Annotated in this window: 60 protein-coding genes (1 of these 60 running past the window's edge); 23 read left to right on the top strand and 37 right to left on the bottom strand. The window is 46.6% G+C overall.

The window, feature by feature from the left end; translation table 11 throughout:
- Positions 1-1,138: the 3' portion of a TRAP transporter substrate-binding protein DctP gene (gene dctP, locus Y697_RS08015; RefSeq protein ID WP_121551113.1), read on the top strand. The gene continues 227 nt to the left of window position 1, outside the view; only the last 1,138 of its 1,365 coding nucleotides appear in the window; the start codon falls outside the window, past its left edge; its stop codon occupies positions 1,136-1,138.
- 356 nt (positions 1,139-1,494) lie between these two features.
- Here dctP and Y697_RS08010 read toward each other — a convergent pair whose 3' ends face one another.
- Together Y697_RS08010 and Y697_RS08005 are read right to left on the bottom strand one after the other, a co-directional pair.
- Positions 1,495-2,427 (bottom strand): MBL fold metallo-hydrolase, encoded by a 933-nt coding sequence (locus Y697_RS08010; RefSeq protein WP_121551112.1) that lies wholly within the window; start codon positions 2,425-2,427, stop codon positions 1,495-1,497.
- A gap of 12 nt (positions 2,428-2,439) precedes the next feature.
- Positions 2,440-3,060 carry a cyclase family protein gene (locus tag Y697_RS08005; protein WP_121551111.1) on the bottom strand — a complete coding sequence of 207 codons (621 nt, stop codon included), beginning with the start codon at positions 3,058-3,060 and terminating at the stop codon, positions 2,440-2,442.
- Between the two features lie 182 nt (positions 3,061-3,242).
- Between Y697_RS08005 and Y697_RS08000 the strand changes: the two genes are divergently transcribed.
- The 4 genes from Y697_RS08000 to Y697_RS07985 all read left to right on the top strand — a co-directional run bounded on the left by Y697_RS08000 (position 3,243) and on the right by Y697_RS07985 (position 7,930).
- Positions 3,243-3,620 (top strand): hypothetical protein, encoded by a 378-nt coding sequence (locus Y697_RS08000; RefSeq protein WP_121551110.1) that lies wholly within the window; start codon positions 3,243-3,245, stop codon positions 3,618-3,620.
- A 142-nt stretch (positions 3,621-3,762) separates the two neighbouring features.
- A complete protein-coding gene (locus Y697_RS07995) occupies positions 3,763-4,665 on the top strand; it encodes an HD-GYP domain-containing protein (RefSeq protein WP_121551109.1) in 903 nt (300 codons plus the stop codon).
- A gap of 174 nt (positions 4,666-4,839) precedes the next feature.
- Positions 4,840-5,784 carry a pyruvate kinase gene (locus tag Y697_RS07990; RefSeq protein WP_121551108.1) on the top strand — a complete coding sequence of 315 codons (945 nt, stop codon included), beginning with the start codon at positions 4,840-4,842 and terminating at the stop codon, positions 5,782-5,784.
- Entirely contained in the window at positions 5,777-7,930 is a 2,154-nt protein-coding gene (locus Y697_RS07985) for a Tex family protein (protein WP_121551107.1), read from the top strand. Before Y697_RS07990 ends, Y697_RS07985 begins: the two co-directional genes overlap by 8 nt.
- 142 nt (positions 7,931-8,072) lie before the next feature.
- Here the strand turns inward: Y697_RS07985 and Y697_RS07980 are convergent, their stop codons facing one another.
- The gene (locus Y697_RS07980) at positions 8,073-8,726 is read right to left on the bottom strand and encodes a YggS family pyridoxal phosphate-dependent enzyme (RefSeq protein ID WP_121551106.1); all 654 of its coding nucleotides are present in this window, start codon (positions 8,724-8,726) and stop codon (positions 8,073-8,075) included.
- Positions 8,727-8,842: 116 nt separating this feature from the next.
- On the opposite strand from Y697_RS07980, the gene Y697_RS07975 reads away from it, so the two are divergent.
- The 3 genes from Y697_RS07975 to Y697_RS14680 all read left to right on the top strand — a co-directional run bounded on the left by Y697_RS07975 (position 8,843) and on the right by Y697_RS14680 (position 11,113).
- The gene (locus tag Y697_RS07975) at positions 8,843-9,637 is read left to right on the top strand and encodes a hypothetical protein (RefSeq protein ID WP_121551105.1); all 795 of its coding nucleotides are present in this window, start codon (positions 8,843-8,845) and stop codon (positions 9,635-9,637) included.
- A 63-nt stretch (positions 9,638-9,700) separates the two neighbouring features.
- A complete protein-coding gene (locus tag Y697_RS07970) occupies positions 9,701-10,330 on the top strand; it encodes a hypothetical protein (RefSeq protein ID WP_259462385.1) in 630 nt (209 codons plus the stop codon).
- Positions 10,331-10,342: 12 nt separating this feature from the next.
- Positions 10,343-11,113 (top strand): hypothetical protein, encoded by a 771-nt coding sequence (locus tag Y697_RS14680; protein WP_183083759.1) that lies wholly within the window; start codon positions 10,343-10,345, stop codon positions 11,111-11,113.
- Positions 11,114-11,233: 120 nt separating this feature from the next.
- Here Y697_RS14680 and Y697_RS07960 read toward each other — a convergent pair whose 3' ends face one another.
- From Y697_RS07960 to Y697_RS07905, 12 genes are all read right to left on the bottom strand, one after another.
- Positions 11,234-12,004, bottom strand: a complete 771-nt coding sequence (locus Y697_RS07960; protein ID WP_121551103.1) for a prephenate dehydrogenase — start codon at positions 12,002-12,004, stop codon at positions 11,234-11,236.
- The gene (gene aroH / locus Y697_RS07955) at positions 12,001-12,360 is read right to left on the bottom strand and encodes a chorismate mutase (protein WP_121551102.1); all 360 of its coding nucleotides are present in this window, start codon (positions 12,358-12,360) and stop codon (positions 12,001-12,003) included. Before aroH ends, Y697_RS07960 begins: the two co-directional genes overlap by 4 nt.
- Entirely contained in the window at positions 12,357-12,809 is a 453-nt protein-coding gene (gene aroQ / locus Y697_RS07950; RefSeq protein WP_121551101.1) for a type II 3-dehydroquinate dehydratase, read from the bottom strand. Before aroQ ends, aroH begins: the two co-directional genes overlap by 4 nt.
- A complete protein-coding gene (gene aroB / locus Y697_RS07945; protein ID WP_121551100.1) occupies positions 12,806-14,293 on the bottom strand; it encodes a bifunctional shikimate kinase AroK/3-dehydroquinate synthase AroB in 1,488 nt (495 codons plus the stop codon). The genes aroQ and aroB overlap by 4 nt, the downstream gene beginning before the upstream one ends.
- Entirely contained in the window at positions 14,241-15,368 is a 1,128-nt protein-coding gene (aroC, locus tag Y697_RS07940; protein ID WP_121551099.1) for a chorismate synthase, read from the bottom strand. Before aroC ends, aroB begins: the two co-directional genes overlap by 53 nt.
- The gene (locus Y697_RS07935) at positions 15,365-16,147 is read right to left on the bottom strand and encodes a shikimate dehydrogenase (protein WP_121551098.1); all 783 of its coding nucleotides are present in this window, start codon (positions 16,145-16,147) and stop codon (positions 15,365-15,367) included. The genes aroC and Y697_RS07935 overlap by 4 nt, the downstream gene beginning before the upstream one ends.
- Positions 16,144-17,403: a 3-phosphoshikimate 1-carboxyvinyltransferase gene (gene aroA / locus Y697_RS07930; RefSeq protein WP_121551097.1), complete on the bottom strand. Its 1,260-nt coding sequence runs from the start codon at positions 17,401-17,403 to the stop codon at positions 16,144-16,146. Before aroA ends, Y697_RS07935 begins: the two co-directional genes overlap by 4 nt.
- A 16-nt stretch (positions 17,404-17,419) precedes the next feature.
- Positions 17,420-18,436, bottom strand: a complete 1,017-nt coding sequence (aroF, locus tag Y697_RS07925) for a 3-deoxy-7-phosphoheptulonate synthase (RefSeq protein ID WP_121551096.1) — start codon at positions 18,434-18,436, stop codon at positions 17,420-17,422.
- A gap of 359 nt (positions 18,437-18,795) precedes the next feature.
- The gene (locus Y697_RS07920) at positions 18,796-19,512 is read right to left on the bottom strand and encodes a GNAT family N-acetyltransferase (RefSeq protein ID WP_121551095.1); all 717 of its coding nucleotides are present in this window, start codon (positions 19,510-19,512) and stop codon (positions 18,796-18,798) included.
- 86 nt (positions 19,513-19,598) lie between these two features.
- Positions 19,599-19,934, bottom strand: a complete 336-nt coding sequence (locus Y697_RS07915) for a DUF4345 family protein (protein ID WP_259462395.1) — start codon at positions 19,932-19,934, stop codon at positions 19,599-19,601.
- A gap of 71 nt (positions 19,935-20,005) precedes the next feature.
- Complete coding sequence (locus Y697_RS07910; protein ID WP_121551093.1) at positions 20,006-20,617, bottom strand: TMEM175 family protein; 612 nt, start codon at positions 20,615-20,617, stop codon at positions 20,006-20,008.
- 12 nt (positions 20,618-20,629) lie between these two features.
- The gene (locus Y697_RS07905) at positions 20,630-21,256 is read right to left on the bottom strand and encodes an NAD(P)-dependent oxidoreductase (protein ID WP_121551092.1); all 627 of its coding nucleotides are present in this window, start codon (positions 21,254-21,256) and stop codon (positions 20,630-20,632) included.
- 282 nt (positions 21,257-21,538) lie between these two features.
- On the opposite strand from Y697_RS07905, the gene Y697_RS07900 reads away from it, so the two are divergent.
- The 3 genes from Y697_RS07900 (at position 21,539) to gpmA (ending at position 23,618) form a co-directional block, all read left to right on the top strand.
- Complete coding sequence (locus Y697_RS07900) at positions 21,539-21,928, top strand: hypothetical protein (protein WP_121551091.1); 390 nt, start codon at positions 21,539-21,541, stop codon at positions 21,926-21,928.
- 35 nt (positions 21,929-21,963) lie between these two features.
- A complete protein-coding gene (locus tag Y697_RS07895) occupies positions 21,964-22,785 on the top strand; it encodes an aminoglycoside N(3)-acetyltransferase (protein ID WP_121551090.1) in 822 nt (273 codons plus the stop codon).
- Between the two features lie 86 nt (positions 22,786-22,871).
- Positions 22,872-23,618, top strand: coding sequence for a 2,3-diphosphoglycerate-dependent phosphoglycerate mutase (gene gpmA / locus Y697_RS07890; RefSeq protein ID WP_121551089.1), 747 nt, complete (start codon positions 22,872-22,874; stop codon positions 23,616-23,618).
- 59 nt (positions 23,619-23,677) lie between these two features.
- On the opposite strand, the gene Y697_RS07885 is transcribed toward gpmA, so the two are convergent.
- Positions 23,678-25,024 (bottom strand): FAD-dependent oxidoreductase, encoded by a 1,347-nt coding sequence (locus Y697_RS07885; protein WP_121551088.1) that lies wholly within the window; start codon positions 25,022-25,024, stop codon positions 23,678-23,680.
- A gap of 90 nt (positions 25,025-25,114) precedes the next feature.
- Between Y697_RS07885 and Y697_RS07880 the strand changes: the two genes are divergently transcribed.
- Positions 25,115-26,350 carry a radical SAM protein gene (locus Y697_RS07880; RefSeq protein ID WP_121551087.1) on the top strand — a complete coding sequence of 412 codons (1,236 nt, stop codon included), beginning with the start codon at positions 25,115-25,117 and terminating at the stop codon, positions 26,348-26,350.
- On the opposite strand, the gene ylqF is transcribed toward Y697_RS07880, so the two are convergent.
- Positions 26,320-27,156 carry a ribosome biogenesis GTPase YlqF gene (gene ylqF, locus Y697_RS07875; protein ID WP_121551086.1) on the bottom strand — a complete coding sequence of 279 codons (837 nt, stop codon included), beginning with the start codon at positions 27,154-27,156 and terminating at the stop codon, positions 26,320-26,322. The two genes, Y697_RS07880 and ylqF, sit on opposite strands and share 31 nt — an antisense overlap.
- 107 nt (positions 27,157-27,263) lie before the next feature.
- On the opposite strand from ylqF, the gene Y697_RS07870 reads away from it, so the two are divergent.
- The 3 genes from Y697_RS07870 to pncA are packed head-to-tail and all read left to right on the top strand — an operon-like array spanning position 27,264 to position 29,803.
- A complete protein-coding gene (locus Y697_RS07870) occupies positions 27,264-28,115 on the top strand; it encodes a DUF4438 domain-containing protein (protein ID WP_121551085.1) in 852 nt (283 codons plus the stop codon).
- A 41-nt stretch (positions 28,116-28,156) separates the two neighbouring features.
- On the top strand, positions 28,157-29,170 hold the full coding sequence (locus tag Y697_RS07865) for a glycoside hydrolase family 10 protein (RefSeq protein WP_259462382.1): 1,014 nt from the start codon (positions 28,157-28,159) through the stop codon (positions 29,168-29,170).
- A 24-nt stretch (positions 29,171-29,194) separates the two neighbouring features.
- A complete protein-coding gene (pncA, locus tag Y697_RS07860) occupies positions 29,195-29,803 on the top strand; it encodes a bifunctional nicotinamidase/pyrazinamidase (RefSeq protein WP_121551083.1) in 609 nt (202 codons plus the stop codon).
- Positions 29,804-30,793: 990 nt separating this feature from the next.
- Here the strand turns inward: pncA and msrA are convergent.
- From msrA to heR, 17 genes are all read right to left on the bottom strand, one after another.
- A complete protein-coding gene (gene msrA, locus Y697_RS07850) occupies positions 30,794-31,495 on the bottom strand; it encodes a peptide-methionine (S)-S-oxide reductase MsrA (protein ID WP_121551081.1) in 702 nt (233 codons plus the stop codon).
- Between the two features lie 869 nt (positions 31,496-32,364).
- Positions 32,365-32,862 (bottom strand): ferritin family protein, encoded by a 498-nt coding sequence (locus Y697_RS07845; protein ID WP_121551080.1) that lies wholly within the window; start codon positions 32,860-32,862, stop codon positions 32,365-32,367.
- Complete coding sequence (locus Y697_RS07840; protein WP_121551079.1) at positions 32,862-34,691, bottom strand: FAD-dependent oxidoreductase; 1,830 nt, start codon at positions 34,689-34,691, stop codon at positions 32,862-32,864. Before Y697_RS07840 ends, Y697_RS07845 begins: the two co-directional genes overlap by 1 nt.
- 12 nt (positions 34,692-34,703) lie before the next feature.
- Entirely contained in the window at positions 34,704-35,810 is a 1,107-nt protein-coding gene (locus tag Y697_RS07835; RefSeq protein WP_121551078.1) for an NADH-quinone oxidoreductase subunit D, read from the bottom strand.
- Positions 35,803-36,318 carry an NADH-quinone oxidoreductase subunit C gene (locus Y697_RS07830; RefSeq protein ID WP_121551077.1) on the bottom strand — a complete coding sequence of 172 codons (516 nt, stop codon included), beginning with the start codon at positions 36,316-36,318 and terminating at the stop codon, positions 35,803-35,805. The genes Y697_RS07835 and Y697_RS07830 overlap by 8 nt, the downstream gene beginning before the upstream one ends.
- Positions 36,302-36,841, bottom strand: coding sequence for an NADH-quinone oxidoreductase subunit NuoB (nuoB, locus tag Y697_RS07825; RefSeq protein WP_121551076.1), 540 nt, complete (start codon positions 36,839-36,841; stop codon positions 36,302-36,304). The genes Y697_RS07830 and nuoB overlap by 17 nt, the downstream gene beginning before the upstream one ends.
- 4 nt (positions 36,842-36,845) lie before the next feature.
- On the bottom strand, positions 36,846-37,754 hold the full coding sequence (locus Y697_RS07820; protein WP_121551075.1) for a respiratory chain complex I subunit 1 family protein: 909 nt from the start codon (positions 37,752-37,754) through the stop codon (positions 36,846-36,848).
- Between the two features lie 4 nt (positions 37,755-37,758).
- Complete coding sequence (locus Y697_RS07815; RefSeq protein WP_121551074.1) at positions 37,759-39,591, bottom strand: proton-conducting transporter membrane subunit; 1,833 nt, start codon at positions 39,589-39,591, stop codon at positions 37,759-37,761.
- A complete protein-coding gene (locus Y697_RS07810; RefSeq protein WP_121551073.1) occupies positions 39,592-41,040 on the bottom strand; it encodes a complex I subunit 5 family protein in 1,449 nt (482 codons plus the stop codon). It lies immediately after the preceding gene.
- Positions 41,037-41,387, bottom strand: coding sequence for a sodium:proton antiporter (locus Y697_RS07805; protein ID WP_014731283.1), 351 nt, complete (start codon positions 41,385-41,387; stop codon positions 41,037-41,039). The genes Y697_RS07810 and Y697_RS07805 overlap by 4 nt, the downstream gene beginning before the upstream one ends.
- Complete coding sequence (locus Y697_RS07800) at positions 41,384-42,142, bottom strand: Na(+)/H(+) antiporter subunit B (RefSeq protein ID WP_121551072.1); 759 nt, start codon at positions 42,140-42,142, stop codon at positions 41,384-41,386. The genes Y697_RS07805 and Y697_RS07800 overlap by 4 nt, the downstream gene beginning before the upstream one ends.
- Positions 42,139-42,381: a hydrogenase subunit MbhD domain-containing protein gene (locus tag Y697_RS07795; protein ID WP_121551071.1), complete on the bottom strand. Its 243-nt coding sequence runs from the start codon at positions 42,379-42,381 to the stop codon at positions 42,139-42,141. Before Y697_RS07795 ends, Y697_RS07800 begins: the two co-directional genes overlap by 4 nt.
- Positions 42,378-42,722 carry a monovalent cation/H(+) antiporter subunit G gene (gene mnhG / locus Y697_RS07790; RefSeq protein WP_121551070.1) on the bottom strand — a complete coding sequence of 115 codons (345 nt, stop codon included), beginning with the start codon at positions 42,720-42,722 and terminating at the stop codon, positions 42,378-42,380. The genes Y697_RS07795 and mnhG overlap by 4 nt, the downstream gene beginning before the upstream one ends.
- Positions 42,719-42,973, bottom strand: coding sequence for a cation:proton antiporter (locus tag Y697_RS07785; RefSeq protein ID WP_121551069.1), 255 nt, complete (start codon positions 42,971-42,973; stop codon positions 42,719-42,721). The genes mnhG and Y697_RS07785 overlap by 4 nt, the downstream gene beginning before the upstream one ends.
- Positions 42,970-43,461, bottom strand: coding sequence for a Na+/H+ antiporter subunit E (locus Y697_RS07780; protein ID WP_121551068.1), 492 nt, complete (start codon positions 43,459-43,461; stop codon positions 42,970-42,972). The genes Y697_RS07785 and Y697_RS07780 overlap by 4 nt, the downstream gene beginning before the upstream one ends.
- Positions 43,462-43,687: 226 nt before the next feature.
- Positions 43,688-44,425, bottom strand: coding sequence for a class I SAM-dependent methyltransferase (locus tag Y697_RS07775; RefSeq protein ID WP_121551067.1), 738 nt, complete (start codon positions 44,423-44,425; stop codon positions 43,688-43,690).
- A 71-nt stretch (positions 44,426-44,496) separates the two neighbouring features.
- Positions 44,497-45,261 (bottom strand): heliorhodopsin HeR, encoded by a 765-nt coding sequence (heR, locus tag Y697_RS07770; RefSeq protein ID WP_121551066.1) that lies wholly within the window; start codon positions 45,259-45,261, stop codon positions 44,497-44,499.
- A 311-nt stretch (positions 45,262-45,572) separates the two neighbouring features.
- On the opposite strand from heR, the gene Y697_RS07765 reads away from it, so the two are divergent.
- The 8 genes from Y697_RS07765 (at position 45,573) to Y697_RS07730 (ending at position 53,731) form a co-directional block, all read left to right on the top strand.
- On the top strand, positions 45,573-46,346 hold the full coding sequence (locus Y697_RS07765) for a protease inhibitor I42 family protein (protein ID WP_121551065.1): 774 nt from the start codon (positions 45,573-45,575) through the stop codon (positions 46,344-46,346).
- A gap of 184 nt (positions 46,347-46,530) precedes the next feature.
- Positions 46,531-47,157 carry a bifunctional 4-hydroxy-2-oxoglutarate aldolase/2-dehydro-3-deoxy-phosphogluconate aldolase gene (locus tag Y697_RS07760; RefSeq protein WP_121551064.1) on the top strand — a complete coding sequence of 209 codons (627 nt, stop codon included), beginning with the start codon at positions 46,531-46,533 and terminating at the stop codon, positions 47,155-47,157.
- Positions 47,144-48,043 (top strand): ROK family protein, encoded by a 900-nt coding sequence (locus Y697_RS07755; RefSeq protein WP_121551063.1) that lies wholly within the window; start codon positions 47,144-47,146, stop codon positions 48,041-48,043. Before Y697_RS07760 ends, Y697_RS07755 begins: the two co-directional genes overlap by 14 nt.
- A 74-nt stretch (positions 48,044-48,117) precedes the next feature.
- Positions 48,118-49,188, top strand: coding sequence for a LacI family DNA-binding transcriptional regulator (locus Y697_RS07750; protein ID WP_121551062.1), 1,071 nt, complete (start codon positions 48,118-48,120; stop codon positions 49,186-49,188).
- Positions 49,189-49,228: 40 nt separating this feature from the next.
- The gene (locus Y697_RS07745; RefSeq protein WP_121551061.1) at positions 49,229-50,647 is read left to right on the top strand and encodes an L-fucose/L-arabinose isomerase family protein; all 1,419 of its coding nucleotides are present in this window, start codon (positions 49,229-49,231) and stop codon (positions 50,645-50,647) included.
- Positions 50,648-50,691: 44 nt separating this feature from the next.
- A complete protein-coding gene (locus Y697_RS07740; protein WP_121551060.1) occupies positions 50,692-51,339 on the top strand; it encodes a transaldolase family protein in 648 nt (215 codons plus the stop codon).
- On the top strand, positions 51,336-52,325 hold the full coding sequence (locus Y697_RS07735) for a carbohydrate kinase (RefSeq protein ID WP_121551059.1): 990 nt from the start codon (positions 51,336-51,338) through the stop codon (positions 52,323-52,325). Before Y697_RS07740 ends, Y697_RS07735 begins: the two co-directional genes overlap by 4 nt.
- Entirely contained in the window at positions 52,322-53,731 is a 1,410-nt protein-coding gene (locus tag Y697_RS07730; protein ID WP_121551058.1) for a rhamnulokinase family protein, read from the top strand. Before Y697_RS07735 ends, Y697_RS07730 begins: the two co-directional genes overlap by 4 nt.
- 3 nt (positions 53,732-53,734) lie before the next feature.
- Here the strand turns inward: Y697_RS07730 and Y697_RS07725 are convergent, their stop codons facing one another.
- Genes Y697_RS07725 through Y697_RS07715 form a run of 3 tightly spaced genes read right to left on the bottom strand, consistent with a single transcriptional unit; the run spans position 53,735 to position 56,944 of the window.
- A complete protein-coding gene (locus tag Y697_RS07725) occupies positions 53,735-54,343 on the bottom strand; it encodes a bifunctional 4-hydroxy-2-oxoglutarate aldolase/2-dehydro-3-deoxy-phosphogluconate aldolase (RefSeq protein ID WP_121551057.1) in 609 nt (202 codons plus the stop codon).
- Between the two features lie 24 nt (positions 54,344-54,367).
- Complete coding sequence (locus Y697_RS07720; protein ID WP_121551056.1) at positions 54,368-55,288, bottom strand: hypothetical protein; 921 nt, start codon at positions 55,286-55,288, stop codon at positions 54,368-54,370.
- A 27-nt stretch (positions 55,289-55,315) separates the two neighbouring features.
- Positions 55,316-56,944, bottom strand: coding sequence for an ABC transporter substrate-binding protein (locus Y697_RS07715; protein WP_121551055.1), 1,629 nt, complete (start codon positions 56,942-56,944; stop codon positions 55,316-55,318).
- Between the last annotated feature and the right edge of the window lie 727 nt (positions 56,945-57,671).

Here is a 57,671-nt window from a genome sequence, read left to right as displayed (position 1 = left end):
CCCTGTCAAGGATAATCCGGATAACCTGGAAGCAGTCACTCTAGAAAACATGGAGGCGAGAGGATTCTACAGAGAAGGAGAGGAATACGAAGATCCCCAGTTCTACTATTTTGCATCTTCGGCAGCTTCATCCAGGGAAGGAGATGAACCAGTAGAAGCCGTCGATGGCTTCTACAGAGAAGGGGAGGAAGAAGAGGAGTACAGCATATTCATAAGCGCCTTTACCTCTGCTCCCGTGGATAATATTAAAGTTGAAGCGATGAAGGTCTTCGCAAGCACCGTAAACACTCTTAGCAGAGGCGACATTTACGTCAGGATCTTTCATACTAATAACCACGGCCCCGAAGAACTTCTTTCCGGTGTAATCAACGGAATGGAAGTAATGGCATTCGACTGCAGCCTGTGCACAATTGCCGACCTGCTCTTCCTTCCTGAACTCTCGATCTTCTCTGCAGCTTACCTCTTCGAGGATGCGGAACACATGGACAAGGCCATGGAGAGCGGAATCATGACAGAGCTTCTCGATAGAGCCGCAGCAAACTCCGGAGTTAGGGTGCTCGACAACTGGTACAGCGGTAGTCATCATCTCTTCCTAAACGAAACCATAAGCGGTATCGAAGATCCTTCGCAACTAGAAGGGCTGAGACTCTGCTCAAGCTGTTACCAGGGCTCATTCGACGCCTGCAAAGCTCTTGGCGCATCTCCCGTCTATATGGGTCAGAGCACTCTCGAAGATGCGATGAGCTGCGGCTCGATTCAGGGCGCGGAAATGCTCCTTGAATGCGTTACAGCTGAAGAGTGCATTGATTCGATAAAGACCATCATACTTACCGGCCATCAAATCGAATCGGTAAACCCGACAATTAGCGAGGCCACATGGAAGAGACTGAGCGAAGAGCAAAGAGGGTGGATTCTCGAGGCACTGCACACGGCGAGATCATACATGGAAACCGAAGTTCTAGCGCTTGAAGCCGAAATAATCGGCGAACTCGCCCAGAAATACGGTGTCCAGGTCTTGATACCCTGTAAGGATGGGTTGCTCCAGCAGGCGGCAACCTACTACTCCCAGAATCGCTTCTCTGCCGTGTGGGGCGAAGATGCATACGTCCGAATGCACTCGGCCTCGGAAGGGATGTAACTCAGTAATCAGTAAAGAGAGTATCCTGAGATTGTAACATCGCTCTAAAGTAGTTTAGTGATGCATCGAGCTGCCCTTCAATCATTCCTAACGTTTGAGGGGCAGCAGTTTAAGATCGAAGAGCAAAGACAACCGAAGGTTCCATTCATGGAAATATTCAAAAAAGCATTCACTTGAAAGGATAAGGAAAATAAGAGCTATGCTGGCTTATAAGCCTCTGTCACTCGTTTCACCTTGCAATCGTGAAGTACATAATCAGTCCCACTACCACCGTGATGCCGATGATCAAAGGAATAATCGTGAATCCAAACATCCTCTCACCTCCATCTAAGATTTGCCAAATATTCTACTCTCTTTCATTCGAAATACTTTCTATTCATCAAAAGCTCTTCATATTGCGGCCAGATCTCTTCAAGTCTTTCAGAAGGAGTCTGCCGGATCAATCTCGATTCAAATTTCAAAGATTTCCTTTCGACTCCGAGCATCTGCCAAAACTCTCTCTTGAACTGCACGAAGTCAAACCTATCGCCAAGAATTTTTCTTGCCATATCTTCATAATGCAGAAACTCGAGATACTTTGTGTTGAAGGAATGTGTCTCTTCGCCTTCTTCAACATCTATTTCTTCACCAAGGAAAAGAACCTTCAGATACTCCAGATTCCTTCTCACGAGATTGTCGCCGACGATTCCGGAGTGTCCAGAAATTACGGTCCGATACGACATCTTAAGTATAGTCTTCAAACTCTCCGTGAAGGTTACCAGATCTCTCCAGAGAGTAAGTGGTAAAGGATCTTCAACAAGATCTCCTACGAAGATTACCGAATCCCTTCTGTCGATACATACCGAAGAACAGAGAGTGTGTCCCGGCATATAACGAAATTCTATTTCGTCATCTTCAAAGACCAACCGATCACTGAAGGTGATACTTGGAAGTCTTTTCAGAACATCTCCGTCGCGAAATCTTTCCAGATTTTCGAAATCGTAGTCCCATCTTTCTTCCATTCTTTTTCTTGCAAGTTCATGGGCAACGATTTCGCACCCCTCGAACGCTCCGTTCCCCCAGACGTGGTCATAATCAGAATGTGAGTTAAAGATCACGAGATCCTTTCTGGGACTTTCTTTAATTCGATCCTTAACAACGTTCATAAATCTACTTCCAAGAAACGTATCACACAAATAAAAGCGGTCTACCCCTTCTATTAAATAGACAGACGTTTCCCCACCCATCGGTGAATCTCCGTCCTGAAAGGTAAACAAAACTCCCCTGCTGCCGACTGCCTGAATCTTCAAGGTTTTTCTCCTCTATCTGACTGCGGCAAAGATTCGGGCTATAGAGGAATCAGCATGGATCTTCAACGGAATCGCGAAGACTTCCAGCTCTTTCGAATCCGACAGGTTTTCAAGACCGGTCAGGTTCTCTGCGATGAGACAGCCTCCACCGAAAAGAATTCCGTGGATATCGTAAGGGTATCGATCCGGAGAAGATGAGTCGAAGCCAACCATTCTTGTTCTGCGCTCTACCAGAAATTCAGCCAGTTCGGAAGTAAGGAATGGGTTCTTCAAGAAATAGTCCTCGCTGCCAAACAGTGAATCCCGACCAGTCCAGAAAAGAACAATCGAGTCTTCAGAGATCGCATCTTCATACTGAGACTTCATTGCTATCTCTGTCTCTCCTCTCACATCAATAAGGACTCCCTTGCCAATAAGTCTGTTGATCTCGATCTGATCTACATAGAGATCCGATTGGGTGAGATGCATGGGACCGTCTATGTGGGTTCCCGAGTGCATACTTATTTCTAGTCTGTGATTGTTGTATCCATCTTCGTTCAAGACTCTCGACCTGCACAACCTTGTGGGATCGTCACCAGGATACACTGGCTGGTTATCTTCGACAACTCTGGTCAAATCGACAAACTTCCTCACAAGGATCACCTCTCTTTCTCAAAGGAGCAATAATTACAGAATATCACATCCCATGCTGTCAATAGCTCTTCACTAATTGTAATTTCTCAGAGAGCCTTATAGTATTTCAGTCGAGATTTGAAATCAATAGATTATATGATATGATTAATACATTCGAAGAAATACAAAGGAGGAGAGTTGGTATGAAAAGAGTATTGGCTTATACATTAGTACTCCTCTTCGTATTGTCCTTTGCGTCATCTGCAATTGGTTCGTCGCTAGAATTGGCGGAGGACATCGCCGAATCGGCAAACGAGCAGATTGAGTCTTTAATCGAGACCACAGTTCAGAAGGCCGAAAAACTCACGGAACATTACGAAGAGAAGGGCATGTCACCGGTGGCCTATAAGACTCTAATAGACAATCTCGGAAACGATCTTGCCGAGAGAGCGTTCTTGATTTCCCAGAGTGCCATAACAAAAATCGAAGAACTAGGATATAAGGCAATTTGCTATTATGTTCCAGTAAGGCTAGGATATAAGATTTTCTTGATCGATCCGATTCTCATAATCGACGATTAGTCTAGCAGCTTTTGACTATCATCAGTATTAAATGCCGTAGACAACTACGGCATTTTTTGATTACATGGAATCTCCGTGACATTATATGATAGACTCTATATGATTATCATGGTTTCTTTATCAGCTTCATTTGGGGGAAGAGATGGAAGGCTTTAAAGTGTGCAAAGCTAACGAAACGATCGAGACAGTTGTTCAAAAGAACTCGTCACTTTCACTTTTGGCCCACGGTGATGGCGTAGAAATTTCGATTTACGAGTTGCATGCAGGTGTAATTACCTTTCTAGACACCTTCCCGGGTGGAGATTTGCTTGAGTTTTACTATGTTTTGAATGGGATAATTTCCTGCAATTACTCCGAAAAAGAGGAAAACCTTGAACCAGGCGATTATTTCTATGCCCATAACCTCAAAGTACCTGTAGAGCTAAAACCCAAGACTGATGTAAGATTGTTGCACGTTTCCTCAAAACCATTGTTCAAGTACATTAGCAATAACATTTCAGTTATGAAAGATATTCTTGCTCGCGTAGAACTTAAAGACTCGTACACTCATGGACACGGCAAAAGAGTGAGAGATGTGTCTCTTGCTATTGCAAAAAGACTTGGTATTCCTTCAGAAAGACAGGAGGTCATAGCAATGGGGGCTCTCTTTCACGACATTGGAAAAATTGAGATCGATGATTCAATTCTGAAGAAACCATCAAGACTGAACAGAGAGGAATTTGAAATAATCAAATTGCACCCGGTTTTCGGATGTCAGATGGTAAAAGGGAATTTTCTTGAAGACACTCATGACATTATTAGGCATCATCATGAGCGAGTTGACGGCACTGGATATCCCGATGGACTGAAGGGAGATGAGATATCATTGGAAGCCAGAATTGTGGCCGTCGCCGATTCATTCGACGCGATGACATCGAGAAGACCCTATAGAGAAGCTATGAGTTGCGAGGACGCACTCGAAGAGCTTAAGTCTCAGTCCGGTACTTTGTATGATTCGGAAATCGTAAAGACTCTTGAGCAATGCATAGCGGAAGGACTAATCTAGTTCCCAGGATAGATGAAGCGCCTTTTCTCCCTAAAGTTACTAATTCTGTAAGATCCTCTAGTTTAAGCCTTCATTTAGGAGCATCATTCGATCAAATTCCACTGAATTCTTCATTCTCAAAACACTAAGTTCTCAAATCGCGTTGCTGATATAATCTCTTTAGAGGTGATCTAGATGGGAGAGTTCTCAATTGTTGCCACAATAAATGACCGGAAACTTCTCAAATCGATCGAAATGTCGGGAGCATCGGCCATACGATTCAATTCTTCTCACGTTTCTCTTGAAGAGCTTCAGAAATTCATCTCTTACTACGAAGATAACTGTACTCTTCCTATGTATATAGATCTACAGGGTGCCAAGCTTCGGCTGTCCAGAAGTCAGCCAATAATGGAAGTGAAGGCTGGGGAACAGGTTGTTCTTGGCTGTCAATCATCTCAGTTGAGAAGCATAGCGGTTGATCCCAGAACCCTTTCATACCTCTCTCCCGGGATGAGAGTGTCAATAGAGGATGGCAGGATTGAACTGCAGGTACTCAAACTCGAGGCGGATTTCGCAAGAGCAATGGTTCTGAGAGGCGGCGTTATCCGACCGGCCAAAGGCATGAATATATCGCCCCATCCGATAAATCAGATTGAACTCTCCTCCAGAGATTCAGACATCGTGCTTGCCACAAAGAAGTACGGCTTCGTAAGATATGCGCTCTCCTTTGTTTCCAGTCCAAGCGAGGTAATCGAATTGAAGGAACTCTCTGGAAGAGAAGTAGCTTCTAAGATCGAAAGAGAGCTTCCGTTCTCCAGAATAGAAGAGATCTCGGCTTCAAGTGACGAAATCTGGTTCTGCAGAGGTGACCTTGGAGCCCAGCTGGGGGCGCGAGGCCTCGTAGATTTCTATACATTCTTCTCGGACAATCTCCGCAAACTCTACAAACCGGTGCTCATGGCTGGTGAGGTTCTTGAACACATGGTTGACCATCCCTTCGCTACCAGGAGTGAGCTTTGTCATCTGAAGGACATTCAAAGGCAGGGATTCGGAGGAGTTGTTCTCTCAAACGAAACGGCTTACGGTTCATTCCCTATAGAGAGCATAAAGACGGTTCTGGAGGTCACATCGGATGAATGAAATTGTTACAGACATTGCTAACTCTCTTGCTCTACCGAGATGGAAAGTTGAAAATGCCGTTGAACTGCTTGAAGAAGGAAAGACTATACCATTCATCGCCAGATACAGAAAGGAAAAGACCGGAGAACTGAACGAGATACAGTTAAGAGAGATCTCCGATGCGCTCGAATACGCCAAGAAGCTTCGCTCCAGAAAAGAAGAAGTCCTGAGAATAATTGAAGAAAAGGGCAAACTCACCGAGGAACTGGAAGCAGCCATCAGTAATGCAAAAAACCTTCAGCTGGTTGAGGACCTTTATCTTCCCTTCAAATCGAAGAAGAAAACCAGAGCAGACAAAGCGAGGGAAAAGGGGTTACAACCGCTGGCAGATTTCCTGAAGACTTCAAGGATTAAGGACGAAACCTTCGTCCTTACGTTTGTCGATGCAGAAAAGGAGATATTTCAGACAGAAGAGGCTCTCGAAGGAGCCAGGGATATTCTCGCCGAAGAGTTTTCTCAGGAGATATCCGTGAGGGAAAGGCTAAGAAATCAACTAAAGGCTAAAGGGGCAATCAAAAGCTCTAATTCCGATAAGCAGGATGAGCGCGAGGTTTACAGGGACTACTACGACTTCTCTCAACCGCTCTCTAGACTGGCCGCTCACCAGATTATGGCTCTTTTCAGGGGCGAACGAGAAGAGATTCTCTCGTTGAAGCTGGAGTTGCCCTTCGATATTCTGCCTTCTCTAAGAGACTCCATAGGTTGGAAAGACTATCTAGCCTACTATGAAGAACTGGTAGAGGCTTCGTCCGATTCTTACTCTAGGTTGCTTATGCCTTCTATTGAACGAGAAGTGAGAAACATCATAAGAGAAGAGGCCGAGGGAAGGGCTATCCATGTTTTCGCCAGAAATCTCAGGGATCTCTTCCTCCAGCCTCCTCTCGGCGAAAAAGTTGTAATGGGTATCGACCCGGGTTACAGGACCGGATGCAAAGTGGCGGTTATCGGAAAGGACGGCTCTCTTCTCTATCATGATGTGATATTTCCGACCCCACCTCAGAGCGACTACATAAACTCTTCGATGAAGGTAGTTCAGGCAATAAATACCTTAGAGGTCGAACTCATATCTATCGGCAACGGTACAGGTTCCAGAGAAACCGAGGTCTTTGTAAGCAGGCTGATAAAGGAGTACAAACTTCCCGTCAAATATATGATTGTAACGGAGTCGGGTGCTTCGGTTTACTCTGCCTCAAAAGTTGCGATTGAGGAGTTCCCGAACGAAGATGTAACAACAAGAGGAGCGATCTCGATTGCGCGGAGGGTTCAGGACCCACTGGCCGAATACGTGAAAATCCCCCCGGAAGCTATTGGAGTCGGCATGTACCAGCACGATGTCAATCAGTCGGAACTGAAGAAGACGCTCGACAGAGAGGTCGAGTCTGTAGTTAATCTAGTGGGTGTCAATCTAAACACTGCATCGGAGCATTTGCTCAAATACATCTCCGGATTAAACTCTAGAGCCGCACTGAACATTGTAAAGCATAGAGCTGAAAACGGAGGGTTCAGGAGCAGAAAGGAACTGCTGAAGGTCTCAGGTTTAGGCCCAAAGGCCTTCGAGCAGGCGGCCGGTTTCTGTAGAATCATCAATGGATCAGAGGCTCTCGATGGGACTTCCGTTCATCCCGAAAGTTATGAGATAGCCAGAGATATCCTCAATAGCGCTGACTTTGACCCAGAGGAGCTGTTCACAAAAAAAGAAGAAGTCCCGGCAAAACTCGACGAGATCGATCTCGACGCTTTTTCTAAGGAGAAGGGATTCAATCCAATAACCGTGAGAGAAGTTGTGGGCATGCTGAAAAAGCCAGGTTTAGACCCCAGGGAGGAACTCGAAAAACCGATCCTTAGAACGGATGTCCTTTCCATGGAAGACCTGTCCACGGGGATGGAACTGGAGGGGACTGTTCGAAACGTCGTAGATTTCGGAGCCTTCGTTGACATAGGAGTCAAGCAGGATGGCCTTATTCACAAGAGCAAAATGGGAAGAAGGGTTAGAGACCCTCTCGAGGTATTGAGCGTAGGTCAGATTGTGAAGGTAAGGGTCCTGGAAGTCGACACGAAGAGAATGAGAATAGGGCTAGAGCTGCTCACAAATGCCAACAGTACTTGATTTTCATAAGCCAAGGACTTTGTGAAGTTCTCTGTTCGACTCTAATCTCTCTAAGGCATTGAACATTTGAATCTCGAAAAAAATCCCGCAAAGGGTTGACCCCGTTTACTCCCAATCGCAAAGGGATCAACTGGCCGAACTACTATTGTCGCTCTCCGAAGATAATTGTTCCCAGTCTAACCATGTTCGAACCCTCTTCGATCGCAACCCTGTAGGAATTGGACATTCCCATCGACAGGTTCTTCATTTCGACTCCTTCGATCTTCGCTTTTGAGATCTCTTCAAAAAGCCTCCTTGTAAGCCTCAGACTAGGCCTAATCTCTTCGGGATCCTCTGTGAAAGGTCCCATAGTCATTAGACCGACCACACCAATATTCTTGAGCGGCGAGATCTCAGTTATCAATTGCAGAACACTTTCCGGAAAGACTCCTGCCTTGTTCTCCTCTCTGCCGCTGTTAACCTCGATCATAACCGGCATCTTCTTACTAAGGTATGAGCATCTCTTGTCTATCTCCTCTGCGAGCTTGAATGAATCTACGGTCTGAATTATGTCGAAAATCTCTACCGCCCTTTTCACTTTGTTTCTCTGTAAGTGCCCGATGCAATGCCATCTAGCTTTGTTACCTATAGCTTCGAACTTCCCTTCAGCCTCCTGGACGTAGTTCTCACCGACATCTCTCAAATCACTTTCCAGAAGCTCTAGAATTTCTGAAGCAGTTCTCGTTTTCGATGCAGCTACAATGGTCACATAATCAGGTATTTCACTTCTCAGCCTTTTCACATTCTCAACAATCATCTTCTGACCCCCTTTTAGTAAATTATATTGCATCGAATTCCATTGTGTTTGAGCAAAGACGAAAATCGTGATATTATTCAAATTGCCGGGGTGAATACTCAGTAGGAGATGATGTTATGAGTAAGGGCATCGCCTTGTTATTGGTTGTATTGATTTCGGCGGCTGCAATCGTTAATCTCGCAACAACAGTTATTACATCGAACAAACTCTTGGAAGAGATTTTGACAGTCCGCACCGACCTTTTCACTCTCAAATCGAGAGTTGCCTCTCTCGATACAGTTGTAACCGATATTCGAAACCGAATCGAGCAATCCGGTGATTTTGTCAAATCGGTTCACTTCACCAGATCTTCGACAACTCTTGAAGAAGTAGCACTCAAGGCCTCAGTTACTCTTTCTGAATTCACTGAAGGAAGTCATTTGCTTCTCAATGTAATCGATGAAGATGCAGAGGTTCGTTCCTATGAGCTCAAATCAGAGAACGGTGTCTTTACTGCCATGATCGAGCTCTTGCCCGACGAAACATATCGCGGTCAGGTCAGAGTTATAGATGGCGACAAAGAGACATTTAGCAACGAATTTGCCATTCCTCAAGATCTTTACAACGTTCAGAGCTATCAGCTGCTTGGACATGCCTGGCTTCTTGAAACGGACAAGATTCACTACTCATTTGATCTTTACACGCAGTATTCCAGAGATGAAGAGCTTAGAATTTCTGAAGCGGCGATAAAGGTTGTTGAAGGAGAGGATACGAGAGAGACTCTCTTTCTACCGTTAGACAATTCGCAGGAATTAGCAAAAACTGTCTATTACGCGGCCGATAGAGACGCATCGCTCACTTTTGTAGCAGAAATATCCTATAGGTTTGGAGAGTCGAAGATTGAAGAGGTGAAGATAAATTACCATTTCTGACAATTAGAGTCAAGACTTTTGTTTGATTATCTTTCCTCCTCGGATACAATCTCAATATAGTAGGTGAGTAGATTGCAAAGACGAGAATGGCTTGAAGAATATAGAGAAAAAGCACTTGAGAAGACGCCTGTCGCCTTCGAAATAGAGAAGGAGAAATTACAGGATTTTATACTTCGAATGGCAGGTTTTCTAGAAGAATCAAATATCATCGCAGACTTTGGTTGTAACTCCTCGGATTTCTGGCCTCTGATGAAAGACATGAATCTAAGAGTTGTGGGTGTTTCCTGCAATAAAGCAGTTAAACAGACAAAGGGTATCCGAATTATGAACATCGGACTCTCCGATTTCAACTTGCTTGGTATATTTGAAGGGTTCGTGGCAGTTGGAATACTTCAGAGACTCCACCCTGAGCTGTGGTCTAGGACCCTTCTGAAAATAATGAGGTCCGTCAAAACTAGCGGTGTAGGACTTATCGTTACCGGAGTCAGCGAAGAAGAAGAGGCAAAGTCCAGACATGACTCTCTCAAGAAAAGTGGTTTCCCAGTGGTGGTGGGTGAGTACATAGATGGCAACGGCAACTATAATTTCAAACCATTGAAGAGCTGGTACGATCAGTGGCTGAAAAATGCTGGTTTCTACATTTTTAGAGAAGAAGTGACGAAAGACTTAGTATACACTCTTGTAAGAAAGTAATCTGGAGTTTGAATGACTACCGAAGAGATGAGCGTCTATTATTTTGACGACCAGTGTCCTTGGAATCAGCTTGCATTGCTGCAGGCTAGAAGTGCGGCTCGTGTTCTTGGGCTTAGACTGATCGAATTCAACCTGGCTGAAGTAGGTTCGGATCTCCCCGTATTCTTTCCTTTTTCGTTAGTTCACAAAAATCACATGATTGCAGGTCCTGTTCCGGCTAATTTTATTGTTGAGATTGTCAAGGGTTTTAGGACGGTAGCTCCGCAAAATGAAACAGCAGATAAACCGTCTGGAAAGTGTGACAATCTCAGGCCTTATTCACGAGAGTCGTTAAAGGATGCGTGTAATGTCTGCACCAATGGTACCGGTAGAGGAACAGAAGAGAAAGTTAACTGGTACAATCGATTTCGGGGGGAAGACAAGATTTTTGGCTTTGTTTCATATTTCAATAAGAGACCCGTTGCCTTCTGCGAAGTGATTCCTTCCTCTTACTCTCCCTATTCTATACCGAAGAACGATCGTACAGCATTCATAACCTGTATATACAGCTCTCCCGATGAGCCACTTGATTTCAGGGGAGAGTTGATTGATGAAGTCATCGCTGAAAGCAAACGACGCAAATATGAGAGAATCGAGGTGTTGTCTGGAGTCAGAAGCCCATTTCCAAACGGGCCAAAACGTTTCTTTGAAAGCAGAGGGTTTTTCTGTGATAAACAGCTCCTGGATTCGGTAATCATGCTCTCAGGAAGTGATGAAATTAGCCTCTTGACAAAAGCTTTGTGATTGTTGTACCTACCCTTCTTCAGGTGTGAAGTGGAATCTTCATCGAGACTACAGTTGTCTTTTATGAACCGTTTTCGTGTTTTCGGTAGTTCGGAGGGTTTGGTTTTCCTCATCCCTTATTCACTGACGAATAGAGATGATTTCCTGCAACTTATCAATGTCTCCCATTTCGATGGCAGTTCTGATACTATGCAAATACCTCTCTGCTTCCTCCAGCGAAGATGCAATATTCGGACCATTAAATCTGGCCATATCTAAAACCATATCCATGTTCTGTCTTCCAAGTCTTGAAGTCGAACCGTAACCCGGTCCAGAGTACTTTTCGAAATCACCGCCCAGTCTCAACAGCGTTCTCGAAAGAAAATAGGCTGTCTGGCTTATTCTGCTTACTATATAATCGTGCCTCTCTGGCGGGAGGTATTCGGGAGAAGATCCCAGTTCAGTTACCACCATCAGCACATGGTCAAGGTCCTCTCCGGTTGCGAACTCTCCCGGAGAAAAAAGGAATATGCGGCCATCGAACATCGATTCGTCCCAGCCGGCCGGACCCTTGTGTACGTTGCCGGCCATGGGATGGCCGCTTATCAATCTTATCTTCCTGAGTCTCGCTATCTCCTGGAAGGGTCTCATTACACTAGCGACATCAAATACCGGCCCGCTAAAATCGGCCGACAGTAGCAGCTTCTCCTCTGAGTTCATGGGGAGTGCTATAACGGTCAGATCCCTCGGCATAAAGACATCCGAAGATACTTCAATGCTTGGATTCTTCTTTCTAAGCATCTCTGTTGTCACAACATTCTCGTCGAAGACCGAGACCTCATGGCCACGCTTCGAAAGCCTCAATGCAATCGATCCCCCGATCGAACCGACTCCTATTATGTGGACCTTCATGCCTTCGAGTCTCCTGCCTGCGCCTTGTCGGGCCGGAGATTTTTAGCTCGTCGTAGATATACGAAATTCTTCGTCTCCGACTCGCAATGGAGAAGCACCCTGATAATCCCACCCGGAGAGTTTTCGAAGGAGGCTTCATAGAGGCACAGAAGTGCAACATCGCTTTGATTGAACACTTTTCTGAAAGCAGTTGCTGGATTGTAGGAAGTTATATCTTTGGTAACAGTAAAAATAACGGAGTGCAGTTCGGTTATCTCATTCCTGCTGAATATCTCCTCCATGAGCTCAATCACTGAGTCTCTTATCTCTTCAGGGCAATCTGCTTCAATAGATGTTGCTCCCCTTATAGCCTTCACTTTGTCGCCTCCCGATCCGTCAGCGATTTAAGATGTGAAACTGCATATTCTATCGCAAGCAAGTATCCCTGCAGTCCAAGTCCTGCGATTGTTCCGCTGCATACCGGAGAGATAACCGACTTGCTTCTGAACTCTTCTCTAGAGAAGATGTTTGAGATGTGGACTTCGATCTTGATCCCTTTGAACAATTCAAGCGCGTCTCTAAGCGAGTAGCTGTAATGGGTGAGTGCGCCGGCATTTATAACGACTGCATCATAGTCGATGTTGTGAATCCTGTCTATAAGCTCTCCTTCGTGATTGGACTGGAACAATTCACTTGAAACCCCGCTTTCCAGGCACTTTCTTTCGATGGCTTCACAGAGTTCACTGTATGTGAAGTTACCATAAAGGCTTTTTTCTCTCATCCCAAGCATATTCAGGTTTGGTCCGTTCAATATTAGTATTTTCATACGACCACGGCCAATAGATCGTCCAGTCTCACCTTTGCAAATTCAAAGGAGCCGGGCTTCCTTACGAGAGGTATCTCTATCTCCATGTTCTCCGAGGTCGTTGCCTTCTTATCATTTCTAAGTAGTCTTAAAGCATCTTCGACAGGTAGCTGCGGAAAATCCAGGCCAATGATTTCCGATAGCGTTTCCGAGACTTCTCTGTACATTTCCTCATCTATAAGACCTAGATTTGCGAAGTAGTGCATCTCTCTTTCCAGACCCCATGCCACGGCCATTCCGTGCGAGACTCCTGTTAATGGCTCGTAGAGATGTCCCAGTGTGTGGCCAAGATTCAGAATTCTTCTCATTCCTGTTTCTCGCGTATCAATCGCTACTATTCTATCCTTCTGCCTTACGGCTTCTTCCAGCATCTCACTCAGGGCTCTCAGATTCCTATTCTTCAGTTCTCTGCAACTGCTCTTGAAATCCTCATACCATCGGCCCGTGATAAGGAATATCTTGAAGGCCTCTACCAGACCTTCTTCAAACCGGCCTTCGTCCATCGAAAGCGTTACTACTGGATCTATGATTGTCTCATAGGGCATATAGAAGTTGCCGACTACATTTTTGCATCCTTTGAAGTTCAGCCCATTTTTTCCGCCTATTGAAGCATCTACTTGAGCTAGAAGAGTCGTCGGATATAGAGTTATAGGAAGACCCCTCTTGAATGTAGAGGAAGCGAATCCAACGAGATCCGTTACAGTTCCTCCGCCTGCACCGACCACCATGTCACTTCTAGAAACTCCCCGTTCCATGAGATATTCATAGATTTGAAAGAGTGTATGAAATCCCTTTGCTTCTTCACCATCATCTATGGAGAGAGCCGAAGAGGGAATCCATTCGGAAAAGATCCTCTGAACCCTTCTTGAGACTACCGTATTCGACATCCTACCTATAGATTTGAACCCACCCGGTGATATTGAGACAGGGTGAGAACTGCTATCAAGCGTCTTTCTTTCACCGGCGGCGATTTTCATAGATATCGCTGCAACGGTCTCCCACTGGGTCTGATTCGAAGTATCGACGGATGGGAACTGCTCATAGAGCTCCCTTCGTTCTTCCCAAATCCTGAAAATGCTTTCCTTCCCTTCCTTCAGTAGCGGGCGGCCCTTCACACTTACCCTTCTGTATAGATCTGCTGGAGGGAGCCTGAGATAGACGGAATTCTCTCCCTTCAATATCTGACGATTCTCATTGTCCAGAATTACACCCCCGCCCGTCGATACGACAATCTCGTCGCTCCGGACGAGCTCTTTCAGAAGGTTCTTCTCCAGTCTTCTGAATTCTCTCTCTCCCTCTTTCTCAAAAATCTCACTTATGCTCATTCCCTTAGCCCTTTCGATCTCCGAATCCATATCTATGAATTTTTTGTCGAGAACCGAAGAGAGGATTCTACCTATCGTGCTCTTCCCCGAACCCATCATCCCAATTAGGAACACTCTCATCCTTCACCCTCCTTTTTATCGAGCAGAAATCGCCATTTCCAAATCTTTCGAGAATCGCCTCAAGCAGCAAGAGCGAGAGCATAGACTCTCCTACGACTGCAGCCGCCGGAACGGCCGTAGTGTCAGAACGAACGTAAGGAGTCTTTGTTTCATTCAAGTCGCTCAAGTCTACGGAAGAGATTCCCCTCCTCAAGGAAGGAATCGGCTTCACGCTTGCCTCAACAACGATTCGTTCGCCGTTTGATATCCCACCCTCGATACCGCCGGCGTTATTCGTCTGCCTGAAAACTATCCCGTCTTTTATGTAGAGCTTATCGTGGTATTCGCCTCCTCGAAGGCTCACATCTGGATTTCCAATGAATATACCCTTAACTGAGGGAATCGCCATGAAGTGTTTCCCGATTCTTGAGTCGAGTCTTTCAAAGAGACTGCCGTATCCTCCGGTCCCCGCCGGTATTCCATCGGCGATTGCAACAAATCTTCCCCCAAGGGTCTCCCCAAGCTCCCTTGCAGTATCGATCTCCTTCAACATCTCTACGTAGGCGATTTCATCGTAACAAAACTCCGAAGATCCACGATCTCTCGAAATCCATTCGCTCCCCAAGGGCCGTTCACAGCTGACCTTTCCGATCTCTATGACTGAACTGCACACGGTAACTCCAAGCTCTTGAAGAATCTGAGACGCGACCGAACCGATAGCCGTAAGTGCTGCAGTCCATCTTGCACTGCTTCGCTCTGCATAAACCGCCAGATCATTCAGTTTGTATCTCGTCCACGCAGCATAATCGGAATGTCCGGGCCTCGGAATGCTTCTCACGCTCTTCTCGGCACTGGAAACCTTATTCTCTATCTCAATCAGAAGAGGGGCACCAGTCGTAAGGTCCTTCCAAAGACCGGACTTCACGTTTGCCCTATCCTCTTCGCCCTTCATCCTTTCTCCCCTGCCATAGCTCTTCTGCCTTCGTCGTAGCTGTCTATCTATCTCTTCGATTGAAAGAGTGACACCAGAAGGCAACTCCTCGATAAGCCCGAAGACGCCGCTGCCATGTGAATCCCCTGCTACGGTAAACTTCATTGCACCACTTCCCAGAACGCCTTTTCGAAGACCTCGCCCGAAGGCAGACCCCAAATTCTGAGATTCTCTAGGGCCTGATGAAGCAGCATATCTCTTCCGTCAAGAACGGTTTCTACTCCGCAGTCATTTGAAAGTTTTATCAAGGGCGTTTTCCAGTAGATCAAGTCGTAAACGAGGCTCATACCGACAAGTTCTTCAGAGGTGATCCCCGTTTCCTCTCCGTTCATTCCAAGAGAGGAAGCGTTGACTATGCTCATACTCCTCGAAGCAACCTCTCTGATTGACTGAAATGGAAAGACAGATATTTCAAACCGCCCCGGTATCTCGAACTCTTCTTTGATCTTTTCCGCCCTGGAAAGCGTTCGGTTTAATAGTTTAACCCTCTTAACACCTGCTTTCCTCAAAAAGAAGATCACTGCCCTCGCGGCGCCTCCTGCTCCAATAACCATTACGGGCTCCGCTATCGATCTCTCGAGCAAAGGCTTGCCGAAACCGATCCAGTCCGTGTTATATCCCCTTCCCTCGAAGACACAATTTATTGCCGATAGCGGAGGTTCAACCTGGCTTACCACGTGGGCGATAATCTTCTCCTTGAATGGAATCGTAACGTTGAACCCATTGAAATTCTGAACTACTGAAGCTATCTTCGCTGCGAATTCTTCTGGAAGGATGTCAACTGCCTCGTAAGTTGCATCGATGCCAATTTTCTCGAAAAACCGCCCGTAAATGGCCGGCGATAAACTGTGGGAAACTGGATGTCCAATTATGCATAACTTCACTGAGAAACCTCCTCGAGTGTTTCGAAGAATCCCGGAAAGGAAACACCAACTGCATTGGAGTTCGTTAATTCCACTCCTTCACTGCTTAGCAGTCCGGCTATCGAGAAAAGCATTGCAATTCTGTGATCACCATATGAGTCGACCTTTCCTCCAGTAATTCTTTGAGGGCCTTCCACGCTAAAGCCATCTTCATGTTCAAGGATCTCTACGCCAATTCTTCTGAAGTTCTGAACGGTAACGGCTATCCTGTCCGACTCTTTTTTTCTCAACTCCGCGGCACCTCTTACAGTCGTTGTGCCTTCCGCGAAAACTCCTGCGAGCGCAATCAGCGGAAGCTCATCAATCATTGAAGGAATCAAATCACTTCCGACCTCCACTCCTATAAGACGGGAAGATCTGGCCACGATTGTGCCCACCGGTTCTGGCAAGCTCTCTTTAACCTCCATCTCGATGTCTGCACCCATTTTCATGAGAAGCCTTATGAATCCTGTCCTGCCTTGATTAAGTCCGACATTTCGAATTGTCACCTTGCCGTTTTCATGAAGAACCGCCAGAGCTATCGGGAAGGCGGCCGATGAAATGTCCCCGGGAATCGAAAACCGGACCGGTAGAAGCTCGCTCTTTTCTACCTCAACTCTCTTCTCACTCAAAGTAATTCTGGCACCCATTGATCGGAGCAACCTCTCTGTGTGATCCCTGCTGCACCGTGGCTCAATAACGGCCGTAGTACCTTCCGCTTGAATTCCCGCCAACAGAATCGCACTCTTTACCTGAGCGCTAGCAACTGAGAGAGAATGCTCAAATCCCCTCAGCTCTCCTCCAGAAATACACATTGGAAGAAGTGAATCCTGGCGTGCTAAAATACCTGCCCCCATCTCCCTCAACGGGGTAACGACTCTCTTCATCGGCCTGCCTGACAGAGAATCATCTCCAAAAAGAACGTGAAAACCTCTCTTTCCCGAAAGGACTCCGGCCATCAGTCTGGCTGTTGTCCCGGAATTCCCACAGTCAAGCGGCCTGGGCGATTCTGTCCACGACGCAGAAGATATTTCCATTCTGTCGAAACCGCCTCTGAAATCCCCTCCAAGTTCGCCGATCATTCTAAAGGTTCTCAAAGTATCTTCACTTTCAAGTAGGTTATGGACTACACTAACGCCACTACTCATAGAGCACATCATCAAAGCCCTGTGAGAAATCGATTTATCCGGAGGTACAATAATTTTTCCGACAACTTTCTTTGAAGGCAGTAATCTCATTTTTCCTCCCAACCTATTATGTGAGCGAAAGCTCGATGGCACTGGCTAATTCTTCGAGGCTATTCATAAGCTTTTCAAACTCGCTGAAACTTAGGCTCTGTTTGCTGTCGGAAAGAGCCTTCTCCGGCCTTGGGTGAACCTCGACTTCGATACCATTGGCTCCGACGGCCAGAGCTGCTCGGGAAAGCGGTATTATCAAGTCTCTTCTCCCGGAGGCATGGCTAGGATCCACAATGATAGGCAGAGGCGATTGCAGCTTTATTAGAGGTACGGCAGAGATGTCCAGCGTGTTCCTCGTCGCCGTTTCGAAGGTCCTGATTCCCCTTTCACAAAGGATTATCGACATATTTCCCCTCGATGCGATGTACTCTGCGGAAAGAAGAAGCTCTTCTACCGTATTCATGAATCCCTTCTTCAAAAGAATGGGCTTGCTCTTTTCTGCCACCTTCTGTATGAGCTGAAAGTTCTGCGAGTTTCTCGCCCCAATTTGCAGTATGTCGCTCATTTCACTCACAGCTTCAAGCGTGCCTTCTCCAGTCACCTCGGTCACCGTCTTCAGACCATAATGATCTGCGGCCTCTCTCAAGTATCTCAAGCCAATTTTCCCGAGTCCCTGAAAAGAGTATGGAGAGGTTCTCGGCTTGAAGGCTCCCCCTCTGATTACCCTCACCCCCATTTCCGAAAGAAAGGCTGCGCTCTCCTCTATCATGGGTCGATCTTCAATCGCACATGGACCTGCCATGACTATGAACTTGCCCTCTCCTACAGACAAATCACCGATTTCCACCGAGATGTCTTCACTGTGAAACTCTCTCGATACGAGCTTAAAAGGCTTGAGAACACGCACAACCTGCTCAACACATTCAAGAGCTTCAAAGCGTTCCACCGACATATATCGGTCGTCTCCAATCACACCTATTACCACTCTTTCCAATCCTCTGGAGACATGACAGCTTAGATTCAGACTCTCTGAAAGAGACTCCACTTGCTTAATCTCCTCTTCACCGGTACCTCTCTTAAGAACGACTACCATTTCACCACCCCGCATTCCTGCTGAAAAAGAAAAGGGTCTCCGGATTGGAGACCCTTTCGTATCTTTCATCCGGAGTAAATGCAAGAAGCACTTACCCGGAGTTATCACTCACAAGCAAATGCTTCTGTTGTTATAATAATAGTAATATGCATTTATCCAGGAAAACCTGAAGTCTATCATTTACTCAACTCCCCGCTGGTATGAAAGGATTCTACACTTTTATCTTCTGCCATGTCAAATCCTAAGGCAACGAATCGATCACTAACTAGCTGAAACTTTGACTTACTGGTTACAAAAACAAGGATAGATGATTACTCACGAAAGAAGTCTGGGTTCTCGTATCTCCACTTCAAGATTATCTATCCTGTATATAAGTATTCTTGATCTACAATGTACTCTCTAAAACCCAGAGCACGAGAAACCTTTAGCGATCCGTAGTTCAAGACGTTATGTCTGTACTGAATCAGTTTCTTGTTGATGACAGCCCACTCGCTCGCTCTAGAACCAAGAGCCTTGCCCAGTCCGAGCTCTCTGAAATCAGGCATTGTAATTATGCCTATATCTGCAATCTCATCCCACTCGATTATGCTGGAAACTGCAACGATTTCATCTTCGTAAAGGGCTCCGAAAACGGCAACATGATCAAGCTCTACGAACCCCTCCACCAGATCCTCCCTGGTGCACTGGTTTCTGAAATTATAGAAGGCCGTTCTGTCGCCTTGATTGAGTCTTCTTACCGTGAACTCGACAGGTGGATAATAAGGAACGTAGTTTGAAGGATTAAGATACTTGATGGAAGTCTTTTTCAAGAGAAGAAAAGAGTCTCGAAACAAATCGGTCAGATTGTCACCGGGATTTTCATCGCGGCCATCAATATGTTTGAAAACATCTTCTAACATGGGATCGTATAAGATGACCGTCTGCCTTTCAAAACTCAGTTGCTCGATCCCTCCCTTCCCTTTCTTACTCTCATCGGGAAAAAAGAAATGTGTTCCAAAAAGAAATCTGTCAGTTGAAAACCCCAATCGCTTTGACCATGCTTCAAGTATTGCCCATTTAAGATCTTCCTCTCTCAACTTTCTTTCCTCCATTTCTTCAATCGAGTTCTCAAGGGTAAGAGTTCTTCGTATAAAAAAACCGACCTAGGTCGGTTTAGATTGATTTATACGGGAATAACCATAATTAGACCAAATGCTATTTCAACAAGAAGGATAATTAGATTAGTGAACGTGAAGGACTTCTCCACAAACATTGATAAAATTCGCGTTGCAGCGATGAACAAATAGACTATTCCCAGAAAAATAAAGCCGATCGTCGAACCCAAGAGAATCATCGGAGCCACTCCTAGTCCGATAAAGGTTCCCCCCATAATTGCCTTTACCTCGGTTCTTCCTCTCGTATTGACTGTCGAAAACTCGGCAAGTTTTGCGTAGGATTCCGGTCTCAATACTATATATAGCCCGGTTACGGCAGTTAGGACAGCAACTATAAAACGAATGATGGTGAAAGCTATTTCTATCGCCCCCTAGATTATAGATATATTTTAGCAATTATTTATGTCACGTGGTATTACCTACGGATAAAGAACACCCTGAAAAATATGACAAGATAAACAAGGTTGCTCCAAACGGGAGTAAATACCGAGACCGCAACGCCTAGCAAAGGAACAATTACATGAAAGATATAGACTTTTCTATAGTAGATCAAGTTCGCATCATCTATTGCATCTTCGCGGATTAGATCTCTGTTATTAATCAGATTCTGCCACTGAACAAGAGCGATGATCTCAAGAACCAGGATATTGAAGTGGAAAAGCAACTCTGCAAATTCAAACTCACCGTAATCTCCCATGAGCGAAGTTGTGAAAGGAATGGTCGTTACGAAGAATAAATTAAGCATATTGAGCCAGAAATGCTTGTAATCAGTCTTTCTGAGAATGTGTGTTCTCCTTATCGTTGAGATCCAGATCGATCCAATAACGAAGAAGGATATGAAGTAACTCATAAACTGATAACCCTTGCCCATGACATTCTGGACGAGTTCGCTTTGACTCGTAATCTGATTCCTACTTGGTACTTCAAGAGATAGGACGAGAATAGTCATGGCGATGGCAAAAACGCCATCGGTAAGAGCCTCTAACCTATTAACATGTATTTGGGGACCAGAAATCTCCCTTTTCAAGCTAGCTCCTTACTAATAAGCAATACCAACCCTCTTCTGAGAATACTCAGAAGTGAACAATTGTTTGAAGGCAAATTCAGCCACATCCTGAACAGAGATCTTCTCCCCATTTTCAGGAAGAAAGTCTGCAGAAACCCTGTAACTCTGATTTCCTTCAGAAAAGGACATGAAGGGAGGGCAAACAACCACCCAGTCAAGTTCAGAAGTCTTCAGGATTTCAAATGCATCCAGGAATTCTCTAGAAGACTTTTTCAAATACTGAGGATAGTTCGGGGAATCAAGCCTGAGCTCTCTAGGAGACAGCTGCAAAATACCTGAATTAGCTATAGAAACGATTTTGTTGACTTCGGCATCTCTCGCACCATTTACTATGTTTCTTGTAGCTACCGCTAGAGTATCATTCACGCTGCCTGAATTATCTGGACCCAGAGCACTGATTATAGCATCTTGACCTCTGATTGCGTCCCTTACGCTCTGACTGTTGAAAACATCTCCTTGGAAGATCCTAAGATTCTCTTTTCGCACAGTCAATTTGGAGACGTTCCCTACGAAAATTGTGACTATGTGATTATCGTTCAAGGCCCGATCAAGAATGACCCTCCCTACTCTTCCGGTACCACCAAAGATAATTATCTTCAAGGCGGTTTACCCCCTTTCAACTATCTCTATAACAATAATATAGTCTCTCATGTCCAAAACCAAACGGAGATATTGAATGCAAACCTAATATTGAAATCGGAAAGCCATTTATTCTAGACATGAGGCTCATGATCATCCCTTCAATTATACATCGACTGAAATCGTCCTAATTAGTTGTGATTACAGTCCTAAATTTCAGCTCTATCAGCGGCCCTAAGAACGACATATGGGCTGAATTCGATTATAATTTATCTACTAGAGGCTACTACGGAGGTAATGACTTTGAAACTTATCGATGTAGGTCGCTATTTGACAATTCTGGGAATAATCGGGCTTGTAATCTTGACGCTATGCCTCGCTGGATTCGACGTCTATGAGAGCAAGACTCTCTATGCACGAGATTCTGGAAAGAGTTTTGCCACTGTCATTCTACGGCCCGGCCAACAGCTTAGAGTGCGGATGGACAAAAAAGCCATGATCGGCAACAGCGCTTATCTGGTAGTGGAAAGGGACGGACAAGAAGCCGCCAATTTAGCCGATGATTGGGAACAAACAAGAAACGAATTAATCTTTGAAGGCGATGGAGAGTATATTTTGAAAGTTATTTTCGAGGACTCTTCTGCGGACAGAAGAAGCGCGGAGATTGAGATCAAATGGTTGATCGTGAACTGATCAACTTCATTGTGATCGATTTTCGGGAGTAGTAAATGAGCGAAGCCAAAGCAGTGGAAATTAGCAATAACGGACCAGTGACTTCAAGGAGTCTGATCTCCGACCTGAAACAACTTGGAGTCAAAAGAGGAATGGTATTGTTAGTGCATTCCTCCCTGAGCAAACTGGGTTGGGTCTGTGGCGGTGCCGTTGCTGTAGTGAAGGCACTAGAAGCGATTCTAGACGAGGATGGAACACTGGTTATGCCGACTCATTCTGGAGATCTCAGCGAGCCGTCTAACTGGTCGAATCCCCCAGTTCCTGAGAGCTGGTTTGACACAATAAGAAAAACAATGCCTCCCTTCAACAGAGCCGAAACCCCTACCAGAGGAATGGGGGTTATCTCCGAGACCTTTAGAAAGATGAAGGGTGTCATCAGGAGCGATCATCCCCAGGTTTCTTTTGCTGCTAGAGGAAAGAGGGCCTCTTACATAGTCGATAACCACGAACTGGAGTTTGGAATGGGAGAAGGATCGCCTCTTGCCAGATTGTATGACCTAAATGCTTGCATATTGCTCTTAGGGGTGAGCCATAAGAATAATAGCTCTTTACATCTTGCAGAGTACCGTACCGATTTTCCATCGAGAAGACTTTGCAGAGATGGGGCTCCAATAAGCGAAAACGGAAAGAGAATCTGGAGAGAGTTCGTCGACTATGAGCTCGATACGGATGACTTTGAAACGATAGGAAGGGCTTTCGAAGAAGTCTTCCCACCAATTGTCAGCAGGGGAGTTGTCGGATATGGAAAAGCAGTCTTGATTCCCCAGGTGGAGCTGGTTAATTTCGCAGTCGAATGGATGACAGAGAACAGAAAGTAAGACTTTGAACATTTCGAAAGATAGACTGATCTACCTAAATTGAAGAATAGTTTATAATGTAGGAGATATAAGGAAGGAGGAGAAATATGACCAAACTCGTACTGGTAAGACACGGAGAAAGCACATGGAACAAAGAGAATCGTTTCACTGGCTGGACCGATGTTGATCTCTCCGAAAAGGGTAGAGAGGAAGCAGAGAAAGCGGGGAAAGTACTCAAGGCCGGTGGATACGATTTCGATCTTGCATACACTTCAGTTCTGAAGAGGGCAATAAGAACCCTGTGGTACATAATGGACGAAATGGATATCATGTGGATTCCGGTGATCAGGGACTGGAGACTTAACGAGAGACACTACGGAGCCCTTCAGGGTCTTAACAAGGCCGAGACCGCTGCAAAACACGGCGAAAAACAGGTGAAGATCTGGAGGAGAAGCTATGACATTCAGCCGCCTGCGCTCGAAGAGAGTGACGAGAGGTTTCCCGGGCACGACCCGAAATACAGGTCTCTCTCAGACAAAGAACTTCCCAGAACCGAGTGTCTCAAGGACACTGTAGCAAGATTCCTGCCACTTTGGAAGAATGAGATATCAACAGAGATAAAGTCTGGAAAGAAAGTGCTGATAGTAGCACACGGAAACAGTCTTCGGGCACTCGTCAAATATCTGGACAATATACCGGACGACGAGATCGTAGGATTGAACATTCCAACCGGAATACCTTTAGTCTATGAATTGGATGACGATCTAAAACCAATGAAGCATTACTACCTGGGCGATCCGGAAGAGATTGCAAAGGCACAACAGGCAGTCGCAAATCAGGGGAAAGCGAAGTAATATCAGTCAACATAAAGAGAAGCTACCCTCAGGGTAGCTTCTTCTATTTGCAGTGTTTCTTATTCCTTTCTCAAATTCATTAGAGCGTTTTCAGCTGCAAGAGTCAACGGATAGGCGGTAGGGGCAGCCGTAAGCAGCGGATGGGAACCGATTTGCATCGTAAGGAAATCATTCACGGTTATTCCCTTCTGTAAACCGAGACCGATGATGTTCACCATCTCTCCAACGCTCTTTCCGCCTGCCATCTGCGCGCCAAGAAGAATTCCACTCTCCTTGGAGAAAATCATCTTGACGAAAACTTCCGACTTATCGGGAAGCGAACCGGGATGCCTATCTATTCCCTTTGCTACGCCAACGACGTAATCAAAGTTCTCCATCTTTGCCGTACACTCAGTAAGACCTGCGGCGGCGACCGTTAAATCGGCCACTGAAGTGGAGAATACTCCGAGATTTCCGTGATTCTCCCTTACCATCTTGAGGCTGAAAAGGTTCGAACCGGCAACTCTTGCCTCAAAAGCAGCTGTGGAGGCCAGCATCAATCTACTGGGCTTTCTCGTGAAGAAGCACTTGTGTTCGACGCAGTCACCGGCAGCAAAGACATCGTCAACGCTGGTTCTCATGTATTCATCTGCCCATATTCCACCGGTTATACCCCTGTGAACGGGAATGTTCTCCAAGAGCTTCACGTTCGGTCTGTAACCTATTGCAAGTACCACAATATCTGCTTCGATCTCTTCACCGTTATCAAGTAGAACTCCGGATACCTTGTCTTCTCCTTTTATCTCACAGACCTTCATCCCGGTGCGCAGCTTCATGCCTTTCTTCACGAGTCTTTCGCTTACCATGGCTCCAAATTCCCTGTCAAAGGCAGCCATTAGTATCTGATCGACGGCCTCGACCAAATAGACTTCTTTGCCATCGGAGAGAATCTCGTCCGAGACTTCTACTCCAATGAAACCTCCACCAACGACTACAACTTTTTTCGCAGATTTTGCAGAAGCATATACAGTTTTCAGATACTCTTTATCCTTGGCTATAGTAAACACTCCTGAAAGATTGCTTCCCTTTATTGGGGGGAATATGGGCTGCGAACCCGTGGCGATAACCAGTTTCTCATATTCGATAGACTCCCCACCGGAGAGCTTGACCTTCTTGGAATCAGTACTGATTTCCTCGACTTCATCAAAAATGAAATCGATTCCCGAATTCTCGGCTCCTTTTATCGGCATGGTATTGGCATCTACAGTCGGAAGAGTATGGAATATGTAAGGAATTCCACAGGGGACGACTCCTTCCCGTTCCCTTCTAATAACCAAAATGCTCTTGTCGGGATAGGTCTTCTTTGCCGTTGTCGCCGTGACTATACCGGCGGGACCTCCTCCCACTATTACTACATCCTTTTTCATACAACACCTCCTAATAGGATAATATATATGCTCAAACCATATATTATATTAGCACACTTTACGTACTAGAATGGAGCGGGAGGGTGAAAAATGAGTCTTGCAGAAAGAGTCATGGAACTTGGCAAAAGGCTGTTTATAATAGAGGACGCGGATGGTGCTGGCCCGCTGAATTTCGATTCATCCCCCGGGTTATATATTCATATCCCGTTCTGCCCGGATTTCTGCAGCTTCTGCCCCTACAACAAAATCAAATACGATGCTGAATTGACCGATAGATACTTGAATGCCTTGAAGCGAGAATCCGATCTAGAGAAAATCGAACATTTCAGTTCCATCTACATCGGTGGCGGAACTCCTTCCTATGACCTGTACCTTCTAGAGGAAGTCGTCTCTCATTTCAGGGGAATGACGAATGGCGAAATCGCTCTTGAAATCCACCCGGCAGATGTTTCCAGCGAGAGGCTTGATGAAATAAGGGAAACTGGCGTCAACTTCGTCAGTCTGGGGATACAGTCCTTCGATGATTACACTTTGAACTCGATGGGGCGGAAAAGACAGGATTCCGGCGTTTCACTGAGTTCGATTGCTGAGACTACATCTGCGGGCTTTGACTTTGTTGATGTGGACTTGATCTTCGATTACCAGCTTGACCAGAAAAGAATCGTAGAGGATCTCAAGACGGCTCTTTCTTACGGTCCTGAACAGATATCCGTCTATCCTATGATGCGTTTCGCAGACACGGCATTCAAAAACACCAAGAATGATCCCGAAAAGGAACTCGAGATACTGGAAGAGCTGGAAAACGTCGCTCTCACTCATGGTTATGTTAGAGATTCTCTGTGGACCTTCAAGAAGAAGGACGAAAAGAGAAAGTACAGCTCTGTCTCACGTGAATTCTTTGTGGGGATTGGCTCGAGCGCCTCTTCCTTCAACGGAAAGGTGTTTCGAACTAACACCTTTTCTCTTGATGAATACTTCTTGTTTCTCGATTCCGGCAAGCTTCCGGTCCGCAAGACAATCAAAATGGGGAAGTTTTCAGCGATTCTCTATTACTCTTTCTGGGCGCTTTATAGTGGCCGCTTCGATCTCGACAGTGTTCAAGAACACTTCGGAAGGCTTCCACTGAGGATGAGATATCTTCTTCACTCTGCGACAGCGAGAGGATATCTCGAAAGAGAGGAGGACATAATAAAACCTACAAGAACTGGCACGAGAAAACTGCACATAGTAGAAGAGTGGCTAACTTATAGCTTCATCGATCGCATATGGAGCGATTTGAGAAGCAAAGCGAGAAATCACTCTGTTTCGAGTGAATCACTACTGTAAAAGCTTTTCGGGTCTTCGAAAGAAAATCTGCCCGCATTCCCAGCTGCTACCTCTCTAAGGAAGGTGTGGGCTCCTCTGGTTGTGTCGAGTGCTCCCAGTTTGGCAAGATAGTTTCTTCTCCTGCAGAACTTCTCGACAAACTCTTCTTCATCTGAGAACTTTTCACCTAGGTAATCCTCTAAGGGAGCCTTCCCGTATCTCTCAACAACTAGGGCAAGTACCCTTTCGAAGGCGTCAAGCGGATCAAACTTCTCGTACGGTAGGGAACCTACCGCTAGAAGTTTCGTCGTTACTTGCTGAGAGCGAAGTTCAGAGTATAGAATTCCCGGCGTGTCAAGAACGGCTATGCTTTCGGAGACATTTATCCACTGGACTCCACGCGTTATCCCCGGTCTATTTCCAACGGCCAATGATTTCTTGCCCTTGAGTCTGTTTATAAAGGTCGACTTTCCGACGTTGGGCATTCCGACAACCATGAACCTCTTCTCGTAGAACCTGCTTTTCAATAGAGGTACGATCTCTTTGATTATGAAATGCCTGGCATCTGTTGATCTAAGTGAAGCCTCTACAACTCCGCTTCCCTGCTCACTGAAATGCCTTTCCCACATGGAAGTAATCGCAGGATCGGCCAAATCGGACTTGTTCAGAACGACAATACGCTGTTTATTCTGAAACAACCGTTCTGCTTCATAGGCCCTGCTTGAGAGGGGAATTCTAGCATCAAGCAGCTCGACTATTCCATCTACGGACTTAATGTAGTTCTGAATTTGCCTTTTTGCTTTCTGAATGTGTCCCGGATAATACATATGACGACCTCCAGCGTGGATTATATCACGGTTCGACCGGCGTTCTTCAGTTGATATAATATATATGTACTATATGCTAACAAAAACACTGAATGGAGGAAAAGGCATTGAAGACAAACAAAGCTTTTGTAGTGAAGATCTCTGTCTCTGGTGAAGTTGCACATCCACTAAGGAGAAGCCCTTTCAGACTTGAAGTCGATGGGACTCCAAGACTCTTCCCGGGAACGGGAGGCATTACCTATAACTTTGCTCTTGGAGACAGCGCGTTCAAGATGGTTGGCGACCATGTTGAGCCAGATGTCTCGACAAAGAACTCCGAAGCTGACAAGAACTCAGCATATGTCGGTTATTCCTGCATCGGAAATTCGGCCACTTTGATCAGCGGAGATGCAAAGGGAGAGAAGGGAATAGTCATAGGCAAGCATGGAGGTATAAATCATGTCTTGATCCACTTCAAAGAAGACATAAAGAAGAGGATGGCGATCGGAGACAAGATACAGGTTGTAGGATTCGGACAGGGATTGGTGCTAGAGGACTATCCCTCGATAAGGGTTTACAATATCGATCCAGAACTTCTCGATAGAATTCCCGTTGGAGAAGGAGATGGAAAGATCCACTTCCCAGTAAGGGCAATAGTGCCCGGTTATCTCATGGGTTCCGGCTCAGGATCGGGAGATCCTTCCGGTGGCGACTACGACATTATCACAAATGACAGAGCACTCATTAAGAAAGTTGGTCTCGACAGACTGAGAATTGGAGACTTCGTGGCCCTCGAAAATCACAATGACTCTTTTGGCCTCGGAGGATATATGGAAGGCTCAGTTACTATCGGAGTTGTAGTGCACGGAGACTGTATAATAACTGGTCACGGCCCTGGCGTAACTGTAGTAATGGCAGATGGTAAGGGAATAATAATCCCGGAGATAAGCGAAAAATCAAACGTAATCGACTTCATCTGACAGTACTGACAGAATTGTCAAAGCATTGAATGGAGGAAAAGATGAGCGGATTCAGACCGGAAGTGTGGGTTCCCAGCAAGGAACTTGAATCTCGGGAATCTTTGAGCCGAATGATCGAAAGGCTCGACGGGATTAATGCAGTTAGGGCTTACATACAGGTTGTTAACCGTGCCGATTCTTACTACTCCTCGAATATTCTCCCTCCCGCCGAAGAATTAGTTCAAGACTTCGATGCACTTCAGATGACCATAGAAAAGGCTTGCGAAAGGGAGTTCAGGATTTCGGCATGGATGAATGTAAACCTTGTTTGGGGTTTTGGAAAGCAAAAGCCCTTTTCGGAAAGCCATATCTTGAACAGGCGACCGGAATGGATCACAGCAGATGAGAGCGGCAATTCTATGCTTAAGTATCCATCTAGCAATCTAGAAGAAGTTTTCGGGCCGTACATAGATCCCGGTATCCCAGACGTTAGAGAATTCACCGCCCATATTGCTTCGGAAATCTCAAATTACGATGTGGAAGAGGTTCATCTTGACTTCATAAGGTACCCGTTCAAAAGCTTCGGCTACAACCCGCTTGCTCTGGCTGAATACAGAAAGTGGCTCAACAAAGAAGAGCTTATCGAAAGCAAGAAGAGCTTCGATCGCTTCAGAATCTGTTCCATAACGAGACAGGTCTCGATGATCTCTGAAGTCGTCAGAGCCAAAGGGAAAAAGGTATCGTGCGCTGTCTACGATGATTATTCGGAAAGAGCTGTAAGTGAGCGTCTACAGCCCTGGCTAGAGTGGCTAGAGAGCGGGTTGATAGATTCGGCTGTCGTTATGGCATACGGAAATGAACCGGATGAAGTGATCTCTAGGGTGGAGAAGATCCGTAGTCTTCATGGATCGCTGAAGGATATTAGAATTGGACTTGGAGCATTCAACTACGCAGGTCGATGGGACGAGTTCGTTGAACTGATCAAGAGGGTTCAGAAGCTAAGACCGGACGAGATCACGCTTTTCTCCCTTGGCTCAGTTGATGAAGAACTCCGCAAAAAGTTAAGGGCACTGTAGAAACTTGAAAGTGAGGCGATTGAAATGCGTAAGGCACTGCTAGTCGTAGATGTTCAAAACGACTTCTATGAAACCGGTGCACTGCCCGTAAGCAATGCGAGCGAGATCAACGAAGTGATAAACAGAGCAATGAAAGACCCCGTGTACAAGGTGATAGTTGCAGGCCAGGACTGGCATCCGTCGAATCACATGAGCTTTGCGGTCAACCATGGAAAAGAACCCTTCACACCGTTTGACAACGGGAAAGGGATCGGCCCCGTTTTGTGGCCTGTTCACTGTCAGCAGGGAAGTCTTGGAGCGGAGTTTCATCAAGACATAGAGAGTTGGCGCTTCGACTATATAGTAAGAAAGGGAACTCACCGACATGTCGACAGCTACTCGATCTTCAAGGAGAACGATGGAACACAACTTGGAACCGACGGACTTCTCAAGACGCTTGGAATCGAGGAACTGGACATTTGCGGGCTTGCTCTTGACTACTGCCTAAAATATACCGTTCACGATGCGCTCCTGGCAGGCTTCAAGATAAATGTAATAATAAACGGAACAAAAGGGGTTGAGGCTAACCAGGGCGATGTTCAGAGAACTATTGAGGAGTTCAGAAGCGCGGGAGTGGAACTGATTGAGAGATGAGTTGTAAGGACGGGGTTGGGGGTTTGAAGAGGAAGAGAAACTGGTTCGCCGTTGAACGGTTCTACGTTCTCCGAAGAAGAAATTGGTTCTTCGTTCCGACGCTCCGCGTCGTAGTTCTTCGTTCTTGGTTAGAGCAATGAAGCAAGGGCATCAAGATTCCGACCAGGAGCATTGTCGGAATGACGGAGTATAGCATTTTCGCATTAATCGTTAGTTGTCATCCCGCTGAGCCTGCCCTGAAAACCTGCCCCAAAATTCTCCTGTTTGGGGTCTCCTGTTCAGGGTCATCCCGAACTTGGGTAGGTGGTTGCAGGTTCGAAAAGAGCTACGGAACACAAGACGCTGAAAATAGTTCATGATGTTGGTATGTGATGTTAGATCTTCATACCTCTACCCTCATACCTCTGACCTCTTTAGTTTTTTTGATCTTATCGAAAGACCGGCTCTTCATAGCGTTCCGCGGGTTCTCTGCTTTTAAGCGTGCAGCGGCTCTTCTCCCGCGAAGCGGAACTGGCCGCACGAAGTGCGACGGTCCTGATTTTCTTCATCAATTGTGTTTTTCGGTTATTCTTGCCACGCTTGCAGTGACTGGCCTTGGCTTGAAGCCGAGACTATCACCAAGAAATGATACTGGCGAAGGCGAAGCCTTCAAGGGTGGCGATGATTCTAGCCTTTTGACTTGCCTACGCAGCAGACTGGCTTCTGAATGCTTCCCGCTGAAAGACTATAACTTCTGCTCTTGGTCTCCTCGGAGGACGGAGAACCTTTGACGGTGGACCCGAGAAGGCTTCTGCCGAAGGCGGCCTTGCGTCTAATCACAACAACATTACTACCAGCTCCCGCTGATGACCGCAGAGCTTTGGCGGACAACTTTTATCAAGTCTCGTATATCGAAGTCACGCTCTCGATAATGAGTTTTATCTACTTCTCTCTCTTACCCCTTAATCCAGACCAGGCTCTAACTTGGTTTTTTCCGAAACTCTTTTCTCTCTAATAGAGCATCTTTCTCACCTTTTCGAGAGCTCTATCCTGGAGGCCGTAGCTTTCATACTCGTTTTTCATAAGATCGCGGTCTCCCTTGCCAGCCAGGAGAGAGTTTAATCTAGCCGCCACAGTTGAATCGTTCAAAGCAAAGATGTCTTCGTAATATCTTAGAAGATCGTTGAGAATCTCCTTATCTTTCTGGAGGTAGAACTTGAGATGGTAATCCTCGGCTCTGTAGAATTCGGTAATTCGCGAGACTTCTGTGGCCGCCTTCCTGCCTGTTTCATTCTCCTTCGAATCAACGAACATTTCGGCGGTCTCTTTCTGTTGCTCACTGTGATAGAGAATTAGAGACATGTATTGAACCTTGTAATTCACATAAGGGTTGTGAGAAAGCCAAAAAATCTCCAAGAGTCCTTCATAGGAGATTACTGAAGAATCAAACTGTATCTGAACTACCTCGGTGTGGTCTCCAAGAGAATAATAGCTTGGATTAACCTTACTGCCTCCTGCGTATCCAACGCTGGTCCTGTATACTCCGCTTATCCCTCCAAATACCGCTTCAGAACCCCAGAAACAACCCAATCCGAAGGTCGCGGTTTCTAGATTTTCTGGCAAATTAGCATCAACTGCTGGTATTTCTGTACTGGCCATAGTAAACACTCCTATCAATGCGAGTAAAAACATTATTGAGACAATCCTTTTCATAAATACCTCCATGTAATTCTAGACAAATATTATCGGTCTTGTTATGACTATTTAGAATGATTATAGGTTCAAGAGAGACGTGGTCGGGGGTAGCGGGTTGGTGGTTCGAAAGAGCAAGAGAAACTGGTTGACCGTTGAGCAGTTCTCCGTTCTCCGAACAAAAAACCTGTTCTTCGTTCCAGAGCAAGGATCTGTTCTTCGTTCTTGGTTAAAGTCAAAGAACCCGGGATTCTGAATCAAGTTCAGACGAAGTACGGAGTTGGCAAAAGCAATTGGAGACAAAAGTCTTCTTTTGCTTCACGTTATTCCTCTTGGTCACGTCATTCTTAGATGATCCTGCTCAGAATCTCGCACTTCTCGTGAGCGAAGCGAACCTCTCGACAATGCTCTTTCTCGCTTGATCTTATCCAAGGACGGGTCCATGTTCTTGGACGAGGAACGTGCTTTTTACTATGACAGACTATAATGTTTTTTCTTGATTTCGGGCCTAGAGCTCGCAACTTTAAATGACAACTGTGACTGTTCTTCTCTGAGGACGGCGGACCGTTGACGGTCAACGGGGCTTTTCAGCGCCGAGCGAGTTCTATAAGCGTTAAGCGGCTCTTTCCCCGCGAAGCGGAACTGGCGTCGCCAAAGGCGAGAATGGCTCTATGGGTCTTAACCCTCCTGCCAAAGGCAGCATTGCGACCTGGCGTGCTCTTCGCCAGCCTTGCGTCCACTGATGCTCCTCAGTGCACTGCGTCCCGCCAAAGGCGTTGCGTCTTCTTTCAATGGGAATTGGCCCGCGCAGCGGAACTGGCCAGGCGTAGCCTGACTGGCCACCGAAGGTGACTGGCTTCTTCATTGATCTTCTCAAAAACGCTCTCTAATCAAAAGGGATAGAATCCAAGATCAATTGCGTTCTTTTCGTATATCTTTTCCATGAGGTTTCTGACAAGAGAAACATGTCCTTTTTCCCAGTTCATTAGCTTTACCATGAGTTTCTTTGCACTCATGTCTTCAACCTTTTTGGAGGCATTTTCGTAATAATCAACAAAATCCCTCTCAATGAGGTAGGCCATTCTTAAAATCGAAAGATCGGCAAGATCGCTGCTGTAAGAGTTGTCTGAGAGCGCCTGCGATTCCAGTCTCTCTACGAATATCTCATCCGCTTCTTCCTGCAGGGCAAAATCAACCTTCTTGTTATCTTCAAGAGCTTCGATCATACCCTCGATGAATTTCACATGAGAGTCTTCCATTTCCATAAGATATTCGAAGGTCTTTTTGGCAACGATTTGATTGACCCTCTGCATATTATTTTTATAGAACTCCCGGCCTGATTTTTCGAAACTGAGTGCTACCTCCAGAATGCTCTTGAAATCGCTCATTACTTCACCCCTTTACTAAGGAACTCGTCGATACCCACTGCCGCTTTGTGACCGTCGGCAACGCCATGAATGATATCTGGGCCATTCACGATATCTCCTCCAGCGAAAAGCCATGGAAGATCAGTTTGGCCTTTCTCGTTAACGAGTATTCTTCCCCTTATGAACTGTATCTTCTCTCTAATTGATTCCGGAAGATAATCATAGTCCGGCGCCTGACCTATTGCCTCAACAATCATTTTTCCTTCGATCATACTTTCGTCGCTTTCATCGAATCTTGGGTTGAATCTTCCGTCTTTATCAAAGACTGCTGTACAGGCAATGGTAGATAATCCGAAGACTTTGCCGCCCTCTAGACAAACCTCCTTCGGGCCCCGACTGGGAAAGTACTTTATTCCCTCTTCCCTTCCTTCCACTATCTCCTCAAGGTCGGCTGGCATCTCATCCGAGGATTCGAGGCATGTTACTTTGACATCTACCGGCATTCCTTCCATTTTCTGTAGACGGGCAACACTTCGAGCCACGTCCATTGCAACGTTGCCTCCACCTATCACGACGAGGCTTTCCGGCACCTCCGGTTTCTTGCTTGAATCCCCTCTGAGATAATCGCGAATAGATTCTAGAAGAGGCATTGCCATCAAAACCCCTTCGCTGTCAGCTCCTTTGACTCCGGTGCTTCTTCCCTTAATGAACCCCGTTCCGAGAAAAACCGCATCGAACTTCTCATGAAGCTGTTCTACAGTGATATCCCTGCCAACTGTCTTGCCGCATTCGATCTTCACACCCAAGGCTTCTATTACTTTTATGTCTCCATCCAGTGCTTCATCTGGGAGACGATAGCGTGGTATACCGTACCTCATGACACCGCCCGCATGCTCTTTACTTTCATAAACTGTAACAGAGTAACCCATAAGCGAAAGGTAGTATGCGGCAGACAGGCCGGCCGGACCACCGCCTATTATCGCAACTCTGCCGCTTCCCTTTTTGATTATCTCTTGTTCTTTCGCGTATCTTATAACGTCTTCCGTCTTCTCCTGATCCATGAGATATCTCTTCAGCCATCTTATAGCAACGGGCTCTCCCCTGTTGCCTATTGAACAGACAGTCTCACACTTGTGGGTACAGACGCGCCCACAAATCGACGGCAAAGGATTGGTCCTATACATCCATTCGACGCCCTCTTTTGTATCGTTCTTGAAGATACTCTCTATGTATCTCGGAATATCCATTTTTGCCGGGCAGGCATCTATGCAGAGTTCGCAGTCCACACATCTTGCCGCCTCTGCTATGGCCTGCTCTCTCGAAAACCCCTTGACAAATTCTACAAAGGACTGAACTCTCTCCTCGCCCGGGAGCTCTTCCATTTCTACCCTTTCCAGATCGAGTAGCTCCGAGTTTTCATCCCGTGAATAGCCTATTGGTGGAGTATCGTGATGGATGCCAGTTTCATCTGGTAGAAAGAAAAAACTATCGGGGTCGTCGGATATATGAATATACTCCCTAGTCATGTTAAGTGAACCCGTAGTGCATATGTCGACACAGATTCCACAGAACGAACATCTTCCATAGTCTATAGCCGGTCTCTGTGCCTTCTTTCCGATATCTACTGTAATATCTACTGCCACCATCTTGATTGCGTCGGTGGGACATATCTTTGCGCAAGTTCCACATCCCGAACATTTGTCCCAGTCGTTGACGTGGAACCCCCTGTATCTTTCTGCTGCTTCGCGATAAACCTGTGGAACTTTTATAGTGACCGGCTTTGTGAACAGTCTCTTCCAGGCTATAGTAGGACCCCAGAAAGTCTTCTTGAAACCATCATATACGCTCACGTTACCAGCCCCCTATCTGTCGATCTCTGGCGGGCAGAAGTCCATAGTGGTTAGCCAGAGAGCGACATCTTCTATTCTTGTACCTGCTAGCAGTTTCTCCACACCATACAAACCCTGAGGAAAGGAAGCCCCTCTGACGTTTATCCTGTAAGGTCTTTCCCCTCCATCTGAGACAACGAAGTATCCGTACTCGCCTCTGGATGACTCTATGTGAGTATAGACGGTCCCCTCCGGCACCCTCCATCTGAGCGCGCTGCCAGATGAGATCTTTGCGTTTACAGGTCCCGCTGGCATTTTCTCAAGTACCTGTCTCAGTATCCTGATACTCTGCATCATCTCATAGTATTTCAAGGTGAATCTGGCAAAGGCGTCACCTTCAGTTGCGGTGGGAATGTCGAAGACCACACTGTCATACCTCGCATATGGATCGATCTTTCTTATGTCGTAGGGCAAACCTGTAGCTCTCAGTCCCACTCCGGTTACACCTATTTCCAGCGCTTCTTCTCTAGTTAGAAGCGCGAGACCCTCTGTCCTCGTTCTGATTATCCTGTTTTTCAGCAGTAAGTTCTCAAATTCATCGTTCCTGCTTTCTATATAATCCAGGAATTCAACTATCTCAGACTCGATTCCTTCGGGCAGATCCTTTCTTACGCCTCCAGGAACGATATACATGTGATAGATCCTTGCGCCGGTAATCTTCTCGAAGATATCGAGAATCCTGTCCCTGTCAGCAAGCGTCCAGTGTGAAATTGTGTAGAGACCGGTAGATCCACCGACTCCACCTAAAGCCATGAGATGGGAAGCGATTCTCGCCAGCTCGAGAATTATCATCCTAATCCAGTGAGCTCTTTCTGGCACTTCCGTCCCGGTGAGCGCCTCGACTGCCATCGCATAAACCATTTCGTTAATGTCCGGTTCGGGCACGCAAATTCGAGGGATCAGGGCCAGGTTTTGCATCCAGCCTCTTCTCTCCATCAATTTCTCGAAGCCCCTGTGAAGGAAGCCAGGAACAAGTCTAGATCTGACGACGGTGTCCCCCTCTACGTAAAGGTGAACGCTTGAATTGCCGTGCATCCCGGGGTGGTTAGGGCCCAAGAAGAGCTTGACTTCCTTACTCATTTTCATCGCCCCCTTCTGCCAGAAACTGGGCTTCGTAGTGCCTGTCCGGGAAGTGCTCGTTTGAGTATTTCTGCGGATCGAAGTCCTTTCTCATCGGCGGCATTTCCTTCCAGTTTTCGAGTATGAGTGGTTTAAGGTCGGGGTTACCATCGAACACTATACCGAAGAACTCGTGAACGTCCCTTTCATAAAACCTTGCAGTAGGCCAAAGGTGCATCACGGTACTAATGACGGGTTCATCTCTACTAATCGAGCTCTTCACCAACAGAGTCTCTCCTGTCTCCCATCTGAAGAGGGTGTAGAACACCTCGAAAATACCGTCTTTTATCCTGTCGACGCCGGTTATTAGTGAGAGATGAGAGAAGCCTCTTCTCTTTAAGAGCTCAAGAACCGCATTCAACCTCGAAGCTTCAACGGATATGATTGACTCTCGGGCAGTTACTTCCTTAACCGATAATTCTCCGGCAATAGTCTTAACTTCTCCCAGTATCTCATTCATGGAATTCATCGTGTACATACACCTCCCCGAGAGCCTCTATCTGATTCCTCTTGTACCAATCGTTCTTCTCCTGATACTCTTTCCAACCGTTGGCCTCTCCTTTGTCAATCTTGCTCATCAGCGCGGTGAATCCGCTTACTATAGCCTCCGGGCGTGGCATACAACCCGCCAGATAAAGATCCACCGGCACATAGAGATCCAGTTTGTTTATCGTTGCGTAAGAGTCGTAATATATTCCCCCATTCAACGTGCAAGAACCAAAGCCGACTATATACTTCGGCGACTGCATCTGTTCGTACGAATAAATGACTCTCCTGAGAGTCTTAGTACTTAGGTATCCGGTGATTAACAGAATGTCGGCCTGCCTAGGAGTTGCCATAGGCCCAATACCGAGACGCTCCATATCGAAGCGCGAAGTCATCGTTGGAGGCAGCTCTATAGCTCCACATCCGGTACAGTAATAAAGCATCCAGAGCGAGCGCGATCTGAGCATATTTGCCACTTTTTCCCATGATTTGCGTTCTTCGCTCATGCCGTCACCTCCCCATCACAAAGACCACTATGATTACTTGAACGAAGGAGAGAATGAGCGGCCATTTCCAGTAGAATTTGATCGCCTGCTCGACCCTGAATCTTGGAATAGTGGCGGAGATGATCACTATTGAGAAGTACACTATAAGGAACTTCAAGAGGAATTCCCATAAAGTCCTACCGCCTCCGAGGAAGAGATTCACAAACAATCCGATCTCAATGAATGTCGCGAATGCGTGCTGAATCATCAGCATACCGAGATACTTTCCGCTGTACTCCACAAGTGGACCGGAAGCTATCTCGGCCGGTGCAATAAACGTGTCAAAGGGCTTCTTTCCAAGCATCCCTATCAGAGAAATGAAGGCAACTACTCCACCAATTGGCATTAACCAAACGTTGTAAGCGCCCTGCGCTATCTGAATGCTTACCAAATCGGATAGAGATGAAGTTCCATGGTGGAAGAAGACACCGAGGATGACTATCATGAAGGGAAGCTCATATCCGAGCATCTGGGCCAGTGCCCTTCCGATCCCTATGGAAGCGTTTGGATTTCCAGACCCCACGGCAGACATCGCCATTCCAAGAAGACCAATTGCCAGAAGATAGATCACTACAAAGACGTTGTCGATTCCCGGAAAGACGGCGAGACTGCCTGCCGGGATGAAGAAAACCGTCGCAATTGTCCCCCCCAAAGCCATGAGTATTCCAAAGTCGAAGATGAAGCCGTGGGAAATCGAGTGCTTCGTCAGCGATTTGAAGATATCTATGAAGTTCTGCCAGAAAGGTGGGCCGTATCTCCTCTGAATTCTTGCTTCTATCTTTCTTGCAATTCCTTCAAGGGTTACGGTATATACAAACGCGACTACTAGAAGCGCGATCCCCGAAAGTATTGTGATTACGATATTCATAAGCATGTCATCACCTCAACCACCAGAAGGCGCCAAGAAGCACGATAACAGTCAAAGCAATGTATACCTGAGGATTCCGGTTGAAGAAGACTGCCTTGAACAGGGCTCCAAGCTCCTTAATCTTTTCAGAAGACGATAAAAGCCAGTTTTCCATCGAAGGCCACTTTTCGAATAACCTGTCGAACGGTCTGTACATCCTGTATGAAAAGTGATAAAGCTCTGCGGTGTATAGAAAATCCCCGCCCGTGTAATTGTCTAGAAGATCTACCTGTCTGGCCTTCTTTGCGCGCATGAAGATCAACAACGATATCACGAAGCCTATCGCGAAGACAGTGGTGACCAATACTGAATCCCATTCCCCAGTTAGCGCGACGATTCTCGAGAAAGTCACGTCGACAGTTCCTCCGCCAATCGATTCCGTGATCCTGTTGATCGATCTGATGGCGTTGCTCGGGAAGACTCCCCAGAAAACAGTAAGAAGTGTAAGAAAGGCCATCGGAACAAGCATAATTAATGGAGCTTCTTTGACTTTTCCATGTTCGGGCTTCAGCTGTCCCAGGAAAATCCCCGCTAGAGGTTTGAAGACATACATGAATGACCCTATGCTTCCAAAGAAAGCGGCAAAGGCCAGAAACGGCAAACCGTTCTGCACTAGCTGCTGATAGATCAACCACTTTGATACGAATCCGCTTGTCGGGGGAATTCCAGCTACCGAAATAATCGCAACGAGATAAACGGCGAAGGTGACGGGCATCTTAACTATGAGTCCTCCCATCTCGTGCATTTTCGTAGTCCTTGTCCTGTAGGCTACCGCAGCTATCGCCATGAACATGGCGGCAGATGCCATTGCGTGGTTGAGAATGTGCATCATCCCGCCGGCAGTTGCGTAGGTTCCACCAATGGAGAGGGCCAGCACTATATAGCCTGAATTGCTCACAGTCGAAAAGGCGATAAGTTCTTTGGCGTCTTCCATTCGTATAGCCATAACCGTTCCCACGACTATCGAGATGCCACCAAGGAGGGCAAATCCATAATTTACGATCGGAACGCCATTGAATATAGGAAGAGTGCCGAAAACCTTAAAGGAAGGAAGAGCAATCGTCATTGTTAAGAGTAGAAAACCACCGAGTTTTGTGAGTCCTCCGGAAAGAATGGGGCTGAATTCGTCTGGTGCAGAAGAATGAGAACCCCTAAGCCAGGTATGAAGAGGGAAGGTTCCCATCTTTGCAAGGACCATTATTGCCAAGGCCGTGAAAATCGTGAGCTGAACTCCGATCGGTTGGCTCTCGATCTTCAAAGCCACACTGGAGAACTCGACAGTCCCCAGCCTGCTGTCCATGTAGAAGATCGCGAACAACATTGAATAACTTCCCACCGCTGCGATAGCGGCATACTTTATCGCCTCTCCAGTCGACTTTTCCTTGTCTTGAATTATGAGAATCAGCGAGGCCCATGTGGAAATCTCCCAGAAGATCATCAAAGTAAGGAAATCGGCCGAGAAGACCGCTCCGATCGCTCCCGCAGTTACAAGACTAAGCAGAAAGACCTTGACGGAACTCTTCTTTAGAGGAAGCATGAAGACCGCAGTCGTGGATACTATTAGCATCACTATCGAAGCGAAAAACCAGTTAACGGGGGTCATAGAGAAGTTGAAGTTGAGTCTGCCCGTTATCCCGACCACTTCATATGAAACTCCCCTTCCTCCCCAGAAAAACACATAGACAAAGATGAATATCTGGAACGCGGCGTACGCAACATAGGCCGCGTTCTTCTTCAGTTTTGAAACCAGAAAGAACAACGGAGCGGCAAAGAGAGATGCCGCTATCAAAAAGAGTATATTCATCTACATCCCTCCCAGAATGGCCTTTCCAATTGCCAAAATGCCATTTACAAGAGAATCCGCGGCTCTCTCAAACATCATGAAGGCCTCCCCCGAGCTTACCCCGAGGAAGACTATGACCGTACTTAGCACAAGCCCGAAGGCAAGGAACTCCACCGATGGGACCATTCTCTTCTCAGGCGTCTGAGCTGTTCCGACCGGCTTGAAGAAGGTGAAGATCCACCTGACGTAATATGTAACTTCGATGGCCGCTGCAATGAGAATTATTATAGGAACGGCCATCGAGGTTTCGAAGCTTGCCGATATCGCGTTGAGCTTTCCCCTAAATCCGAAGAAGAGAGGCATACCTGCGATAGAAAACGCGGAGACAACAAATATTACTCCGACTATCGGTGACTTTCGGCCGAACCCGTTAAGAGTATCTCTATCGTCTCGACCAACTTCATCGATAACCTTGTCGTCAACGGAGAAGAGCATAAATTTCGAAAGAGCGTTGTTTATGAGAAGCATTATCGATCCCGTAATAGCCTCAACGCTCCCGATCCCGACAAGAAAGATCGCCAGGCCCGACTGAGCGATGCTTGAATAGGCAAGCGTTCTTCTCAACGACTTCTGACTGAAAGCAAGGACCTCGCCTACAAGGACAGTTGCCGTCCCAAGAAGAACGACGAGACTCATCACGCGATCGTCTCCTACGGCGAGTAAGACCTTTGAAAAGGCATTCACCATTGCGAGCGGATAGACCGACGCTAGAACCAGCGTAGCAATACGCGACGATTTCGTCAGAACGTCGGGAACCCAACCATTAAAGGGAAGCAATTTCGATTCAACACCGAGACCCGCAACAATAAGAAGTGAAGAAACTAACGTGACATCGCCGCTGATCTGACCGGAAGATATCCTGGCAGCAAGTTCGGAAATGTTTAGAGTGCCAGCCGCCCCGTAAAGAACAGCGACCCCAAGAAGATACAGCAGCGATCCTACCGATCCTATCATCAGATACTTGAAAGATGCAACCTTTGAACCGCTGCCTTCTCCAGTAGATGCCAGAAGATAGGCGGAGATTCCGGCGATCTCGAGGAAAACGAAGAGGTTGAAGAGATCGTTGGTCAAAAGGATCCCGTTCAATGAGGCAAGAGCTACCAAGAAAACCACCGAGTACTTCTTAGTCTCTTCCCATTTTCGTAGGTAACTCAACACTGCAAAGAGAAAGAGTATATTTGCGACGGGAAGTAAAAGCTTCGTAGCGTCGTTAACGAGCAAGTTGATACCATATGGAGCCTTCCACCCGCCAATAGAGAAGCTTGTAGCAGTGAGGAACATTACCCCGAAGACTCCGGCGAAGGCGTTGAAGAAGGCGGCTACAAGAAGAGCCCAACCGGAGACACTTCTCCAGAAGGCGCTCACAAAGGCTAGCGCGAGGGGTATTGCTATTAACCATACGGGATTCATTCGGAATCACCTCCCCCGCTCGAGAGCTCCGAGATATCTATCGTGCCCCTTGATTTGCTTACAGAAACAATAAGCGAAAGGGCCAGGGCCGTTACGCCCACCCCGATAACTATAGAAGTAAGAACTAGAGCCTGGGGAAGAGGATCGACAAAGAGAAGGGACGAGTTGTCGCTGACCGAAGAAAGAATAGGAGCCGCTCCCCCTTCTATGTAACCTATAGAGACAATGAAGAGGTTGACTCCGATCTCTGCTATATTCAAAGAGATAATTAGCTTAACGAGATTCTTCTGCGAAAGAAGGCCGTATAAGCCAACGGCGACCAGCATCATAGAAAAGTACTGGATCATGCCTCATCGCCCCCTTCCGAAATGAAGTCATCCACAATTCCGGAAAGCTCTGCTCCAACCTTGAGACCGATTACCGAGTAAACAACCGGTATAATTCCTGCGCTGAAAAGCTCTCCTACCACACCGGTGGGAAGGAAATTCTTAAGGAAGGAACCCGAGATCAACAGGCCGGCTATACCTATGAGAACGTAGAGAAGTCCCATTGTACCCTCCAGTATCTTCAGTCCCTTTGAAGCCCTCTTTTCATCGTCGACCGCAACGAGCAGCAAGAAACCGGCCGCGATTATCGCTCCTCCGGGAAATCCTCCACCCGGCGTCAGATGGCCATGAACGAATACGTATATCCCCAGCACCATAAGCAATGGGGCAATCACGCGAGAGGCGATCTTGACAACGGGACTGACGGATATTGCCGAACCTACCCTCTTTCTTCCCCCTCCAAGAATCAGTCCAACTCCGGTCGCTGAAATGAAGAGTACCGTCACCTCTCCGAGGGTGTCGAATGACCTGTAATTGACGACAATCGAAGTAACCATGTTAGCCGAACCAGTCTCTGCGTCTGCAGTTATTCCAAAGTTGATCTCATCTTCATTCCCATTCACCGATTTCTCGATGTATTTCGCAGAGACTCTTTCGGAGAGCTTCACTTCACCATATCTTGGAATCCCCATAGAATCGGAAGAGTCGGAATTCAGAACGGTTACGATCATGAAGAAGAAAAGAAGTGCTATAAGTGCAGATATCATCCGCTTCATTCTACATCAGCTCGTTTCAGCTTCCTAAGGGAGAGGAGAAATATGGCCGTGGTGAGGCCGGCTCCAACAGAAGCTTCAGTTATTGCGACATCCGGAGCCTTCATAATAACAAACAGTATGACAGACAGAAGACTCATTGCGGAGAGCATTATCACGGAAGTCAGCAGCTTCTTCGTTTCAATCGCGAAAATAGCCAGTCCCACCATTACTACTCCGATTATGAACGAGAATACGTTCACTCTTCCTCACCACCTTCTGGGAGACCGTCTGCTTCCTTATGAGATTCCTCATAAGCTATCGGTGTTATTCCCTTCTTCAGTGCCGTTCTGGCGATCGCTGAACTCCCTACAGGATTTGTAATAGCAATGAAGGCGACTATGATTACAGTCTTCAATAGCCACTGCGGATTTATCAGTCCTACACCGAGTATCACGGAGAACGAGCCCAGTGTAGTTGCCTTCGTCCCGGCCTGCAGCCTGTTGAAAACGTCCGGCATCCTCAGCATTCCAAGGCCTCCCATGAAGAAGAAAAATGCGCCTATAGATAAGAGCGCATACCCCAGAATATCTAGTATGATCATCTTCTCCCCTCCAGATACCTGGCAACCACTATGGTCTCAAGAAAGGAGAGCGCAGCATAAACAAGCGCTATATCTAGAAAGAGAGGATTGCCGTCGATTAGAGAAAATAACACTATCGCACTTGTAATCATCACGTTCAATATGTCCAGTGCTGCGACTCTGTCGGGAACCGTCGGCCCTCTCAACAATCTATAGAGAGTAAGTCCAGCGCCCATGAGTATTAGTGAAAAGAAGATGGAGAAACCTATCATTCGAAGATCCCCCCTATTCTCTTCTCAAACTTTCCCGAGATCTCTTCTCTTATTCTCTCCGGCTCATCGGCCTTCTTGTCTATCCAGTGAACCAAGAGACGGTCCTCACCAATGTCAACGGTCAAGGTTCCCGGTGTGAGAGTTATTGAGTTGGCCAGAGTAAGCTTCGAGATCTCCCCTTTCAAATCCGTTTCAACTTCGACCATCGAAGGGTTTATCGGAAGAGAAGGATTCAAGACTCTTTTGGCCACATCGATATTTGCCTTAACCATTTCGAAAATGAAGATTGGAAGGAAGGAGAACACGAATCTGAAGAGCCGAACAGGAAAATCCAGACCGATCCGAAATCTTGAATACTTGCTTAAAATAACGGCGACGACAATCGAAACCACGAACCCAAGAAGTATCTCGGCAAGAGCAAAACTCCCAGTAAAGCCCAGCCAGATGATAAAGGAGATTACCAGTAGAGAGATGAATTGCAGGGCCATTGCACCACCCCTTTATGTGAAATTTGTGAAATATTCCACTTGCCAATGAAAGTATCATACCATAACCCGGTATAGGGTATTACAATCCTTCATCTTTAATAATTTCACATCATTTCCACTTCAATAAGCCGAAAATTACTGAACAGACGAAACCCTATCGATCCGGGAAGAAACTATGTGTCTATGATAATTCAATAAGCAACTCGAATGACCCAAAAGATAGAGTCTAACCATTTTCGCCGCTGATCCTTTTCCTGAAGACGAATATTGAAAAGTCGTGTGAGAACTCGTTGCCGGAGAAGGCTTTCATGATTTGCCCCACCTTCTCAATCGGAAATTCTAGCGTAAGGGCCTTTTCGATTTCTCCGCGGTTATTTGCTCTCCATTCTGTTCTCACAACCCTTTCCAAAAAGCCCCTAGATACGAAGTAATCGGAAATCTCTTTTTGAAGGTTTTTAAGGTCCCGACCATATGAGAGCTCGAGGAACTCCGCATACTGGCCTGAAGAGTAATTGTTCTGAATATTGAAGAAATACCCGTCGGTCTTCAGTACCCTTTTGACTTCCACAATCCCCTCTTCACAACTTTCTGTGTATTTCATGGGCGGACCAAAGAAATACGCAAGTCTAGCGTGCACGATATCTGCCAGATCAGATTTAAATGGAAGGTCCTCGGCAAATCCCTTCACCACACAGAAGTTAGATCTGAAGTCACGGGCTTGCCTTGAAATCAGTTGCTTTAGCATTCCCGAATCCGGCTCCACGGCGTAAACCATAGAGGCAGTGCTTGCGTACATATGTGAGTGAAAGCCTGAGCCTGCTCCAACATCTACAATCACACTGCTTTCGAAATCGCAGAACTCTTCCATGACCTTCTCTATTTTCCTTTCCGGGTCGATCAATTCGTTCTGAAGCTCGTACAACTCCGGATTTGTTGAACCGGCATAGAAGTAGAGATTTGGCATCTATACCCTCCTGGAATTATCCTAACAAAGAGACCCCTTTCGGGGCCTCAAATTCTCCTTAGAAACTTTTATCAAACTGGCCTGAGTGTTCCGGCGAAAACCTGCCACGCAAGGACACTCTTGGCAACAAGGCTGAGAAGAACATACATACTTTCGCCGAAGAGGTAGTTCTTCCAGGGTCCGATCTTCTTGTACTGAAGGAACATGTTTATCGCAAAGCTGTTGAAGAAGACGAGGAAAGTGATGAGAACTGCATAAACAAAAGACGGGAACTCAATATTAGCCTTTCCAAGAGATGTGAACAAATATATGAAGACAGCTATCCATGTGACCGCCCCGGCTATACAGCCGAAGATAAAGGCCGTCCAGTTTGTTCTTTCGGTTGTCTGATTGTGAAGTTCCATCATAAGTCCAAAGAGATTCATTAGAGCGTTGACAGTGAAGAGCAGCATAAGGCTCACTATGTCAAGCATACCCGAGAACATTGCAATGGCAACAATCATCACCGAAGAGCTGATGGAATACTCGTACCATCTGGCGTAATTAATCCCTCTCTGAAGATTTCTTGCGTACCACCCAAAGCCAAAGGTTGAGACTATGAAATGCGCTATGGCGGACATGAAGAGGAAACTCGCGATGAAAGGTCCCATCTTCAGATCCATGAAGTTCTCGGTTGCGGGAACCAGCCGCATTATCTCCTGATTGAACTCCAGGTAGTTTCTCGTAATCGTCAAAGAAGAATCGTTGCTTACTATAAGCATTATGATTCCCTGAACAAGGTGCAGAAGCCCCATTATCAAGTTGTATATACGAAGCTTTTTATAAACGGATTCCATTTACTTTCCCTCCTTTTTTGTATCATGAAGAAATATTAACACAAATGATTGATTAGTTGTGTCGTAAAAATCCACATTGTCAGATGGAAAGACGAAAAAGCCGCGAGACGTGATCGGACCTTCTCTTATACTAGCAGTCGCGATTGAATTTCGGCCCTTCCTATTACCTTTAACCATAAAATGCGAGAAAAACCTAGCCGAAGACAACGATTTCTTCTTTGGATCCTCTTTTTCGTTTGATCTTTTCTTTCTGGAGATCGTCTAATCCTTACATGATTGGTTTTCTAACAGAAGCAGAATAGGAGGTACTTATGGCTTTCAAAAACTATCACAGAGTCTCTTTTATAATTACGATTGTATTTGTGGCTTTCTATGGAACTCTTCTTGCCGGCATAGGAGATTCAGAAGAATCGGAGATCACGATAATAATAAACAGGGTCAGCTACGAGCAACGGTTGAAGGTCCAACTTGAGGAGAACGCTTCGACAGGCTATACATGGCACTACTATTCATCAGAAGCTAACGCTTTTTCACTATTTTCGAAGGAAATCTCCGTTGACCGATCTGAAAACGCCGTCCAAGGTGGCGGTTCGACAGTGACCTGGTTATTCAGTCCCGAATCCTTGGGAAGCTTCGCAATCATTTTCAAGCTCTACAGAGAATGGGAAGGCGAAGAAAAAGCTGTTGACATAAGGGTATTCAATGTAGAAGTGGATGACAGAACTCTAAGTGAGTGTATTCCTGATTATGTAACGGTCCTTGGCAGTTCTTCAGGTTCCGCAAGTCCGGGTGATCTATTCTCAGTTACTACTGAGCAAGACTCATCGGCCGGATTTTCATGGAGCGTGCGGAGCGACACTGAAATTCTGAGACTCATGGATGATAGGTACACCGACCCTTCGAAGAGCCAATCCTCTCCCGTTGACATCTCGAACTTTCCAATGGCAACCGCCGAACCCGGAAAGCGGTTATTCGATTTCGAAGCTCTAAGAAGAGGTGTTTCCCTCATAGAATTAGAGTTCTCTAGCACAGTTGAGAACGATGGAACCGCTTCGACATTGTACGCGGGCGTCTCTGTTAAATAGTCATGAGAGATCGGGAAATGCTTTCAACAGTACATGATTACAATAATGGGGGAGATAGGTCGCAGAGAACTAGATACTCAAATAAATGACTCCGTTATCGGCCACAGGAAATGAGGTTATACCACCTGATATACTAAATGCAGAGATCATCTTCTGCCCGTAAGAGAAGGAGGGGTATTTTACCGTGTTTCAAAAACTAATGAATGAAAAGGTCTTGACAGTAATAAGGGGTCTAACGCTTGATCAGTCGAGGAAGTTATGTGAAATGCTTCTGGAAAACGACTTGACGATTCTGGAAGTCAGTTTCTCCGACGAATCTTCTTCAGAGATACTGCACGAACTCAAGAAGGAATTCTACGGAAAGCTCGTGATCGGGGCCGGTACAGTATACGATGATGCGGCTTATTCGAGAGCGCTTCGCTCGAATGCCGATTTCGTTCTCAGCCCGGGATTTAGCGGGGAAATTGCAAAGTTGTCGGTAAGGGATGGAATAAGCTATATACCCGGTGTCTACACTTCTACAGATATACAGACGGCGCTGAACAACGGATTCAGCTTTCTGAAACTCTTCCCCGGCGGTGCGGAAGGACTGCATTTGCTCAAAGCATTCAGGGGTCCCTTTCCCACAGTCAAATTCATGCCTTTCGGCGGGGTAACGTCCGAAAACGCTACAGAATACATGCGAGCAGGAGCTGTTGCGCTCGGAATCGGTTCCTACATAGCAAGCAGAAACCTTTTTGATGAGGGAAGAGAAGGGGAGGTACTTGAAAGGATACTGAAAATTCGGAGAGCCGTAAATGCCGGCAGTTGACATAGCGATCGACGTTGGAGGTACCAAAACTCTCGTATCGGCTTTCAATGAGAAAGAAGTGGAGCCTTATTCATTGGAGGAATTTCCCACCAAGCCGGCTGAAGGAATTGATAGTTTCTTCGAGCGACTTAGTAACATCTGTCTTCGCATGAAAGGAAGTAGGAATATCAACCGCTGGGGGCTTTGCACGGCAGGTGCCGTCAGTCCCGAAAAGGGCAATTTGGTCTGGTCACCGAACCTCGGGTGGAAAGACGTGGAGCTCTTCAGAAGAGCCTCCTCCTTTCTCGGTACAGAAGGCGTAATCGAAAACGACTGCAATGCGTCCGCTTTCGGTGAATGGGAATTCAGGAAGGAAATTGAGTCGCTCATCTACGTCACCGTCAGTACGGGAATAGGTATGGGAATGGTCGTCCGGGGGAAAATCCTACGGGGAGCAAACAACGCAGCGGGCGAAATTGGCCACACAATAGTGAAAGCGGATGGCCCACTTTGCACTTGTGGTCGTCGCGGTTGCCTGCAAGCAATTTCAGGCGGCAGGGGCCTTGAAATTAGAGCACATGATTCGCTTGGAATAAAGATCGGCACAAAAGAGATAATAGATCGAGCACAGTTGAACGAGCCGGTCTTCAAAGAAATGATAACCGAAGCCTCTGAAACGCTTGGACGCTTTCTCTGCAATCTCATAGACTCTCTCGATCCTGGGGTACTGGTAATCGGAGGAAGTCTCGGGAAGAACCGGTACTATTTCGACAGAATACTCAAGACCATTGAAGAGAACTACTACAGAGTTCCAGGAAAGAAAGTAAAGATTGAGCTTTCCTCTATAGAACCCAATCCAAACATACTTGGAATACTCTCCCTGTCAAGAAGAACACACAAAGACTGACTTCTTCTACTTGAGCTCTCTCTAAGACTCTCTGCTATCACTTTGCTTTTCAATCAAGGGCGACCCATAGTATAATGAAAATGAACGCAAACGTTTGCGAAAGGTTGCGACCCCCAGTGATGAAGAAGACAACGATAAAAGACATAGCAAAGGAATTGAACATATCACCGTCGTCCGTATCGCGAGCGCTTTCCGATGAGCCGGGAGTGAGTCCTTCCCTGAGGAAAGAGATAGTTGACGCGGCCGAAAGACTGAACTACATTCCCAATTCTTCCGCAAAATCCCTTAAGACAAGAAAGACCCAGACCGTGGGGCTCATCGTGTCGGATATCAGGAATCCATTCTTCCTGGATTTCATGAGCGGAATCGAGACCGTCCTCTTTCCTAGAGGCTACAAATTCATAGTCTGCGACATCGGAGAAGATTTCGAGAAAGAGAGAGTCTACATCAAATGGCTCCTCGAACACGGCGTCGAGGGGATACTTTCCTCGCCCTGTGGGGGAGAGGACGGAAGAGACAACTCACGACTCTACAGAGAGGCAGTCAGGAGAAACATCCCCGTCGTCTTCTACGATAGGATTCTCGGAGGACTGGATAGGATCAGTTCGGTTACCCTCGATAACCGACAGGCAATTCTCCAGGGAGTGTTGCACTTAAAGGAAAACGGTCACAGGAAACTCGGAATAGTCCTTCACAAAAAGGGAATCTATACAATAGAAGAGAGACGTATGGGCTTTTTGGAGGCTTGCAAGATGCTGGCCATTGAGATAAACGCAGACTGGATTATCGAGAATGCAGTGGACGAGGAAAGGGCTTCGCTGTCACTGGAGTCTGTTCTGAAATCTGGCAGGAGACCGGATGCGATTATATCCACAAACCAGTTTCTCAATGAGGTCATAGTTGCAACCGTAAGGCGGATGGGCCTGAAACTCCCCGGTGATCTGTCGATTGTAGGCTTCGATGACCATTCCATGAATGAACTGATCGAGCCGCCCTTGACTACGATTAGACAGCCTGTGAAGGACATCGGCAGGATTGCCGCGACGATTATGCTGAGCGAAATAGACGGAACAAGAGGTGAGAAATCGAAAGTTGTGCTGAAGGCGGAACTGCTTCAAAGAAAATCTGTGTCAAAGCTCACATAGATAAGCTCGAAGAAAACATTGAAAAGAGGAGGAATGCTCAATGAAAAAGAGAAAGGTTGGAGTGATCACTTTTTCCGACGGGCGAGATTTCGTTCACAACGATCTGATCGAAATGAATAAGGGGTTTCAAGACAGGCTGGTGAAGGCCCTTGAAGCAACGGGCGAAGTGGAAGTCGTCACAGCCTCCGATATAGTCTGGAAGCCTTCGCTCGCCAAGAAGGCCGGCAAGGAAATGATGAAAGCCGAGGTTGAGGCCACGATATTCAACTACGCTATCTGGTGCTGGCCTAATCTTTCAGTAATCGCGTCATTGTACGCCCCCGGTCCTTTCCTAACCTATGGACAGATCAATCCCTCTTACCCGGGTATGGTAGGCCAGCTAGCGGCCGCAGGTGCCCTCGAACAGGTCGGAATAATGCCTGAAAGAGTATGGGGCAATCCCGAAGATTCAGACGTGATTGAAAGGGTAATGCACTTCGTGAGAGCTGCGTCGGCGGCGGCAAGGTTGAAGGGTGAAAGATACGGGATGTTCGGCGGCCGTCCAATGGGAATGTACACGGCTTCGGCCAACGGTGATCAATGGCTGAAGGAGTTCGGTGTCGATGTGGAACAGATCGATCAGTATGAACTGGTAGTCAGGGCCGAGAAAGTACCAAAAAACGTCACAAAAGAAGCTAGAGAGTGGCTTGAAAAACTTGCAACTGTCAAGTATGACGGCAAGCAGCTTACACCTGAAAAACTGGAGAAGCAGATCGCTCTTTACGAGGCTGCACTCAGTATCATAAAAGAGTACGAACTGGATTTTGTTGGATTCAAAGGTCAGCCCGAGATGACAAATAACTACGCAACAATGGACATAGTAGAGGCCTTCCTCAATGATCCATACGATTGGCACGGTTCAAAGGAAACAATCGTTGCGGCTACCGAAACGGACATGGATGGAGCTCTGACCATGGAGATCTTCAAGCATATTGCTCAGTCTCCAGTTCTATTTGCAGACGTGAGACACTACTTCGAGGAAGAAGACCTTCTCGATCTCTGTAACTCGGGCACTCATGCGACCTACTTTGCCGGAAAATCTATGAATCCCGAAGACAATCTCAAACACGTTGAATTGTATCCCGAGGACTTCTACTTCCCGGCCGGAGGAGCCGCCGTAAAGCACTTTGCGGCGCCCGGGCGAGTTACCTTGGCAAGGCTTGCAAGACAGAACGGCGAGTACATCATGACAATAGTACCGGGAGAGTTCGTCAAGCTCTCCGAAGCCGAAGAAAAGAAGCTGTCGGAGAAGGTTCAGATCGAATGGCCGCATGCCTATGTGAAGCTGGATACGGACATGGAAACCTTCCTGAGATACTACCCGTGCAACCACACTCACGGTGTTTACGGCGATTTCGTGGAGGAACTGGTACAGTTCTGTGATATAAAGGGTATTGATTACCAGATTCTTGCAGAGTAAACTGCATTTCAAGACATATAGTTTCTTAAGAAAGGAGCCTGATAATGTTATACATTGACGGTGTTTGTGAAAAGAGCGTTGAACTTGTTGAACAGCCTGTCTTTGCCGGAATCACAACTAACCCTACAATACTGAAAAGAGATAGGCCGGGATGGGGTCTTATGGATGCAATGAAATTCCTCTCAAAGGTCCCGGGCGAGAGACACTTCGTTCAGGGCAGCCTCTCTTCGACCGACTGGATTCAGAAGGTGAAGGAATTCATAAAGAAGAGCGATTTCGATCCCGAATTCTTCACGATCAAACTGCCCTGGGATCCACAGAAGGCTTCTACCATCGTCCCTCAGCTGAACGATATTGGAGTTGGAGTATGTGCTACGGCCGTTTACACTTTACAGCAGTACTACGCCGCGGTCAGCATGGAAGTTGAGTATGTGGCCGTTTACTTCGACAGAATGATTAAGGCGGGAATAGATGCTGACTTGAGAATCACAGAGATGCTAGACATTGGCGACTGGCACTCAAACGCCCCTAGAATCATTGCGGCAAGTATCAAGGACATCGAGAGCGCAAACAAACTTATCTCACTGGGTGTCCATGATCTCACGTTGCCGATCGAGATCGCAGCTGAATACGTTCAGGGTAGTTTTCCGGCGGATGATCTGAAAAGATTCGAGGCTGACTTCAAGTTATGAGAGATCGGTCCAAACCGGTTTTATGCTCTGGAGAGATCCTCTTCGATTTTATCTCTAGAGAACCTATGAAAGGCCTGGAGGGCACCACCCTGTTTGAAAAGAAACCGGGTGGTGCACCTTTCAACATATCTGTCGGTCTTCACAGACTGGGAGTTCCTATGGAATTTCTCGCCAAAATTGGCATGGACGAATTTGGTAGCGCACTTCTCGAATATCTGAAGTCTCTTGGAATATCTACTAGCTACGTGATTAGAGAACATGGAACGAAGACACCTATAGCCTTTGCCGCTCTGGACGGCGAGGGAAAGCCGGAATTTAGATTCTACTGGGATCATGCAGCACATCTATTGCTCAAATCAGAAGAAATCGAAGAGATCGACCCCATGAACTTTTCCCTATTTCATTTTGGCGCGATAGTACTCCTAGAAGAACCGTCGGCATCCACTTATCTGGAGCTGTTCGAAAGGTTCAGTTCAAGAGGAGTCAAGACTTCATTCGACCCCAACATTCGAAGAAGCGCAATAGAAGATCACGATTCATTCAGGGCCATAGTCAGAGAAATCATCTCCAGAGTCGACATTCTCAAGCTCAGCGACGACGATCTGCTATACATATGTGACAGCGACAATCTCGATGAGGCCCTGTCTCGGCTCGAAGTCAGACCAGACACGCTCGTCTTTCTCACCCTCGGCAGCAGAGGATCCACTGTTTATCGCGGAAGGACTTCTGTTAGGAGAGAGGGGTTCAAGGTGAAAGTGGCCGAGACAACCGGCTGCGGAGACTCTTTCATGGCCGCAGTAATCTCTAAGCTCTACAATATGGGCGATGAAGAACTGTGTGGTCTTACCGAAGAAGATCTGGGAAGCATTCTCACTTTCGCAAACGCAGAGGCGGCGATCGTCGCGACAAGATATGGCGGAGCAAGCTCTATGCCAGCCGAAAGCGAAGTGAACCAGTTCCTTAAAGAACGGGGTATGGACCGTTGATCGGATTCCTCGCCATAGACATCGGTGCCTCCAGCGGCAAGGCCTTCGTCGGAAAGTACGGTCGAAACAGGCTGGTTCTGGAAGAAGTACATCGCTTTTCAAACGAGCCTATCCATGTCGCAGGTTCGACTCACTGGAACCTAATTTCGCTTTACAGGAATGTCGTGGAAAGCATTAAGGCGGCTTCTACTCTTGGAATTGAGATCCGCAGCGTAGGAATCGACACATGGGGAGTGGATTTCGGTCTCATCGACAGCTCCGGTTCGATTCAGGGTGATCCCAGACATTACAGAGATATGTTCAAAGACGATTCCATGGATTACGCAATAAAGAAGGCAGGCAAGCGATGGATCTTCGACAGATCTCCAACCCAGTTTCAGCCTTTCAACACTCTCTATCAGCTCATATCCCTCAAGCGTAAGAACAGCCGTCACCTTAAGAAGGCAGAATTCCTTCTCCCGATGCCTTCACTCCTGACCTACTTCCTTACAGGGGAGAAGCTGACAGAGTTCACTTTCGCCACTACCACACAACTCTTCGACCCCGATCGGAATGACTGGAGCAAAGAGCTGATAAGATTTTTCGATCTACCCGAGATAATGACTCCCATTGTAGATCCCGGGGAAATCGCCGGAGAACTGCTCCCCTCAATCTCGAAAGAGCTCGGCATAAGGGGAATGAAGGTAATTCTCCCAGCGAGCCACGACACGGCATCGGCCGTTTCGTCCATGGATCTTTCAGATGATTCGATGTTCGTCAGCGCCGGAACCTGGTGCCTGGAAGGGGTGTTGATCGACAAGCCTTCCAGGAATGACGATGTTATCGAAAACAACCTTGCCAACGAGGGTTGCTACGGAAGGAAGTACCGCCTGCTCAAGAATCTAACCGGCCTATGGTTGGTTCAGGAACTCCTCAGGGAGTGGAAGAAATCGAATCCGAATCTCGATCACTATGCGTTGACCGAGATGGCGCTGACCGCCAGAAGCTATGAGAGAAAAATAGATGTGGAGTCCGAAGCCTTCAGAAAACCGAGAAACATGGAGAAGGCTATACTCTCCGAAACCGAGAGTCTCGGGATCTCTTTGCAAAACAGGGGAGAGATCGTGAGAGCCGCGATCGAAGGAATCGCTTACCAGACGGAGCAGACAAGAAGACAACTGCAGTCAATAACCGGCCGGTCAATAAGGAACATCAGAATGGTAGGCGGCGGCATTCGCAACAGACTTCTCTGCCAGTTAGTGTCAGACTACACAGGGCTTCCAGTAGTCGCAGGACCTGCGGAAGGGACTGCCACAGGTAACATCATAGTGCAGATGCTTGGCCTTGGAGAACTAAGCGACCTATCGCAGGCCCACGATCTCATTCAACGCTCATTCAACTTTCAGGAATACACTCCGGAAAAGTAACACTTATCCAAAGAAATTCTTGACTTTGGCGACGTACTGTCTTGCCTTCTCCTCTATTTCTTCCGGGCTCCCTTTAGTCAGATCGGATCCTATACCAACGGCGGCGGTGCCTGCCTTGAACCATGTGTCTATGTTGTCGAGATTGACTCCTCCCGACACCACACACAGCGCCTCAGGGAAGGGACCCCTAAGTGATTTCACAAAGGATGGCGAAAGGACATCGCCAGGGAAGACTTTGACCATCGAGCTGCCCAGCGCAGTTGCCTTTACATACTCCGTCGGCGTCATGATTCCAGGTAGATAGAGCGTCTCAAGCGCTCTGGACTGAATTGCAAGCTCTTCGGAAAGATGCGGACTAACGACGTACTTTGCGCCGCTTTTAACGGCCTTGCTGAACTGGTCGTCAGTGATAACCGTTCCAGCTCCAACGTAGGCACCCTCTATTTCTTTTGAGAGAATTGAAATCGCCTTGGGGGCATCGGGAACCGTGAAGGTTATTTCTAAGATCTTCACGCCTCCCCTGAAACAGCTTCTTCCAATCTCGACGCATCTCTCTACACTGTCGCTTCTAATGACAGCCATTATCCTTTCCTGCAGGATAATATTCTTCACTTCTATCCCTCCATTCGAATTCTATTAGAGTATTATTCTTCCAAATGATTTGAGGATCAAAAGAACTCTCAAGGTTATTATAGCAACCCACTCATCCCAGGCCCTGCTCATTTCGCCATCGTAAAAGCTTTTTGACCAGGTAGGCTTGATCTTCCCGTGTGTTTGAAGCTCGCTAATATAGTATTCGATATTCTTTTCAATCAACTCTCTATCGACGCAGAAGAACTCTTCGGGAGAAGTAACGAAATCCAGCGGTTTGGCTACATACTCCGTTCGCCATTCCTCCTCATCCTTGCTGATCAAATTGCATACTGCTTCAGAGAGCTTTGGTCTTAAACTTGCGGCCGTCTCTTCGTCAAGTAATCTGTAAAGCCTAACAAAGCAGAATATCTCGTGAAAAGAAGTAAACGTATTCTTGCTTTCCAGATACCCGGCTGCTTGAGAAAGAAGCTCGTCTACATCTAGATTGGTGAACTCTCTGTATTTGCTTAAATATCCTGTGATCTCGGCTGTAGGGTTCCCCCAGTTTGCATCGATCGCGCACATTTTCTTTTCTTCATCGCATTCCCACCAAGGAGCATGGGGATAGTCATTGACTGTTCTTGGAACGGCAAACCATCCCTTTCTCCCCGATACATATGTATTGTCCAGATAAGAAATCGCTTTCGAGATTACTCCCTTTGCAAGTGGTAAGTCATCGAAGTGAACAAGGTGTTGAAGCGCTATGGACGTTGCCATTGGAGAAGACTCTGGCAATCTGAAGTCCGGTTCTATAGCGTTTCCAAACCCGCCATCGACATTCTGATAACCGGCTATCTCCTCAACAACGTTGTTTGCCGGACCATCCATGAAGTGGTAGGCAAATAATCTCTTTTCCAGCTCTCTCCCGTTCTCAAGGATCGTATACTGTGCTCTCCTAAAAACTTCCCTTTCAAGATAGAGCATTTCTAATACCCCCTTTATGTTGTCCTTTCATTTCTGCAAATACCATTCAGCAAGATTCTCGTAAAGCTCCCCTCTGCCCGGGACCGGCCCGCTGAGCTGGCTATTCCAGAAAGCGTAAGAGAGATTGTAGGCAAGAACAAGAACCGGTACATCATTCGTCCATATCCTGTATGACCCAAGATAATAGGGAGTACGTTTTGGCCAGTCGGGTTCAATGGCGGCCCTTCTCATAATTCTGAAAATCTGCTGATTCACATAACCTACTTCCCAGCCTGATTTCAAATCATTCTCATACTCGCTGGTCCATGGGGCTATCTCGGGATAGTCGAAGGCCTGGACTCGAAGATAGGCCAGCTCATAATCGCCTTCATCTATGTCACGGAGAAGACTTCCCCAATCAAGCCTTTGCACTTCGAGTTTCACACCTATCTTGTCCCAGCTCTTCTGGAGCTCCTCCAGCAATATATTCTCAACTCCATGATAGACCTTGATCGACAGAGTTACACTATCGGGATAACCTGCATTTGAAAGGAAGGTCTTTGCCTTCTCCGGATCGTAGGGAAGATCCACTATCTGAGCTTGCAGGGTCTTAAAGATAGCTGTTCTGGGATCTACAGGAATGAAAGTTCCGATAGAATTGGGGAGGGCTTCAAGAAGAGATTCGTAGTCAAGAGACATCTTGAGCGCCTGTCTCACTCCCCTTTCTGCCAGGAGTGCGTTCCTGTGATTCACGAGAACAACATGATAACTGCCATCCGGGAAACTTCCCGATTTGAACTTTCCGGAAGCCGATTCATTAAGAAGAGACTCGTTATGATCCGGCTCACTGAAGAGAAGATGCAGCTCGCCCGCATCGAACATTTCAATTCTGTCAAGAGGCTCTGCCACTTCCACGAGCCTTACTTCATCTAGAAGACTCTTTTCAGGCCAACTCTCAAATACTAGCGGAAAGAGAACGTCTCCAGATCCTCCATGCCAGTTCGGATTTCTTTTCAGAATAATGTTGCCTTTTACACTTGCCGGATCAAGTACGAAGGGCCCTGAAGTAGCTTCGATAGGAGGTTTATCCATTTCCACGTTCTCTTCCATACTCTCCGGTTCGATTCCAAGTCTGTCCGAGTAAACATGTTTAGCGAGTATGCCCGTTCTCAAAGAGTTCAGGAATTCGGGATATGATTCATTGAAATAGAAAACTACAGTTTTGCTGTCGGCGATGGAAAACCAGCCAAATCGTGGATCGTTGAGAGCCTCATAGAGCGGAGAGCTTTCGCTGCTCTTCCAGGCTTTTATCGAGTACTCCATATCCGCGCTAGTGATAGGAGTTCCGTCATACCAGAAAATATCCTCTCTGAGCTTTATGATAAGTGACTTGTTCGAATTCAAAAGCTCGTACTTTTCCACCAGGCAAGGACTCAATTCGTCACCGCTTGCCCATCTGAAAAGAGGGTCCTGAATCGCAAAAGTAACCCAGAAATCACCCTCTGAAAGCTCAAAGCCTGGAATGAACATGAAGGTAGTATCGACCGGGAGTACGACCGACCCTCCAGCTAGCTCCGAATAGGAGAATTCTTCTTCTGTCCCTCTTTTTTTAAGAGCCTCGGCGAAACTAGTAGACAACAAGATAAGCAATATAACGACTAGAAATAATCTCCGCACAGGGTACCTCCAAAGCTTCAAGTCTCTCCACTATTATATTAGATAAAGCGAATTCGATTTCGTTCGGAAAGACATAGAACAGGAGAAAATGGTTCTGCGTTGAATGGTTCACCGTTCAGTGAATAGAGCGTGGTTGGGGGTTGGGGGTCGGAAGAGCAAAGGATCAGTCCCAAGATGCAAGTTACAAGTAAAAGAGCCTAGCAAAACGGGTCTCGCGTTTCGAACCTGAGGTCTCATGAATACAAGTGGTTGAACAATCGCAACCCACAGTGCTATTGAGGTCGTCATCTTAGATGATCCTGCCCAGAATCTTAGGCTTCTCGTGAGCGCAGCGAACTCTCGAGAACGATCTTTCTCGTATTCTGATCTTCGCTCCTAATTTTCCTCTTGAGAGCTCTTCATTACCTATAAGTCAGGGAGTCAAATACCTTCAATTAGCTGTTTCTTGCGCAAATTTGTATTTGGCTCCTGATGATCCTGATCTTAAGTCCTCCCTTGAGGGAGGAGGGCCACGTAGTGGCGGAGGGTGTTGGTCTTTGTATGCGAAAAAAACCGATGCTCTGAAATAGTCCGATGTGAGTGGTTGCTCGATGTTAGTTCTTGGTCTCTGGTAGGAGCATAAATATGGATCACAGATTAAATAACGTGAAGTAGTGAACATATCGTTCAATTTCGAACAGGCCAATCTATTCTAAACGTTGTTCAAAGAGCACACTCCCCACCGCAA

Source organism: Mesotoga sp. BH458_6_3_2_1 (assembly GCF_003664995.1).
In the GTDB taxonomy this organism is placed as follows: domain Bacteria; phylum Thermotogota; class Thermotogae; order Petrotogales; family Kosmotogaceae; genus Mesotoga.
Note: the sequence above shows the minus strand (reverse complement) of the source record. Positions and strands in the feature narration are given on the sequence as shown.

What these genes read in the sequence shown, in the direction of transcription:
- Y697_RS07785 (WP_121551069.1), bottom strand. Translation starts at nt 42,973, where the DNA reads ATGATAGGTTTCTCCATCTTCTTTTCACTAATACTCATGGGCGCTGGA.
- Y697_RS07810 (WP_121551073.1), bottom strand. Translation starts at nt 41,040, where the DNA reads ATGAATCCCGTATGGTTAATAGCAATACCCCTCGCGCTAGCCTTTGTG.
- Y697_RS07780 (WP_121551068.1), bottom strand. Translation starts at nt 43,461, where the DNA reads ATGGCCCTGCAATTCATCTCTCTACTGGTAATCTCCTTTATCATCTGG.
- Y697_RS07765 (WP_121551065.1), top strand. Translation starts at nt 45,573, where the DNA reads ATGGCTTTCAAAAACTATCACAGAGTCTCTTTTATAATTACGATTGTA.
- Y697_RS14680 (WP_183083759.1), top strand. Translation starts at nt 10,343, where the DNA reads ATGACTACCGAAGAGATGAGCGTCTATTATTTTGACGACCAGTGTCCT.
- heR (WP_121551066.1), bottom strand. Translation starts at nt 45,261, where the DNA reads ATGGAATCCGTTTATAAAAAGCTTCGTATATACAACTTGATAATGGGG.
- Y697_RS07985 (WP_121551107.1), top strand. Translation starts at nt 5,777, where the DNA reads ATGAATGAAATTGTTACAGACATTGCTAACTCTCTTGCTCTACCGAGA.
- gpmA (WP_121551089.1), top strand. Translation starts at nt 22,872, where the DNA reads ATGACCAAACTCGTACTGGTAAGACACGGAGAAAGCACATGGAACAAA.
- Y697_RS07800 (WP_121551072.1), bottom strand. Translation starts at nt 42,142, where the DNA reads ATGAAGCGGATGATATCTGCACTTATAGCACTTCTTTTCTTCTTCATG.
- ylqF (WP_121551086.1), bottom strand. Translation starts at nt 27,156, where the DNA reads ATGTATTATCCGGGACACATTCAGAAAGCAAAAAGGCAAATTCAGAAC.
- Y697_RS07745 (WP_121551061.1), top strand. Translation starts at nt 49,229, where the DNA reads ATGAAAAAGAGAAAGGTTGGAGTGATCACTTTTTCCGACGGGCGAGAT.
- nuoB (WP_121551076.1), bottom strand. Translation starts at nt 36,841, where the DNA reads ATGAGCGAAGAACGCAAATCATGGGAAAAAGTGGCAAATATGCTCAGA.
- Y697_RS07845 (WP_121551080.1), bottom strand. Translation starts at nt 32,862, where the DNA reads ATGAGCGATTTCAAGAGCATTCTGGAGGTAGCACTCAGTTTCGAAAAA.
- Y697_RS07735 (WP_121551059.1), top strand. Translation starts at nt 51,336, where the DNA reads ATGAGAGATCGGTCCAAACCGGTTTTATGCTCTGGAGAGATCCTCTTC.
- aroC (WP_121551099.1), bottom strand. Translation starts at nt 15,368, where the DNA reads ATGAAGTTTACCGTAGCAGGGGATTCACATGGCAGCGGCGTCTTCGGG.
- Y697_RS07755 (WP_121551063.1), top strand. Translation starts at nt 47,144, where the DNA reads ATGCCGGCAGTTGACATAGCGATCGACGTTGGAGGTACCAAAACTCTC.
- Y697_RS07885 (WP_121551088.1), bottom strand. Translation starts at nt 25,024, where the DNA reads ATGAAAAAGGATGTAGTAATAGTGGGAGGAGGTCCCGCCGGTATAGTC.
- Y697_RS08000 (WP_121551110.1), top strand. Translation starts at nt 3,243, where the DNA reads ATGAAAAGAGTATTGGCTTATACATTAGTACTCCTCTTCGTATTGTCC.
- Y697_RS07815 (WP_121551074.1), bottom strand. Translation starts at nt 39,591, where the DNA reads ATGAATATACTCTTTTTGATAGCGGCATCTCTCTTTGCCGCTCCGTTG.
- Y697_RS07980 (WP_121551106.1), bottom strand. Translation starts at nt 8,726, where the DNA reads ATGATTGTTGAGAATGTGAAAAGGCTGAGAAGTGAAATACCTGATTAT.
- mnhG (WP_121551070.1), bottom strand. Translation starts at nt 42,722, where the DNA reads ATGATCATACTAGATATTCTGGGGTATGCGCTCTTATCTATAGGCGCA.
- Y697_RS07995 (WP_121551109.1), top strand. Translation starts at nt 3,763, where the DNA reads ATGGAAGGCTTTAAAGTGTGCAAAGCTAACGAAACGATCGAGACAGTT.
- Y697_RS07895 (WP_121551090.1), top strand. Translation starts at nt 21,964, where the DNA reads ATGAGCGAAGCCAAAGCAGTGGAAATTAGCAATAACGGACCAGTGACT.
- aroA (WP_121551097.1), bottom strand. Translation starts at nt 17,403, where the DNA reads ATGAGATTACTGCCTTCAAAGAAAGTTGTCGGAAAAATTATTGTACCT.
- aroF (WP_121551096.1), bottom strand. Translation starts at nt 18,436, where the DNA reads ATGGTAGTCGTTCTTAAGAGAGGTACCGGTGAAGAGGAGATTAAGCAA.
- Y697_RS07835 (WP_121551078.1), bottom strand. Translation starts at nt 35,810, where the DNA reads ATGAGTAAGGAAGTCAAGCTCTTCTTGGGCCCTAACCACCCCGGGATG.
- Y697_RS07775 (WP_121551067.1), bottom strand. Translation starts at nt 44,425, where the DNA reads ATGCCAAATCTCTACTTCTATGCCGGTTCAACAAATCCGGAGTTGTAC.
- Y697_RS07740 (WP_121551060.1), top strand. Translation starts at nt 50,692, where the DNA reads ATGTTATACATTGACGGTGTTTGTGAAAAGAGCGTTGAACTTGTTGAA.
- pncA (WP_121551083.1), top strand. Translation starts at nt 29,195, where the DNA reads ATGCGTAAGGCACTGCTAGTCGTAGATGTTCAAAACGACTTCTATGAA.
- Y697_RS07820 (WP_121551075.1), bottom strand. Translation starts at nt 37,754, where the DNA reads ATGCTTATGAATATCGTAATCACAATACTTTCGGGGATCGCGCTTCTA.
- Y697_RS07720 (WP_121551056.1), bottom strand. Translation starts at nt 55,288, where the DNA reads ATGCTCTATCTTGAAAGGGAAGTTTTTAGGAGAGCACAGTATACGATC.
- aroQ (WP_121551101.1), bottom strand. Translation starts at nt 12,809, where the DNA reads ATGAAAATACTAATATTGAACGGACCAAACCTGAATATGCTTGGGATG.
- aroB (WP_121551100.1), bottom strand. Translation starts at nt 14,293, where the DNA reads ATGAGAGTGTTCCTAATTGGGATGATGGGTTCGGGGAAGAGCACGATA.
- Y697_RS07880 (WP_121551087.1), top strand. Translation starts at nt 25,115, where the DNA reads ATGAGTCTTGCAGAAAGAGTCATGGAACTTGGCAAAAGGCTGTTTATA.
- Y697_RS07805 (WP_014731283.1), bottom strand. Translation starts at nt 41,387, where the DNA reads ATGATCCAGTACTTTTCTATGATGCTGGTCGCCGTTGGCTTATACGGC.
- Y697_RS07960 (WP_121551103.1), bottom strand. Translation starts at nt 12,004, where the DNA reads ATGAAGGTCCACATAATAGGAGTCGGTTCGATCGGGGGATCGATTGCA.
- msrA (WP_121551081.1), bottom strand. Translation starts at nt 31,495, where the DNA reads ATGAAAAGGATTGTCTCAATAATGTTTTTACTCGCATTGATAGGAGTG.
- Y697_RS07975 (WP_121551105.1), top strand. Translation starts at nt 8,843, where the DNA reads ATGAGTAAGGGCATCGCCTTGTTATTGGTTGTATTGATTTCGGCGGCT.
- Y697_RS07830 (WP_121551077.1), bottom strand. Translation starts at nt 36,318, where the DNA reads ATGAATTCCATGAATGAGATACTGGGAGAAGTTAAGACTATTGCCGGA.
- Y697_RS07750 (WP_121551062.1), top strand. Translation starts at nt 48,118, where the DNA reads ATGAAAATGAACGCAAACGTTTGCGAAAGGTTGCGACCCCCAGTGATG.
- Y697_RS07865 (WP_259462382.1), top strand. Translation starts at nt 28,157, where the DNA reads ATGAGCGGATTCAGACCGGAAGTGTGGGTTCCCAGCAAGGAACTTGAA.
- Y697_RS07990 (WP_121551108.1), top strand. Translation starts at nt 4,840, where the DNA reads ATGGGAGAGTTCTCAATTGTTGCCACAATAAATGACCGGAAACTTCTC.